The organism is Candidatus Eisenbacteria bacterium (assembly GCA_035577985.1).
Classification (GTDB): domain Bacteria; phylum Desulfobacterota; class Binatia; order DP-6; family DP-6; genus DATJZY01.
Genome location: DATJZY010000147.1, coordinates 56900 through 102250, shown reverse-complemented (window position 1 = coordinate 102250; position 45351 = coordinate 56900). Strand labels below are relative to the sequence as shown.

At 71.7% G+C, this 45351-nt stretch carries 44 protein-coding genes and 1 pseudogene (1 of these 45 running past the window's edge); 15 read left to right on the top strand and 30 right to left on the bottom strand.

Annotated features, from left to right (window positions below):
- Positions 1-45: 45 nt before the first annotated feature.
- Together VMS22_21585 and VMS22_21580 are read right to left on the bottom strand one after the other, a co-directional pair.
- The gene (locus VMS22_21585; GenBank protein HXJ36637.1) at positions 46-1089 is read right to left on the bottom strand and encodes a hypothetical protein; all 1044 of its coding nucleotides are present in this window, start codon (positions 1087-1089) and stop codon (positions 46-48) included.
- A 54-nt stretch (positions 1090-1143) separates the two neighbouring features.
- Positions 1144-3888: a PQQ-dependent sugar dehydrogenase gene (locus VMS22_21580; protein HXJ36636.1), complete on the bottom strand. Its 2745-nt coding sequence runs from the start codon at positions 3886-3888 to the stop codon at positions 1144-1146.
- Between the two features lie 154 nt (positions 3889-4042).
- Between VMS22_21580 and VMS22_21575 the strand changes: the two genes are divergently transcribed.
- Positions 4043-4420: a hypothetical protein gene (locus VMS22_21575; GenBank protein ID HXJ36635.1), complete on the top strand. Its 378-nt coding sequence runs from the start codon at positions 4043-4045 to the stop codon at positions 4418-4420.
- A 120-nt stretch (positions 4421-4540) separates the two neighbouring features.
- Here the strand turns inward: VMS22_21575 and VMS22_21570 are convergent, their stop codons facing one another.
- The 3 genes from VMS22_21570 to VMS22_21560 all read right to left on the bottom strand — a co-directional run bounded on the left by VMS22_21570 (position 4541) and on the right by VMS22_21560 (position 9835).
- The gene (locus tag VMS22_21570; GenBank protein HXJ36634.1) at positions 4541-7516 is read right to left on the bottom strand and encodes a VCBS repeat-containing protein; all 2976 of its coding nucleotides are present in this window, start codon (positions 7514-7516) and stop codon (positions 4541-4543) included.
- 51 nt (positions 7517-7567) lie between these two features.
- On the bottom strand, positions 7568-8995 hold the full coding sequence (locus VMS22_21565; protein HXJ36633.1) for an NAD(P)-binding protein: 1428 nt from the start codon (positions 8993-8995) through the stop codon (positions 7568-7570).
- 63 nt (positions 8996-9058) lie between these two features.
- Positions 9059-9835, bottom strand: a complete 777-nt coding sequence (locus VMS22_21560) for a glycoside hydrolase family 16 protein (GenBank protein ID HXJ36632.1) — start codon at positions 9833-9835, stop codon at positions 9059-9061.
- A 63-nt stretch (positions 9836-9898) separates the two neighbouring features.
- Here VMS22_21560 and VMS22_21555 point away from each other — a divergent pair.
- The 3 genes and pseudogenes from VMS22_21555 (at position 9899) to VMS22_21545 (ending at position 11718) form a co-directional block, all read left to right on the top strand.
- A pseudogene (locus VMS22_21555) lies at positions 9899-10006 on the top strand (di-heme oxidoredictase family protein).
- A gap of 84 nt (positions 10007-10090) precedes the next feature.
- A complete protein-coding gene (locus VMS22_21550) occupies positions 10091-10840 on the top strand; it encodes an N-acyl homoserine lactonase family protein (GenBank protein ID HXJ36631.1) in 750 nt (249 codons plus the stop codon).
- The gene (locus VMS22_21545) at positions 10837-11718 is read left to right on the top strand and encodes an MBL fold metallo-hydrolase (protein ID HXJ36630.1); all 882 of its coding nucleotides are present in this window, start codon (positions 10837-10839) and stop codon (positions 11716-11718) included. Before VMS22_21550 ends, VMS22_21545 begins: the two co-directional genes overlap by 4 nt.
- Positions 11719-11846: 128 nt before the next feature.
- Here the strand turns inward: VMS22_21545 and VMS22_21540 are convergent, their stop codons facing one another.
- The 6 genes from VMS22_21540 to VMS22_21515 form a co-directional block, all read right to left on the bottom strand.
- Positions 11847-13073, bottom strand: coding sequence for a patatin-like phospholipase family protein (locus VMS22_21540; protein ID HXJ36629.1), 1227 nt, complete (start codon positions 13071-13073; stop codon positions 11847-11849).
- Positions 13055-13354: a hypothetical protein gene (locus VMS22_21535; GenBank protein HXJ36628.1), complete on the bottom strand. Its 300-nt coding sequence runs from the start codon at positions 13352-13354 to the stop codon at positions 13055-13057. The genes VMS22_21540 and VMS22_21535 overlap by 19 nt, the downstream gene beginning before the upstream one ends.
- A gap of 130 nt (positions 13355-13484) precedes the next feature.
- Entirely contained in the window at positions 13485-14033 is a 549-nt protein-coding gene (locus VMS22_21530) for a carboxymuconolactone decarboxylase family protein (GenBank protein ID HXJ36627.1), read from the bottom strand.
- Positions 14034-14041: 8 nt separating this feature from the next.
- On the bottom strand, positions 14042-15487 hold the full coding sequence (locus VMS22_21525; GenBank protein HXJ36626.1) for an amidase: 1446 nt from the start codon (positions 15485-15487) through the stop codon (positions 14042-14044).
- A gap of 41 nt (positions 15488-15528) precedes the next feature.
- The gene (locus tag VMS22_21520) at positions 15529-16218 is read right to left on the bottom strand and encodes an alpha/beta hydrolase-fold protein (protein ID HXJ36625.1); all 690 of its coding nucleotides are present in this window, start codon (positions 16216-16218) and stop codon (positions 15529-15531) included.
- Positions 16215-17036, bottom strand: a complete 822-nt coding sequence (locus VMS22_21515) for a crotonase/enoyl-CoA hydratase family protein (protein HXJ36624.1) — start codon at positions 17034-17036, stop codon at positions 16215-16217. The genes VMS22_21520 and VMS22_21515 overlap by 4 nt, the downstream gene beginning before the upstream one ends.
- A 118-nt stretch (positions 17037-17154) precedes the next feature.
- On the opposite strand from VMS22_21515, the gene VMS22_21510 reads away from it, so the two are divergent.
- Positions 17155-18957 (top strand): GAF domain-containing sensor histidine kinase, encoded by a 1803-nt coding sequence (locus tag VMS22_21510; protein HXJ36623.1) that lies wholly within the window; start codon positions 17155-17157, stop codon positions 18955-18957.
- A gap of 1 nt (position 18958) precedes the next feature.
- Here the strand turns inward: VMS22_21510 and VMS22_21505 are convergent, their stop codons facing one another.
- The 3 genes from VMS22_21505 to VMS22_21495 form a co-directional block, all read right to left on the bottom strand.
- Entirely contained in the window at positions 18959-19753 is a 795-nt protein-coding gene (locus VMS22_21505) for an ABC transporter permease (GenBank protein ID HXJ36622.1), read from the bottom strand.
- Positions 19750-20508: an ABC transporter ATP-binding protein gene (locus VMS22_21500; protein ID HXJ36621.1), complete on the bottom strand. Its 759-nt coding sequence runs from the start codon at positions 20506-20508 to the stop codon at positions 19750-19752. The genes VMS22_21505 and VMS22_21500 overlap by 4 nt, the downstream gene beginning before the upstream one ends.
- 209 nt (positions 20509-20717) lie before the next feature.
- Positions 20718-21485 carry a lysophospholipid acyltransferase family protein gene (locus tag VMS22_21495; protein ID HXJ36620.1) on the bottom strand — a complete coding sequence of 256 codons (768 nt, stop codon included), beginning with the start codon at positions 21483-21485 and terminating at the stop codon, positions 20718-20720.
- 82 nt (positions 21486-21567) lie between these two features.
- Here VMS22_21495 and VMS22_21490 point away from each other — a divergent pair, with 82 nt between their 5' ends.
- Both VMS22_21490 and VMS22_21485 read left to right on the top strand, forming a co-directional pair.
- On the top strand, positions 21568-21942 hold the full coding sequence (locus VMS22_21490; protein ID HXJ36619.1) for a VOC family protein: 375 nt from the start codon (positions 21568-21570) through the stop codon (positions 21940-21942).
- Between the two features lie 16 nt (positions 21943-21958).
- Positions 21959-22684, top strand: a complete 726-nt coding sequence (locus VMS22_21485; GenBank protein ID HXJ36618.1) for a carbonic anhydrase family protein — start codon at positions 21959-21961, stop codon at positions 22682-22684.
- Positions 22685-22717: 33 nt separating this feature from the next.
- Here the strand turns inward: VMS22_21485 and VMS22_21480 are convergent, their stop codons facing one another.
- From VMS22_21480 to VMS22_21430, 11 genes are all read right to left on the bottom strand, one after another.
- Positions 22718-24901 (bottom strand): right-handed parallel beta-helix repeat-containing protein, encoded by a 2184-nt coding sequence (locus tag VMS22_21480; protein ID HXJ36617.1) that lies wholly within the window; start codon positions 24899-24901, stop codon positions 22718-22720.
- 33 nt (positions 24902-24934) lie between these two features.
- A complete protein-coding gene (locus VMS22_21475; protein ID HXJ36616.1) occupies positions 24935-25906 on the bottom strand; it encodes an NAD-dependent epimerase/dehydratase family protein in 972 nt (323 codons plus the stop codon).
- Positions 25903-27108, bottom strand: coding sequence for a CoA transferase (locus tag VMS22_21470; protein ID HXJ36615.1), 1206 nt, complete (start codon positions 27106-27108; stop codon positions 25903-25905). The genes VMS22_21475 and VMS22_21470 overlap by 4 nt, the downstream gene beginning before the upstream one ends.
- Before the next feature lie 6 nt (positions 27109-27114).
- Positions 27115-27549: a PaaI family thioesterase gene (locus tag VMS22_21465; GenBank protein HXJ36614.1), complete on the bottom strand. Its 435-nt coding sequence runs from the start codon at positions 27547-27549 to the stop codon at positions 27115-27117.
- Between the two features lie 2 nt (positions 27550-27551).
- The gene (locus VMS22_21460; protein ID HXJ36613.1) at positions 27552-28049 is read right to left on the bottom strand and encodes a helix-turn-helix domain-containing protein; all 498 of its coding nucleotides are present in this window, start codon (positions 28047-28049) and stop codon (positions 27552-27554) included.
- Positions 28050-28118: 69 nt separating this feature from the next.
- The gene (locus tag VMS22_21455) at positions 28119-28784 is read right to left on the bottom strand and encodes an HAD-IA family hydrolase (GenBank protein ID HXJ36612.1); all 666 of its coding nucleotides are present in this window, start codon (positions 28782-28784) and stop codon (positions 28119-28121) included.
- Positions 28784-30046 (bottom strand): MFS transporter, encoded by a 1263-nt coding sequence (locus VMS22_21450; GenBank protein ID HXJ36611.1) that lies wholly within the window; start codon positions 30044-30046, stop codon positions 28784-28786. Before VMS22_21450 ends, VMS22_21455 begins: the two co-directional genes overlap by 1 nt.
- Complete coding sequence (locus VMS22_21445; GenBank protein ID HXJ36610.1) at positions 30043-30852, bottom strand: enoyl-CoA hydratase-related protein; 810 nt, start codon at positions 30850-30852, stop codon at positions 30043-30045. Before VMS22_21445 ends, VMS22_21450 begins: the two co-directional genes overlap by 4 nt.
- Before the next feature lie 9 nt (positions 30853-30861).
- Entirely contained in the window at positions 30862-31521 is a 660-nt protein-coding gene (locus tag VMS22_21440) for a nitroreductase family protein (GenBank protein HXJ36609.1), read from the bottom strand.
- A gap of 18 nt (positions 31522-31539) precedes the next feature.
- Positions 31540-32862: an aminopeptidase P family protein gene (locus VMS22_21435; protein ID HXJ36608.1), complete on the bottom strand. Its 1323-nt coding sequence runs from the start codon at positions 32860-32862 to the stop codon at positions 31540-31542.
- A gap of 21 nt (positions 32863-32883) precedes the next feature.
- Positions 32884-33159: a YciI family protein gene (locus VMS22_21430; protein HXJ36607.1), complete on the bottom strand. Its 276-nt coding sequence runs from the start codon at positions 33157-33159 to the stop codon at positions 32884-32886.
- 59 nt (positions 33160-33218) lie between these two features.
- Between VMS22_21430 and VMS22_21425 the strand changes: the two genes are divergently transcribed.
- Complete coding sequence (locus VMS22_21425) at positions 33219-33596, top strand: hypothetical protein (GenBank protein ID HXJ36606.1); 378 nt, start codon at positions 33219-33221, stop codon at positions 33594-33596.
- On the opposite strand, the gene VMS22_21420 is transcribed toward VMS22_21425, so the two are convergent.
- From VMS22_21420 to VMS22_21410, 3 genes are all read right to left on the bottom strand, one after another.
- Complete coding sequence (locus VMS22_21420; protein HXJ36605.1) at positions 33544-34899, bottom strand: MFS transporter; 1356 nt, start codon at positions 34897-34899, stop codon at positions 33544-33546. The two genes, VMS22_21425 and VMS22_21420, sit on opposite strands and share 53 nt — an antisense overlap.
- Before the next feature lie 96 nt (positions 34900-34995).
- A complete protein-coding gene (locus VMS22_21415; protein HXJ36604.1) occupies positions 34996-36753 on the bottom strand; it encodes an AI-2E family transporter in 1758 nt (585 codons plus the stop codon).
- A complete protein-coding gene (locus VMS22_21410) occupies positions 36753-37139 on the bottom strand; it encodes a hypothetical protein (protein HXJ36603.1) in 387 nt (128 codons plus the stop codon). Before VMS22_21410 ends, VMS22_21415 begins: the two co-directional genes overlap by 1 nt.
- A 203-nt stretch (positions 37140-37342) precedes the next feature.
- Between VMS22_21410 and VMS22_21405 the strand changes: the two genes are divergently transcribed.
- The 5 genes from VMS22_21405 to VMS22_21385 all read left to right on the top strand — a co-directional run bounded on the left by VMS22_21405 (position 37343) and on the right by VMS22_21385 (position 42059).
- The gene (locus VMS22_21405) at positions 37343-39571 is read left to right on the top strand and encodes a CHASE3 domain-containing protein (protein ID HXJ36602.1); all 2229 of its coding nucleotides are present in this window, start codon (positions 37343-37345) and stop codon (positions 39569-39571) included.
- A complete protein-coding gene (locus tag VMS22_21400) occupies positions 39568-39930 on the top strand; it encodes a response regulator (GenBank protein ID HXJ36601.1) in 363 nt (120 codons plus the stop codon). Before VMS22_21405 ends, VMS22_21400 begins: the two co-directional genes overlap by 4 nt.
- Positions 39931-40078: 148 nt before the next feature.
- Complete coding sequence (locus VMS22_21395) at positions 40079-40294, top strand: CsbD family protein (GenBank protein HXJ36600.1); 216 nt, start codon at positions 40079-40081, stop codon at positions 40292-40294.
- 117 nt (positions 40295-40411) lie between these two features.
- The gene (locus tag VMS22_21390; protein ID HXJ36599.1) at positions 40412-41755 is read left to right on the top strand and encodes a hybrid sensor histidine kinase/response regulator; all 1344 of its coding nucleotides are present in this window, start codon (positions 40412-40414) and stop codon (positions 41753-41755) included.
- A gap of 124 nt (positions 41756-41879) precedes the next feature.
- A complete protein-coding gene (locus tag VMS22_21385) occupies positions 41880-42059 on the top strand; it encodes a DUF1328 domain-containing protein (GenBank protein HXJ36598.1) in 180 nt (59 codons plus the stop codon).
- Positions 42060-42164: 105 nt separating this feature from the next.
- On the opposite strand, the gene VMS22_21380 is transcribed toward VMS22_21385, so the two are convergent.
- Positions 42165-43526 (bottom strand): sigma-54 dependent transcriptional regulator, encoded by a 1362-nt coding sequence (locus VMS22_21380; protein HXJ36597.1) that lies wholly within the window; start codon positions 43524-43526, stop codon positions 42165-42167.
- 3 nt (positions 43527-43529) lie between these two features.
- A complete protein-coding gene (locus tag VMS22_21375; protein ID HXJ36596.1) occupies positions 43530-43985 on the bottom strand; it encodes a hypothetical protein in 456 nt (151 codons plus the stop codon).
- A gap of 263 nt (positions 43986-44248) precedes the next feature.
- Between VMS22_21375 and VMS22_21370 the strand changes: the two genes are divergently transcribed.
- Both VMS22_21370 and VMS22_21365 read left to right on the top strand, forming a co-directional pair.
- The gene (locus tag VMS22_21370; GenBank protein ID HXJ36595.1) at positions 44249-44653 is read left to right on the top strand and encodes a hypothetical protein; all 405 of its coding nucleotides are present in this window, start codon (positions 44249-44251) and stop codon (positions 44651-44653) included.
- A 158-nt stretch (positions 44654-44811) separates the two neighbouring features.
- On the top strand, positions 44812-45351 hold the 5' portion of the coding sequence (locus tag VMS22_21365; protein HXJ36594.1) for a BON domain-containing protein. The gene runs 504 nt beyond the window's last position; only the first 540 of its 1044 coding nucleotides appear in the window; the start codon lies at positions 44812-44814; its stop codon lies beyond the right edge, outside the window.

Sequence of the window (45351 nt, the reverse complement as noted above, 5' to 3'; positions counted from 1 at the left end):
CTCGCACGCATGGCGTCTGCGCGGCGATCGGCGTGAGCAGCGGCGCTACTGCGACACGCAGACGCCGTCGCCGCCACAGGCGGCATTGACGGCCATGTACGGTCCGTTGCCGAGCCCGACGCCACCCAGGCAGTAGGACTGGAAGTACCAGAGCCCGGTGATCGACGAGCCGACGCCTTCGTAGCAGGTCGTGGCGGTCTGCTGGCAGCAGAGCGGCACCTGGTCGATCCCGATGTCCCCGCATGTGCCGTCGCTCCGACACGCCTGGCCCGCGACCGGGCTGCTGCCCGGCAGATACGTGAGGCACCACTGGTAGACGTAGTACTGCAGCGTGAAGAAGGGCGCGGCGACGCAGGTGTCGGTGCCCGCACAACACGACGCCAGCATCACGGTACAGAACGGGGAGCAGGCGGGACCGCCGTCGCACTGCTCTCCCGGCTCGCGGATCCCGTTGCCGCACGTGGAGGGCGGCAGGGTCGTGGTCGTCGTCGTGGTCGGGATGGCGCCGCACGCGGGGTCGGCGACGCCGTCGCGGCAGCGCAGCTTGCCGCCCGTGCCGCCGTCGACCGGCGTCCAGGTGCAATCCCCGGGCGCGAAGCGCGTGCAGTGGGTGGATGGAACGCCGTCGTTCGTGACCACGTAGGCCACCTCCACGTCGCCCGACGGCACCCCGCCCATGACGAGCGGAGAGAGATCGCCGAGGCTTCGCGCGACGAGCTTCAGCCGGCGGCCCTCCGCCAGGACGCTGCGCCACAGGCCCGTCGGCCTCGCCGGCGCCAGGCGGTTCACGTACGACGCGTGCGTCGCGTCGTTCGCGACCCAGCCGGCACCGTCGGCATAGCCTCCGGCCGGAACGGCGTACGTCGCGGTTCCGTTCTCGTTGCGCACCAGCAGCTCGGCGGCGATCGTGCTCAGGTCCATGCCGGACCCCTTGGACAGCCCCGCCGCCGCATCGTTCGACGTGTAGGAGAGTCGGGCCGAGCCCTTCGCGGGCCGATCGATGACGAGAAGTCGTGTCCCGGCGGCGGACGCGGTCGATGCGAGCGCGACCATGAGCGCGAGCGTCTCGGCGAGCACTCCGCGATTCATGCGCGACCTCCCATGGGACGCAGTACGCGCCCGTGGCCCGAACTGTCAATCGGTCTACGGAGCCGCGAGCTCGCGGCGGGCCGACTTGGCCCTGGAGCGCGCTTCGCCGAGCTGGGCCTCGAGGGCCCGCACGCACGCCGGAGCGATCCGACCCGTGCTGCCCGAGTAGCGGACCTGCCGGGCCGCATCGCGCCACCGCTGGAGCGCGAGCCGGAGCAGGCCCCGACGTACCTCGGGCGCCGTCACGGTCTCCGCACGCACGAGCGCACGGCACGCGCGCCCGAGCCGCTTGCGGACGCCCCCGGCGAGCGGGCTGTCGCCACACGCCGCCGGCGGGCGACGGTCGCAGACGCAGGCCGCGGCGGCGATGCCCTCGAGCGGCACGTGCGTGCAGACGCCGTCGACGCACGCGCTCGCCGTGCACGGATCGCCGTCGTCGCACGGCTCCTCGCAGGACGGCGGTGGCTGGGTGGTCGGTGTCGGCGCGGTCGTGGTGCTGGTGCTCGTGCTGCTCGATGTGCTGCTGGTGGTCGTCGTGGACGTGCTGCTCGTGGTCGAGCTGCTGGAGCTGGTGGACGTGGAGCTGCTGCTGGTCGTCGAGCTGCTGGTGCTCGTCGAGGTGCTGCTGCTCGAAGTGGTCGAGCTCGAGCTGCTGCTCGTCGAGCTGCTCGTGCTGCTCGGTGGCTCGGTGGTCGAGGTGGTCACGATCGTGCTCGTGGTCGCAGGTTCGGTGGTGGTCGTCGCGGTGGTCGCGACGGGGCCGGTCGTGGTCGTCTCGGGACTGCTGGTCGTGCTCGAGGACGACGTCGTGGTCGAGGTGCTGGTCGACGTCGACGTGCTGGTCGAGGTCGTAGTGGTCGGGAGCGGCACGAAGTTGGCCGTGAGGGTCGTGTCGCCGGGGGGGAAGACGATCTGGTGCTGGCGGCTCTGGCCGTCGGACCAGCCGGTGAAGTTGTAGGCGACTCCGGCGGGATTCTGCACCTGCACCGTGCCGACGGTCCGCTGCAGCCCGACGACGCCGTCGACCACGAACGGCGACGTGTGCGGCTGGCCGTCGAGGTCGACGCGCAGACCGGACGGATCGGTCGTGAGCGTGAGCGTCCCGATCTCCGGATGGATCTCGGCGCTGGTGGTGAACGAGCGCCCACCCGAGTCCACGACCTTGAGGATGATGCGGAACCAGACGTTGGGCGACGTCTCGCCGCTGGGGGGAATCGTGAAGTCGCCGCCCGTGACGCCGCTCGTGGCGGGGAGGAACGGATGGAAGTGCGTGTCGTGGTGGAAGTTGACCGTCCACGTGAACGCCTCGGGCGGGAGCGGGCCGTCCTCCGGATCGCTCGCGGTTCCCGAGAACGTGATGTGGTCGCCCGCCTCGTAGAGCGCGCGTGGCGCCTGGACGTCGATCGTCGCGGTCGGAGCCTGGTCGGACGTCACCGTCAGAAACGCGCCGTCCGACGACGTGCTGCCGTAGCCGTTGGTCGCAATCGCGCGGAAGACGGCGCCGTCGTCCTCGGGGGCGACGGCGGGGATCGTGTAGCTCGTCCCGGTCTCGCCCGGGATGTCCGCGCCATCGCGCTGCCACTGGAAGTTGTCGGCGTCGGTCGCCCCGACGTCGAAGGTGACGGGATCGCCGACGAAGATCGTCTGGGAGGCGGGCTGGACGGTGATCTGCGGCGCGCGCGTGCCGGTATAGGTGATGCGCGAGACCATCGCCGTGTCGTCCTCGCGCGGCGGGTCGCCCAGGCGTCCGAGCACGTAGAGGCTTCCGTCGGGTCCGACGTCGAGGTCCGCGGGCCGTCCGGTGAGCGCGGTCGCGAAGAAGGTGGGCGACGCGGGCGTCACGGCGGGATCGAACCAGCGGATCCACTTGGCGCAGAAGTCGGCGAAGAAGTAGCCGCCGACCCAGTCCGTCGGAAACGTCGCGACGGGCGGCGCGTAGAAGGTGCCGCCCGAGATGGCGCAGCCGCCTCCCAGGTTGAACGGCGTCAGGTGCGAGTAGCTGTAGAGGGGCGTCACGAAGCGCGGATCGTCCGTCGCACCCTCGGTCTCCGGCCAGCCGTAGTTGGCGCCGACCATTCCCTCGTCGATCTCTTCCCACGACGCCTGCCCGACGTCGTCGATGAGGAGCCGGCCGCTCGTCGGATGGAAGGCGAACGTGAACGGGTTGCGGAGGCCGAGCGCCCAGATGGCGCGCGCGAGACCGGTCGAGGTTGCATAGAAGGGATTGTCGCTCGGGATCGCGCCGTTCTCGTCCACGCGCAGGATCTTGCCGACGACACTGGTCGTCCATTGCGCCTCGACCGAGCGTGTCTGATCGCCGACCGCGACGTAGAGCATGCGATCGGGTCCGAAGTGCAGGGCGCCGCCCATGTGGATGTCGGCCAGGTTGAACGAAGGCTGCTCGAACAGCACCTCCTCGCTGCCGGCCGCGACGTCGCCGTCGGCGGTGAAGCGGGAGAGACGGTTCGCCTCGATCCCGAGTGCCGAATAGTAGAGGTACACGTAGGGCGTGGTCGGAAAGTCCGGGTGCAGCGTGATGCCGAGGAGCCCGCGCTCGCCGAAGTCGTCGGCCGGAACCTGGGCGAACGGCGCGTCGAGCAGCACACCGCCCTTGATCACCCGCACCGTGCCGTTCTGCTCGGCGACGAAGATGCGGCCGTCGGGAGCGATGGCGGCGGCGGTGGCGCTCGCGAGCTGATCGGTGAGCACCGTCTCGACGAAGCCGGTCGGCAGGACCGTCGCCGGTGCCGGACGCCCGAAGGCGAGCATCGCGACCAGCAGCCAGCGAGCCCATCCCATTTCGGTGTTCTCGCAACTGGACGCGAAGCTTACAAGCGAAACGGGCCAGGCGGCGGTCGATTTCCGAGGTCGCAGGTGCTCGGGCGTCGCGGCGTCACGCCACGGTGCGGGCCTCCCGCATCCGGCGCCGCGGGTCGCGCGTAGAGGCTTCGACATGAGCGCCGAACTCGAACCCACGCGTCGCAGCCTGCTCCGCCTCGCCGGCGTGGCCGGCGCCCTCGCGACGGCCGTGCTCGCCGCCCCGAGCGCCGCGATGGCCGGGCCCAAGCCCAAGGCGAGCGGTTTCGTCGTCTACCGGATCTCGGTTCGCGGCACGTCGAGCTGCAAGGCCTGCAAGCGCCATCACACCCGCTTCGCGTACCTGACCCACGCGCTCGCCGACGCCCACCGTGCCCATCCGGGATGCAACTGCCCCATTCGCACGCAGAAGGTCAGGCGGAGGACCTTCCGGCGCCTCTTCCCGGCCGGCGGCGGTGGCGTCGCGGACCTCGGCGCGCTCGTCAAGGAAGGGAGGCTCGAAGGGAGGGTTTAGGAAGGGGGAAGCGATCAAGGAGCCCACCCGGCTCCCCGAAACGCAGCAGCGGACAGGACAAGAACTGCCCGACGCGGCGGGCCCAAAACCCGCTCCCCTTCCCAAGCTCTTCCTTTGACGTCAGGGTCCGACGAGCTTCCGGCCGCGAGCCCGCAGCGTCCCATCGGTGTGGAGGGCCTGCGCGTCGGTCGCGAGCGAGACTCCGAACGCGCCTCCGGCCGCCGGCGCGACGGCGCCGCCCGACAGCAGGGCGCGCACCTTCGACTTCCCCTTGCGCGCATTCACACCGACGACGAGCGTGCGCAGCACCCCGTCGGGCGCCGTGAGGCGATAGGTGCTGCGCCGCTTCCGCATCGCCGGCCGGTCGCAGTAGACCGTCGCGTCCCCGAGCGTGAGCGTCACCATCGGCGGCGCCGCCGCGAGGTCGGGCAGGGCTCCCGCGACGATGGCGGCGACGGCCACGCGCCCGGGCTTGCGGCCCCGGGCGGGGCTGGCGGTCGCCCGCAGGGTCGTGAACGGCGTGCTCGGGCACGAGGCGTCGGCAAGATCGAGCGCGCCGTTGCCGTCGTCGTCGCGACAGTTCCCGCAGGCGGCGTCGCGCTCGACGCAGTCGGGGATGCCGTCGGCGTCGGCGTCGACCGACGCGAGCTCGCACGTGTCGGGGAGACCGTTCCCGTTGCAGTCGCTGAAGGTGGCGGCGCAGACGTCGGGGACGCCGTCACCGGTGCAATCCGGCGCCGGGATGCGCGCGTTCCCGACGTAGACGCCGAGGGCGCGCCGGCCGGTCGCGAGCACGAGATCCGGGGCCCCGTCCGAATTGAAGTCGCCGGTGAGGATCGCCGGCTGCGCGAGGCTGCCGACGAGGCGCTTGCCCGGGCCGAAGCCGCCGGCGCCGTCGCCGAAGAAGACCCGGAGGCCGCCCTGGTCGAGGTCGACCGACGCCACGTCGGGATTGCCGTCGCCGTCGAAATCGTGCGCCACGACGAACGCGCGGCCGTCGCGGAGGAAGAACGCCACCACCAGGGGCGCGGACGGGACCCCGGCGAGCACGGTCGGGGCGGGCAGCGTCCGGGTGAGCGTGAACACGTCGCCGGGATCGCTGCGATAGACGTGGATTTGCCCGTCGCCGCCGACGAGAGAGACGTCGAGGGTGACGAGGTCCGCGTCGCCGTCGTGATCGAGATCGGCGAGGGCGATCCCGAAGCGGACCGCTCCGGCCGGAGGATCGGCGATCACACCTGCATCGGCCAGCACGCCGCCCGTGTTGCGGTAGAGATGGGTCTCGATCGTCATGGTGGCGAGGTTGAGACCCACCACGTCCGCATCGCCGTCGTGATCGACGTCGCCCGCCACCATGAGCATCGGCGCCTGGTGGGCGAGCGGCAGCGGCGCGTCGGCGGTGAACGTGCCGCCCGCGTTGCGCGCCACCCCGAGCGACGGCGTGGTCTCGTTGGCCGACACGAGATCCCGGTCGCCGTCACCATCGAGGTCGACGGCGAGAAGCCCGTTTGGCCCATCGCCCACGACCACCGACGTCGTATTGGCCGCGGTGCCGTTCGCCGCGAGCCGCAGGATGGTCGTTCCGGCGACCGTGTTGACGGCGATGTCGGCGTCGCCGTCGCCGTCGAGATCGGTCACGACCGTTCCCATGGGCCCGTCGGGGACGGGGAAGGTCGCCCCGGGGGTGAACGTCCCGTCGGCGGCGCCGAGACTCACCTCGAGCTGGTTCGTGGTCCCACCGATCGCGCGCACGACGTCGACGCGGCCGTCGCCGTCCACGTCGCCCATGGCGACGCGATCCTGGGCGCTGGTGAACGTGGTCGTGACCGGCGCCGCGAAGGTCCGCGGCCGCACGATGTCGCACGCGTCCGGGATGGTGTTGGCGTTGCAGTCGTGGCCCGGGAGCTGGCAGGCGTCGGGCACGCCGTCGCCATCGCAGTCGGCCACGGCCGGTGCCGCGCGCAGCCGCAGCGCGCTCACGGTGCCCCCCGTCACGTTCGTCACGACCAGGTCCCGTCGCAGATCGCCGTCGAGGTCGGCGGCGGCGATCTCGATCGGCCCGTCGCCGACGGCGATCGGGATCGGCGCCTCGAAGGTGCCGTCACCGTGATTGCGCGCCACCACGACGACGTCCGTGGTCGCGCTCGTCGCCGCCACGTCGCGGTAGCCGTCGCCGTCGAGGTCGGTCAGGAGGACGCTCGTCGGTCGCGGCACCGGGATCGCGATGGGCGCCGCCCATGGAAACGTGCCGTCGTTGCGCAGAATGATGACCTGGTCGCCGGTGAAGCTCGCGACCGCGGCGTCGACGTCGCCGTCGCCGTCGAGGTCGCCGGCCGCGACCGAGACCGGATCGGTGACGGTGGCGACGACCACCTCGGGAAGTACCTCGTAGGGGCGGTAGGTGAGCTGACCCGCGGCGCGGCTCGCGATCAAGAGATCGAGCGTGCCGTTGCCGTTGACGTCGGTGAGGATCATCGACTGCGGTCCGCCGGCAGTGGCGCTGCTCGCCGGGCCGCCGAATCCGCCCGCGCCGTCCCCGATGCGCACCGTGAGGGTGCTGGCGTTGCGGTTCGCCACCAGCATCTCCGACGAGTCGTCGCCGGTGAGGTCGGCGACGATGAGATCGGCCGGGCCGTCGCCGGCGGACAGCGTCGTCGCGGCGGTGCCGTCGTACGTGCCGTCGCCGTCGTTGTGAAGCCACGTGATGGTGTCGTCGGCGAAGTTCGCGACGAACAGGTCGAGGTCGCTGCCGATCGCGAGGAGGCCGCCCACGCGCGCGGCCACGATCGCGAACGGACCGTCCCCGGTGGCGTAGGTCGTGGGTGCCGAGAAGGTGCCGGTGCCGTCGTTCAGCATCACGGACACCCGATCGAGCCCGTTCTCGGCGACCGCGAGGTCGAGGTCACCGTCGAGATCGAGGTCGGCGGCCACGATCCCCCCGGGGCTCGCGAGCCCCGACGCGATCGGCACGAGGTCGTACGCGAGCGGCGAGACCTCGAACGCGTCGTCAATGCCGTTGCCGTTGCAGTCCGCGGCCGGCGCGCGGGACGCGAGCGCCGTCACGAGCAGCACCATCCACACCACCACCCAGCGCATGGCGGGAGTCTAGCGGGTGAGGTCGAGGTCGTCGATCGGGCCGCCGAGCCCTCAGCGACCGAGCACCGCGTGCGCCGCCGCCCGCCCGGCGTACGCGCTGATGTCGACGATCCCCGCCGGCGCCTCGAGCGTCGCGGCGGCGAGCAGGAGCCCGTCGATCCCCGCGACGGTGAGGGCATGCCGCTCGACCGGCGCCCACGACCAGCTCATCGACTGCGGCGCCTCGACGTGGTGGTACGCGCTCCACTCGATGCAGTCGTCGAGGTCCGCGTAGTAGCGCCGCAGGTAGTCGATCGCCATGTCGAGATGCGCGCGCGCGGCCGTCCAGGACGGTCCCGCGGTGCTGCCGCCGTCGAAGAAGCGCGCCATCACCCACGACAGGAGATGCTTTCCGGCCGGCGCGGCGCGGCGGCTCGTGAGCGACGGGATGTGATAGCCGCCGGCGTACCGGCGCTCGCCCTTGCGCCCCGTGAGGAGGCGGTTCCAGCCCGGATGGTCGTCGGGCTTGCCGGTCGCGCGGACGGTCGGAAGGCGCCGCAGGCCGGCGTGCCAGCCGACCAGGTCGGCGCGAAACCGCTTCAGCTCCTCGGCAGCGGCGACGAAGTCTGCGGGAAACCGGCGCACGTCGATCAGCTCGAAATTCTCCCACACGGGATACGTGCTGATGACGGCGGGCGCGTGCACCTCGCGTACCAGGTTCGCGCGGTCGACGGCGACCGCGCCGCGCACGCGCCCGTCGTCGACCACGATCTCGATCGGCTTCCATGCGAGCGCGATCTCGCCGCCGCGCTCGCGGATGGCGCGCGCCCACGGCTCCATCAGCCCCTGCATGCCGCCCGCCTCGGCGTCGTCGGCGATGTGCGGAAGGCCCTTCGGATTCTGGAAGAAGAGCATGAGCCGCCCGGCCGACGCCTCGGCCGGTCGCGGATGGAAGATGACCGCCGCCATCAGGAGGAGTGCCTGACGTACGCCGGGATGCCGGACGTTCGCGTCGACCCACGATCCGAGCGGGACCGGCAGCGCGGCGCGAACCTCGGCCGGTGTCGCAGACGCGAGACGAGCGAAGATGTCGCGCAGCTCGGTGAGGCCGTCTTCCGGACACTCGAAGAACTCGCGCGCGACGCCGAGGAAGCCGCCCGCCGACCAGTCGCCGCCGTCGAGGACCGGCCCGTCGGGGAGGCGGTGGACGCGGAGCACGCGGGTGATCGGACGGCTCCCGATCTCGACGCCGGCCTCGCGCGCCGCCTCGGCACCGTGGTGCCACGGAAACTGGCAGTCGCCGACGCCGTGCGCGTCCCGATGTCCGAAGTCGATCCAGTAGCCCTCCGGGGTCTGCACGGCGCCCGAGCGTCCGCCGACCGTGTCGGCATGCTCGAGGATGACGACCCGCTTCCCGTGCCGGGTGAGGATGGCTCCGGCCACGAGCCCGGCCAGGTCCGCGCCGACGATCGCGACGTCGGTCGTGACTTCGCGCTGCATGCAACCGCCGTAGCGCGGGTGAGCATGGGACGTCCAGTGGATCGCGTCCCGGAGCGCGTCCAACTAGCGCAATCGCATGGGATCGGGCGATTCGGCCGGCGTGAACGAGAACGACCGGATCACGATCTCCACCGGCTGGCGGTCGGCCGGCGGGTCGCCGTGGAAGAGCCACAGGTTCATGTGCACGGGCATGGGGGCCTGCCCGACCCGCCGGGTCGGCCGGGCCGGGGCGAACACCCAGCTCCCGAGGGTCGTGTTCCGCTCGTCCGTGGCGAGGAACGTCACCCGATCCGGCGCGCGCACGAACGACGAGGTCGTGATCCGGCCGGAGGGTGAGAAGCGGAAGGTGCGCAAGCTCGGCCCGAGCCCGCTTCGTGCCGGCCACACGGTGAAGTTTCCCGGGCGGCTCGCCGCGTTGCCCCAGCGCGCGTACTCGATGTCGACCTCGTTCGTACGATCGGGGCCGACGTCCGGCGTCGGATAGACGAACAGGCCGAGCACGACCTTGCGATCGAGCGCGGCGACGAGCCCGTCGACCACCCACGTGTACGTTCCGAACCCGAGACGCTCCGTCGACTCGACCTCGGCGCACGTCCAGCGGCGGCCGTCGCGTGCGATGCGCAGGTGCAGGAAGCCGTTCCCGTCGACGGCGACGTTGCCCGCGTTCCAGTGGTTGGGACCCGGCGAGCCGCCACCCTCGCGCACGATCCACGTGAGGCCCGCCCATTGGATGCCATGGGCCGCCTGCGCGCGCAGGGTCTCGCTCGCTTCCGCCGGCGCGAGCGCCACGGTGAACCAGAACGCCACGAGCAGACGTGACCTCGCACGTGCGACGCGCATCGACACCGACGTGGGTGACATAACCGTTGGACATCGTCGAGGCCCGATTTCGCGACACTCGAGGACGCGATCCTCGCCCACGGCGGCGAGGCGCAGGCGGTCCGCGACGCCTTCGCCGCGCTCGGGTCGGCCGACCGCGCGGCCGTCCTCGCGTTGCTCGGCTCGCTCTGAGCGTCTCGCGCCGTAGAACGGTCGCGAGACTGGGCGCAGGGGCGGCAGGTGACCTGCGCGCGCGTCTCCGCTACCACGTCCCCGATGCGCCTCTTCGCGTTCACGTGCGGGTGGCTCACCGGCCCGGCCGGTCTCTTCCTCGACGGCGTGCGCGGGAAGCTCCGCGTGCCGGTGCCCGCGTTCCTCGTCGACCACCCGCGGGGCCAGGTTCTGTTCGACACCGGGATGCATCCCGAGGTGCAGCGCGATCCGCACGCGCGCCTGGGAACCCTCGCCGACCTGTTCACGCCCGAGTACGTGGCGGGCGAGGAGGTCGCCGCCCGAGTCGCCGCACGCGGCGTCGATCCGGCGCGCGTGACGCACGTCGTCCTGTCCCACCTCCACTTCGATCATGCGGGCGGCCTCGCCACGTTGCCGAACGCCCGCCTCGTGGTGCAGCGGCGCGAGTGGGAGGCGGGCGCCGACGACGATCGCGCGGCGCAGCTGAGCTTCGCGCGCCGGGACTTCGACCACGGACACGACCTGCAGCTGCTCGACGGCGAGCACGATCTCTTCGGCGACGGGCGGGTCGTGTGCCTGCCGACGCACGGGCACACGCCCGGCCACCAGTCGCTGCGCGTGCGTCTGGACGGCGGTGACGTCGTGCTGACGTCCGACGCCTGCTACCTGCGACGCACGCTCGAGACCGAGCATCTCCCGATGGTCGTCCACGATCGGGACGCGATGCTGGCCTCGCTCCGCCGCCTGCACGCCCTGCGCGACGCGGGCGCGCGGCTGGTCTACGGACACGACCCCGACGAGTGGGCTGCCGTGCCGGAGGAGATCACCGGGTGAAGCTCGGGCGCACGACCGTCCTCGTCGGCGAGAACCAGGGCAAGTATCCGCAGGGGAACTCGCTCCTCGTCGAGGGCGGCGAGGAGACGCTGGTCGTCGACCCGTCGCTCGCCGTGGCCGACGGCCGATTCGGCCTGCCGCGCGTCGATCGCGTCGTCAACAGCCACTGCCACGAGGACCACGTGGCGGGGAACGGCCGCTTCCCGGACGTCCCGTGGCACCTCCACGAAGAGGACCTTCCCGGCATCCGCTCGCTCGACGGCATCAGGCAGATCTACGGCTTCGAGGGCGACATCGATGCCGCCTGGGCGAAGGTCGTCGTCGAGCAGTTCCACTTCACGCCGCGGCCCGATCCGACGCCGTTGCGCGACGGGACCGTGTTCGATCTCGGCGGCGGCGTGCGCGTCCGCGCCATCCACGCGCCCGGCCACACGCGCGGCCACTCGTTCTTCCACGTCGAGCCCGACGACGTGCTCTACCTCGGCGACGTCGACCTCTCGAGCTTCGGGCCCTACTACGGCGACGCCTGGTCGTCGCTCGAGGACTTCGAGCGCACGCTCGCGATGGCCCGCGGGCTCGAGGCGCGCTGGTACGCGACCTTCCATCACAAGGGCGTCGTCGAGGGCCGCGCCGCGTTCCTCGAGATGCTGGAGCGTTATGCCGCCGTCATCGGCGATCGCGAGCGCCGCCTGCTCGACTTTCTCGCCGCGCCGCGCACCCTCGCCGAGATCGCGGCGCACCGCTTCGTCTATCGCCCGGACGACGACGTCAGCTTCGCCGAGCCGGTCGAGCGCCGCAGCATGGCGCAGCACGTGACGCGCCTCGCCGGCGCCGGCCGTGTGCGCGAGGTCGAGCCCGGCCGGTTCGCTCGACGCTGAGCGGGAAAAGGACCTCCTGCGCGCGTCCCTCGCCTACCGCGCCGGCTTCGCCGGCCGCGGCGTCCCGGTCGCGCGTGCCACCCACGTCCCACGCTCACCCCGCGACCCGAGACGAAGTCTCGGGTCGGCTACATGGTGGCGCGCAGCGGGCTCGCGTCGGCCACGCCCTCGTCCGCCCGCACGAAGGCCTCGATCTCGTCGATGCGCGCCGAGGCGTCCTGGTAGCCGATGTCGATGAGGGCCCGCGTGTAGGCCGCATCGAACAGGAGATAGCTCATCAGATCCGCGCTCTCCGCGTCCGGCGTCCCGAGCCCTTCCAGGACGTAGCGGACGACGCGCGGCATGCGGTGGCTGAGGCTCTTCGCCACGATGGCGAGATCCTGCGACGGGCTCACGACGAACGGCTGGACGCGTCGCATGGGCTCCTGCATGCCGGAACCGATCGGTGGCGTCAGGCCGTCGTCGTACGCCTCCAGCAGCTCGTTCATGCGCTTCAAGTGGTCCAGGTCGGCGTCCAGATGGTCGAGGAAGATCGCGTTCATGAACACGCCGCAGATCTGCGCCAGCGGCGGCCGCAGCGGCGCCGGCTCGTCGTCGACGCCCGAGAGCTGCTCGGCGCGCGAAAGGGCCGCGGCCGCGCCCTGCGAGCGCACGCCGACGGCGAGCACGCGGGTCGAGCCGAGGCGGATCGCCGGGCTGAATGGATTCACGAGCCGCAGGCCGCCGTCGCCGAACCACAGGTCGCGCCCCTCGCACCGCACGCGCACCGGCGGGAACACGATCGGGATCGCGGCCGACGCGCAGATGTGATCGAGCGTCAGCTCGACCGGCAGCGTCACGCGGCGGGTCTTCAGCCACAGCGGATGGCCCTGGCGTCCCTGGATGAACGTGAACGAGCGGCCCGAGTGGTAGCTCGTCGCCGTGACGGCGAGCGCGTACAGGTGACCGCGACGAATGGCATCGCCGATGCCCTCGAGCGGCAGCGTGGCGTCGAGGAAGGGGCGCAGCGGCGCGGTGTCGAGTAGGGACTGCACGCGCCCGGCGCCGACGAGGCCGCCGAGCGCCATGTCGAGGACGAGTCGCGCGCCGTTCATGGCGAACGAGAGCAGGTCGGGCCGGAAGACGTTGTCGACGGTGAGCCGAGCCCACAGGCTCCCGAGCAGCAGCGTCGCCTCGCGGAAGTTGCCCGAGAACGCTGCCAGCATGCTCCCGTTGATGGCCCCCGCGGACGCGCCGGCGACGATGCGGAAGGGCAGCGGACCGTCGCGCAGCGGGGGGATCTCCCCGATGCGCTTCAGCACGCCCGCCTGGTAGGCCCCGCGGGCGCCCCCGGCAGTCAGGACGAGGCCGAGCATCGCCGGCTCGCGAGCGACCCCCGAGACTCGACCACCGGGGGCGTCGTGGAAAGGATCTTCCTGCGGATCCGGCTCGGGTCGATCCCGAGCGTTTCACAGATGGTCTCGAAGGCGAACGGATCGCGCCGCTCGGTGCTCGTGAGCCACTCGAGATCGCGACGGATCCACTTGGGGCGGGCGGGCTTGCGCCGGCTGCCGAGGAGATTCTGGACGGCGTCCTCCAGCACCGCGGCCATGAGGCGCCGCTGACCGTAGGCATCGTATGGCAGGCTGGGTCCCATGCCCGGCAAAAGCACGCGCCGTGCCCGCCCGGGCCGTCGCAATCCCGGGCCTTCTCGCGCCCGGGGCGGCCCGCAGTGCCCCTTGGTTGGGCAGTGCCTGCGTAGGGGACGGACTCGGCGCGGGGCAGTCTCAGCGGATCGAGCCGAGGACGCGGTGGCCGGCCGCCGGCTCGAGGTCGATGCGCGTCGAGATCATGAGACGGGCCATCGTCATGTAGAACCCGACCGCGAGGACGAGCTCGACGATCTCGCGATGCGAGAGGTGGCTCGCGAGCTCGGCGAACGTCGCATCGGACGGCCCGCCGTCGCGCACGATCTCGTCGGTCGCGCGCAGGACGATCCGATCGACGGGGTCGAAGCACGTCGCGCCGGCGTCGTCACGCTCGAGGGCGGCGATCTGCTCGTCGGAGACCGCGCACATCTTCGCGATCGGCACGTGCTGCACCCATTCGTACTCGGCGCGCGAGAGACGAGCCACGCGCAGGATCGCCAGCTCGCGGAGCTTGGCCGGGAGCTGCTGCTGGGTGAGGATGCTCGTGCCGAGGCTCAGCAGCGGGCGGAAGTTCGTCTCCGCGTGCGCCATCATCTTGAAGATGTTGAGCTGCACGGGGACCCGTTCGAGCAGCTCCTTCACCTTGGGCGGGGCGGTCGCGGGGTCGACGTAGGGAATGCGTGCCATCGGATCTCCTAGGCGTGGATCGGCGGGCGCCGATCGATCCACGGCGCCGCCTGCTCGAGCTGCGCGGCCACGCGCAGGAGCACGTCCTCGCGCCCATAGGCGGCGACGAGCTGCACGCCGACGGGCAGGCCGTCCGGCGTCCAGTGGAGCGGCAGCGAGATCGCGGGCTGGCCGCTCATGTTGAAGGGCGACGTGAAGCAGGCGAACGCCCCCGCGCGCAGCCCTGCCACGGTGGGATTCTCGGGATCGGGCGAGAAATGGCCGAGCGGCGGGGGCGGGTCCGGCAGCGTCGGCGTGAGCAGCAGATCGAACCCCTCGGTCCACCACGCTGCCAGCCGCCGCGTGAAGCCCGCCATCCACTCCTCGGTCTCGAAGTACTGTCCGACCGGGATGAGACGACCCAGCTCGATCATCGCCCAGTTGAGCGGATCGAGGTCCGCCGCCGTGAGCGTGCGACCGATGATGCGCTCGATGCCACCGAGCGTACCGACGAGCTGCACGGCGTACATGACCGAGAAGTGGCGCGCCACCTCGAGATCGTCGAGCGCGACGGGGTGCGCGTCTTCGACCGTGTGGCCGAGGTCGCCGAGCAGGCGCGCGGCGCGGGTCGCGGCGGCGACGCACTCGGCGTGCACCGGCGTCGCGCCCGCCGGCGAGCCGGTCATGAGACCGACGCGAAGACGCCCCGGCGCGGCACCGACCTCGTCGCGATACGGACGCGCCGGCGCCGGCGCGGTGTACGGATCGCCCGGCATGTACCCGTGGACGGCGTCGATGAGCGCCGCGGTGTCGCGCACCGTTCGGGTGACGACGCCCTCGACGGCCAGCCCGCCGACGCCTTCTCCCATGTCGGGGCCGAACGACGTGCGCCCGCGCGACGGCTTCAAGCCGACGAGGCCGCACTCGCTCGCCGGAATGCGGATCGACCCGCCGCCGTCGTTGGCGTGCGCCGCGGGCACGAGGCCCGCGGCCACGGCCGCCGCCGATCCGCCGCTCGATCCGCCCGTCGAGTGCGCCGGGTTCCACGGGTTGCGTGTGGGCCCGTACGCGTCGGGCTCGGTCGTCGGCAGGATGCCCAGCTCCGGCACGTTCGTGCGCCCGATCGTCACGAGGCCGGCGCGACGGAACTTCGCGCCGAGGTAGGAATCGTGCGGCGCACGGAAGTCCATGTCGCGCAGGAACCGCGTCCCGCCGTGCATCGGATCGCCCTCGGTGTGCCCGAAGAGGTCCTTGGCCAGAAACGGCACGCCGCGCAGCGGGCCTTGGGGCAGCGCCGGCGATCGCGCGAGCGCGCGCGCCTGATCGAACAGCGGGTGGATCACGGCGTTCAGCTTCGGGTTCACCCGCTCGACGCGCGCGATCGCCGCGTCGACCAGCTCGAGCGGACTCGCCTTCTTCGTACGCACGAGCTCGGCCTGGGCGACGGCGTCGAGCCGGGGGAGATCGTCGGGCATGTCGCGGCTTACGACGGCGCGGGTGTCCCTGTCCAGACGGCTCACGCCGCGGCGCCGAGAAACCAGTCGAGCGCGTCTCCCATGAAGCCGGCGCGCGGCCAGTGGATGCCACCCTCGTCGACGCGGAACTCGAGCGGGTAGCCGAGCCGCGTGAGCGTGTCGCGCATCGGCAGGGCGACGTGCTCGAACGGGAAGAGCTGGTCGTGCGTGCCGTACTCGAGAAAGACGCGCGGCTTCGGGTCGTCGGCGCGGAGGTTCTGCGCGTCGATCGCGAGGAACCCCGCCGCCCAGGCCATCACGGCCGCGAAGATGCGCGGGTTGGAGAGCGCGATTCCGAGCCCGTAGCTGGCGCCGTCGGAGAAGCCGATGAGCGCCTGGCGCGCGGGATCGATCCGGAAGCGGCGGTAGACGGCGTCGAGGACGAGACCGAGAAAGGCGAGGTCCTCGCCCGGGCCGCCGGCGATGAGATCCCACGTCATCTCGCGCGAGCGCGGGACGACGAAAACGGCGTGGCGCCGGTCCGGCTCGTCCTTGAGGCCGCGCGCGATCATCTCGTCCTGGCGGCCGGCACCGTGCAGGACGACGACCAGCGGGTAGGCGCGATCCGGATCCGGGGTGGTCGGGGCGAGCACGTAGGCCGCGTGCTCGCCGTGCGTGATGCGCCCGAGGCCACCGCCGGCCGGCGGTCCCTCGGGCTCGGCGAACGCCGCCTTCAGGGCGAGGCTGTTCATCGTCCGGTGAAGCTCGGCCGTCGTTTCTCGAAGAACGCGCTCACCGCCTCGCGGAGGTCGTCGCTGGCGAGGAAGGCGGCGTTCCAGGTGGCGACGAAGGCGAGTCCGTCCTCGACGGTCTTGCCTTCGCAGTACTTGAGCACGCGCTTGGTGCCCTGCACGGCGAGCGGTGAGTTGGCGGCGATGCGCACGGCCATGTCGAGCGCGGCCGCTCGTGCGCTCGTCGGGTCGGGGTGCACGGTGTTCACGAGGCCGATCGCCCGGGCGCGCTCGGCGTCGAGGTCGTCGCCCGTGAGCGCCAGCTCGGCCGCGATGCCGCGCCCGACGATGCCCGGCAGACGCTGCAGCGTCCCGACGTCGGCGACGATCGCCATGCGCGTCTCGCGCACCGAGAAGCGCGCGCAGGCCGACGCGATGCGGACGTCGCAGGCGGTGATGAGGTCGATGCCGCCGCCGATGCACCAGCCGTGGATCGCCGCCACGACCGGCTTCGGGCAGTCGGCGACGGCCGAGATCGAGCGCTGCAGCCGTGCGATCTCGTGCATCGCCCGCATGCGCTGCGCGGCGCCGCTGGCTTCGCCGTCGCCGCCGGCACCGATCGTGCCCATCATGCCGGCGAGATCGAGGCCGACGGTGAAGTGATCCCCGCGCGCTGCCAGCACGATGACCCGCACCTCGGGGTCGGCGCCGAGCGCCGCCATCGCCTGCGGCAGCTCGTCCCAGAAGGCGGGGCCCATGGCGTTGCGCCTTGCGGGGTTCGCGAGCCAAAGCGTTGACACGCCGCCGTGGCATTCGGTCTCGAGCACGCTGTAGGTCATGATGCTGATTGACACACTGCGCGTAGCCGAGACAAGCTCGATCCTGGATGCCCGCGCCCGCGAATCCCCGTGGTACGGTAGCGCGCGTCGCCCTGGTGCCGCGCGACGCCGGCGTCGCATGAGCGGGATCGAGCAACAGCTCGAGCAGGCCTACGCTGCCGAGACGGCGCGCCTCGTGCGCCAGCGCCTCGGCATCGTGACGCCGCTCTTCGTGCTCCTCATGGGAACCGGCGTCGCTTTCGAATGCATCGTGTTCCCCGAGCGGCGGGGCGCGGTGCTCGGCGCATGGGCCGTCGAGTCCCTCGCCATGATCCTCACGCTGCTGGCGACGCGACTGCCGTGGCTCGCGGAGCGGCCCGGCGTCGTTGCGGCCGTCGGGGCGGCGACGATCAGCGCGCTCATCACGATCTATCACGTCGTCGTCGCCGCCGATCCGATGCGGCTCGCGATGACGCTCACCGCGTTGCTGAACGGCCTCGCCGTGCTCCTGCCGTGGGGACCGCGCGTGCAGGCCCTGGCCTCGATCCTCTCGCTCCTGGCCGTCGGCATCCTCGCGCCCATCCTCGCGGCGCCGAGCGACGCCTGGGTGCTGTGCGGGATCGGCGTCGGTGTCGCGTCGGTCACCTCGACGGTGGGCGCGTTCCTCCTGGACCGCTACCGCCACGAAGCCTTCCGCCGCGCGAGCCTGCACGCCGAGGAAGCCGAGATCTCCGCGACGCTCCTGAAGGTCAACGAAACGATCTCGACCCACCTCGGGAACGAGGATCTCCTCGTCTACGTGAACCGCCTCGCCGTGGAGACGGTCGGATGCGACTGGAGCAGCACGTTCCTGTTCGACGACGGGCGCGGCGTGTACCGGCTGGCGGCCAACGTCGGATCGCCGGACGCGGTCCGGCAGACGCTCGACCAGATCGAGTTTGCGCCCGACAGCCTGCCGCTGCTCCAGAGCTTTCGCGCGGGCACGCTCGTCGAGATCCAGGATCCCGAGCGCCAGGCGCTCGTCCCGCCGAACCTTCTGCGACGGACCGGGGTCGCGTCGGCGCTGTATGCGCCGATCGGTTGCGGCGACCGGATCGTGGGCGTGCTCGTGAACGGCTACCACACGCGCACGGGCGCGTTCTCGGCGAAGCAGCGGCGTCTCACGCTCGGCATCGCGCAGGCCGCCAGCGTCGCGCTCGAGAACACGCGCCTCATCGTCGATCTCCAGGCGGCGAGCCGTCTCAAGTCGGACTTCGTCGCCACCATGTCGCACGAGCTGCGGACGCCGCTCAACGTGATCATGGGCTACAGCGAGATGCTCGCCGAGGGCGTGTACATCCCCGGGACGGCCGCCTGGCAGGAGACCCTCGAGCGCATCCAGCGCGCGTCGGTCGAGCTGATGGACCTCATCACCGCGACGCTCGACATGGGGCGGATCGAGGCCGGCCGCGACACCGTGATGCTGGGACCCCTCAGCCTGGACCAGATGTTCGGCGAGATCTCGCGCGAGGTGGAGCCGCTCGTGCCGGAGGGCGTGCGCTTCGGGTGGTCGAACGACCTGCGGGACGAGGTCGTGACGACCGACGGCGGGAAGGTGAAGACCGTCATCAAGAACCTGGTCGGCAACGCGCTCAAGTTCACGACCGCGGGCGCGGTCGAGGTGACGGCGCGCGGCCGCGACGATCTGCTCGTGCTCCAGGTGCTCGACAGCGGGATCGGCATCGCCCCCGAGCACCTGCCACTCATCTTCGAGATGTTCCGTCAGGTCGACGGGTCGAGCACACGGCGGTACGGCGGTGTCGGGCTCGGGCTCCACATCGTGAAACGGCTGGTGACGCTGCTCGGCGGCTCGATCGACGTCGAGAGCGCGCCCGGCAAGGGGTCGATGTTCACGGTCACGATCCCCGTCGGCCGCGCGAAGCAGCGCCTGGGCGCAGCCTGAGTCACCGCAGCTTCGGGAGGGAGCCGCGCTCGAGGGCGCGGCGGAAGTTGCGCGTGACGAGCGCGGCGGCGAGCGCCAGGTAGACGACGTTCTCGGCCGTCGCGACGGCGAGCTGGGCCGGTGGAAGCACTCCGGTCGCGATGACTGCGCGCATGCCTTCGAAGACGTGGCTCAGCGGCAGCGCGCCGGCGATCTGCTGGAAGGGGGGCGGGAGGACGGCGACGGGCCAGAACACCGCCGAGAGCGGCATCACCAGGAACGGCATGCTGTAGGCGACGATCATCCAGCGGCCGCCGAAGCGCACGATGACGGAGAGCGCGACGAGCCCGAGCGTCCAGCCGAAGCACACGAGGTTGGCGGCGAAAGGCACGAGGCTCGGGCCGAGCGAGAAGAGGTCGAAGGCGTAGAGCGGCCACGCGACGAGCGTCATGGCGCCGAGGGTGAGCAGCGCCTTCACGGCGCCGACCGCCATGGTCGCGGCCCCGAACTCGCCGACGGTGAGCGGCGAGGCGAAGAGCGTCACCACCGAGCGCGCCCAGACGTCGTCCAGGAACGACACCGACACGTCCTGCGCGGCGCGCAGGAAGACGTTCCACAGGATCGCGGCGCCGACGAACACCGCGATCGCGTTCGGTACGTGCGCGCCGGCGTTGATCACGTAGAGCGTGAGGAACGCCCACACCGCGACGTCGACGAGCGGCCAGTACACCACGTCGAGCACCCGCGACGGATCGCGGCCGACGAGGAGCAGGTAGCGTAGCGTGAGCGCGCCGACGCGGCGCAGATGGCCGGTCATCCGAGCCCCTCCCGGGCGAGCTTCAGGAACACCTCCTCCATGGCCGCCGCGTCGAGCGAGGCGGTGCCCAGGACCTGGCGCGACACCTCGAGGGGTGTGCCGTCGGCCACGACGCGACCGCGATGCAGGAACGCCACGCGGTCGCACATGAGCTCGACCTCGGCCATGTTGTGCGAGGTGTAGAGCATCGAGAGGCCGCGCGTGCGCCGGATCTCCTGCAGCACGCGGCGCGTCTTCTCGGCGACGTCGGGGTCGAGGCTCGAGGTCGGCTCGTCGAGCACGAGCAGGTCGGGCTCGTGCAGGAGCGCCCGCGCGACGCCGGCACGCGTCTGCTGTCCGAGCGACAGGTCGCCGAAGCGCTTGCAGAGGAGCTCGCCGAGCTCGAGCGCACCCACCGTCCGCTCGATGGCCGTGCGCGACACGCCGTAGAGCGCCGCGTAGACGCGGAGGTTCTCGGCCACGGTGAGGCGCCAGTCCATGAGCGCCTCGGGCGACGCGAACCCCACGCGGCGCAGCGCCTGCTTCGTGCCGTCGTGTGGATCGCGGCCGAAGATGCGCACGCTGCCCGCGCTGGGGCGTACGATCCCGAGCAGGATGTGGAGCGTCGTCGTCTTGCCGGCGCCGTTCGGGCCGAGCAGCCCCAGCACCTCGCCCGCGCGCACGTGGAACGTGGCGCTCTCGAGCGCGGTCGTGTGCGCGAACCGTTTGGCGAGATCGCGAACGTCTACGGCTAGCGTGTCGGGTGACGGCGGCAAGCCCGCCCGTCTAGCGTGCGGAGCGCTGGGCGTCCAGGGCGCGCTCGCGGTGCTGTCGCGCCGGGAGGTCGTGGGCACGGCTTCGGCTTCGGCTCCGCCGCGCGACAAAACACATGATGCGTCATGGCCCGCCATTGCGTCGCGCCGCTTCGCAGGCGCCTCCGCCGTGCCCACGACCTCCCGGCGCGACGACGCGCGCGCGCTCGACGCTAGCGCGAGCCGCTGGCGGCCGCGGCGTCTGGAACGGGGGAATCCTGGCCGAGCTCCTTGGCGAAGAGGTCGCGCGTGGTGCTGGCCACGAGGTCGGTGGGGAGGTCGGCGAATTCGCCGTAGGGGATCTCGTCGAGGACGCGGATCCTGATGGCGTGGTGCCCGCGCAGGACGAAGCCGTGCTTCGGGAGGGCGTCGGCCGTGCCTTCGATCACGATCGGGAGCAGCGGGACGCCCGCACGCTGCGCGAGCGTGAAGGCGCCGTGCTTGAAGCTGCGCAGGCGCCCGTCCTCGGAGCGCGTGCCTTCCGGGAAGATCATGAGCGAGCTGCCCTCGGCCAGGTGCGCCTCACAGGCGCGCATCATGCTCGCGATGCTCTCGGGGCTGCCGCGGCGCAGCTTCACGTAGTGGTTGAGAGCCATGTTCCAGCCGATGCACGGGATGCGGAACATCTCGGCCTTCGACACCCACTTGAAGTGCCTGAAGAGGCGGAAGAGCACCAGGATGTCGAGGAACGACTGGTGGTTCGCCACCATGACGTACGTCGCACCGGGTCGGATGCGCTCGCGTCCCTCGACCCGGACGCGCCAGAGCGGGTTCGTCCACGAGTAGAGCGACGCCCAGAAGCACGTGAACAGGTGCTGGATGCGGAGCTGGCGGTCGAACGGCGCGGTCGCGAGCCACACGAGGAGGGCGATGGGGAAGAGGACGATCGAGCTCACGACGATGAACGCCCAGAAGGCGAGCGAGAAGACGCCGAGCAGCATCCGCGAGCCGTGTACCACCCGCGATCCGGTGGGTCGAGCCGGGGCATTGAGCCAGCGCGCACCGTGTATTACAGCCCGCAGCATGATCGCCCGGCGCGTCGACCACGTCTCGTTCGCGGTGCGCGACCTCGCGCGCTCGCTGCGCTTCTACCACGACGTCCTCGGGCTCGAGCTGGCGCCGCGGCCCGAACTCGGCATCCCGGGCGCCTGGCTCACGGCCGGCGACGCGCAGGTGCATCTCATCCAAGTGCCCGACGGGTTCGACGCCGGTGCGCCGCCGCCCGCGCTCAATCCCGCGGCGAGCCACGCCGCCTTCGGGATCGACGACTACGGCAAGGCCCTGGCGGCGCTGCGCGCGCACGAGCTCGAGGTGCTCGAGTTCGGCGAGGCCAGCGGCCAGATGTGGGTGAAGGATCCCGACGGCTACATCATCGAGCTCATCTCCATCCGCCGCTAGGCGAGAGAGGGACGACATGCGCATCCGCCGACCCACCACCGCAGCGCTCCTCGTCGCCGGCCTCCTTCAGGCGGGCTGCGCCTCGCACAAGCCCGCGACGCCGGCTCCGGCTCCGACCGTTCCGGCCCTGACGAAGGACGCGCAGGCCGCGATCACGCCCGCCGAAGCGCTCCAGCGCCTCCGGGACGGCAACGCCCGCTTCGTCGCCGGCACCGCGCTGCATCGCGATCTTCGTGCACAAGTCGCGGAGACGAGCGGAGGTCAGTACCCGTTCGCCAGCGTCCTCGGGTGCATCGACTCGCGCGTGCCGCCCGAGCTGGTGTTCGACCAGGGCATCGGCGACATCTTCAGCGCGCGCATCGCCGGCAACTTCGTCGATCCCGACCTGCTCGGCAGCCTCGAGTTCGCCTCGAAGGTCGCGGGCTCGAAGCTGATCCTCGTGCTGGGACACACCGAGTGCGGGGCGATCAAGGGCGCCTGTGACGACGTGAAGATGGGGAACCTGACCACGACCCTCGCGCAGATCCGTCCTGCGGTCGCCGCGGTCCGCGGCGTGCCGGGCCCGCGCGACTCGAAGAACAAGGCGTTCGTCGAGGCGGTCACGCGCGAGAACGTGACGCTCACGATGCAGGCGATTCGCCACCGCAGCCCGATCCTGCGCGCCATGATCGACGCGGGCGAGGTCGGGCTCGCGGGGGGGATCTACGACGTGAAGACGGGGGCCGTCGCGTTCGTCGAGTAGGTGCGCGAGGTCGGAGGCGAGGCTTCGGCCTCCCTACTCGTCGCGGAACTGCGAGCCGTCGTTGCGCAGGGCGGGCGCCTGGTGCGTGCTCTGCCAGCAGGCGCCGCTCGACGCTTTCAGCTGTACCGTCACCCGCGGGTCCTGCGCGAGCGGCATCGAGGGCGTCTGCAGGCGATCGCCCTTGCCCTTCAGCCGGATGTTGGCGCGGCCCGCGGTGCCGCTTCGCAGCGTGATCGCGAGCACGCCGTCGGGGGTGAGGTCGCGATCGGCGTACTTGAAGCCGAGGTTCGCGAGCGCCTTCCAGCAGGCCTTGCCGTGACACGTGCCGCCCGCCGGTACCGTCGCCCGCACGACGAGCCCCGGCGTGCCGCCGGTGGTGTCGTAGATGCACAGCGCGTACGTCGTGCCGCCGCCGGCCGGATCGCCGAGCTCGGCGAGCGCGGTGTCGCCGTGGGTCCACTTCCACACGAGCCGGCTCCTGGTCGGATCGCCGGCGACCCGCTTCACGATGACGCTCGCCGAGGACGGGTCGTGGCAGCCCGTCGCGGGCCCCACGGTTCCCACGCACGCGCCCGCGCCGTCGCACCCATCGCCGACGGTGCACGGATCGCCGTCGGCGCACGCCGAGCCGGCCGGCTCGACGGCACAGCCCGGATCGCAGCAGTCGCCCGCCGCGAGGTTGCCGTCGTCGCACGCCTCGCCCGCGGTGACGATCCCGTTCCCACAGCGCGTGGTGGTGCAGTTCGTGTCGCACCCATCGCCGTCGACGGCGTTGCCGTCGTCGCACTCCTCGCCGGGATTCGGCACACCGTCGCCGCACGTGACCTCGTCGGCGCCGACGTCGACGCGCGGGCCCGAGACGCGCGGCGCGCCGTCCAGGTCGGTCTCGCCGGCGGCGGCGACGAAGGCGGGGTCGCCCGCGTTGATCGCGGGCGAGGTCGCACCGAGGTGCACGTCGCCCGCGGCCGGGTTCGCGAGCAGCGGATCGGCGAGCTGCGAGTGCGCGTCGGCCCCGGTGCCGGCGCGATAGGCGGCGAAGGTCGCGTACTCGGTGCCGTTCCACACGAAGGTGGCGACCGAGCCCGGTGCCCACCAGAGGTTGTAGTCGAGCTGATTGCCAGTGTTGCCGGCGTCCGAGTCGACGAGGCGGCTCGCCGCCGCGCTCGCGAAGACGTTGTTCGCGACCACGTTGTCCTCGGCGAACTGGATCCAGAGCTGGGCGAAGCCGGTGCCGAGGGTGTCGTTGCCGACGACGGTGTTGTTCGTGAAGCGGCAGTCGCGCACGCGCCCGACCGAGCCCGCGAAGCCGCCGAAGGCGAGCCCCGCCTTGTCGTTGGCGAACAGCACGTTGTCACGCACGACGACGCCGGTCGCCTCGATGCCGGCATGCTCCGCGCCCACCTCGAGGCCGATGTCGCTCTCGGTCACGACGTTGCGCTCGATCACGATGTCGCGCCCGCCGTCGACGTAGATGCCGCCGGCATAGCCTCCACCGTAGCTCGAGCGCGCACGCTCGACGCGGTTGCCGCGGCATGCGCCGTTGCGCGCGACCTTCGTGCGGTCGGGCTGGATGTCGGTCTCGCCGCCGATGAAGTCGATGCCGATGTTGTCGACGTCGCGGACGACGTTGTTCGTCACCTCGAAGCGCTCGACGTTGCCATTCAGCGTGAGGGCCTCGCTCGGCGCCGGCTCGCAGTCGTGGATCGTGTTGCCGTCGATTACGAGGTCCGAGATGGACGTCGTCGCGGTGCCATAGACGGTGATGCCCATGGCGTTCGAGCCGCGCATGTCGTGGATGTCGTTCTGCCGCAGCTCGACGTGGGAGCCGGCGCCGACGACGCGGATGCCCGAGCCGTCGTGCAGGCCGGTGTTGTTGCGGATCTCGAAACCGGCGATCCGCACCCAGCTCTTGTCCTCGACGAGGATCATGTCGTCGCCGGCGACCCCGGTGCCGTCGAGGATCGGGTGCTCGCCGGGGAACGCCGTGAGGGCCACGTGGCCGAGCGTCGCGTTGCCGCTCGCCGGCAGCACGAGCTTCTCGAAGTACGGCGTGGCCTTCTCGCGGACCTGCACCGTGTCGCCCGCCGTCGCGACGTCGAGCGCCGCCTGGATGGTGGTGAAGTCGCCACCCGCCGCCGCGACGACCCAGGTCGTGGCCCAGACGCCGCTGGCCCCGAGGAGCACGAGCAGCGCGGTCGTCCGGACGAGGCGACGCATCGACGAAGGCATCCCAGAGCGCCGCTCGCGCTGTCAATCGCGGGTCACGAAGGCGAGCGTCGCCGGCAGCGCGTCGCGAAACGGCGTCGGCGCCCAGCCGAGCTCACGGCGGGCGCGCGCCGCGTCGGGCCGTGTTCCCGATTCCAGGAACGTCAGCTGCCCGCGCGGGATGAGCGGCGGCTTCCGCGTCGCGCGGGCGACGAGCTCGCCCGCCGCCGACACCGCGTGCGCGACGGCGCTCGGCAGGACGCGCGGGACCTTCGCGGCGGGCGCGACCTCGGCGACGGCGCGCGCGATGGCGACCAGCTCCCAGTACGACTCCGAGAGGATGTAGCGACTCCCCGGCGCCCGCTCCTCGGCGAGCACGTGGCCGGTGCCGACGTCGGGCGCATAGACGAGCGGCAGGCCGCCCGGCAGCAGCATCGGGATCTTTCCCCGCACGAGGTCGGCGATGAACGCGTTCAGCCCCGGTGATGCGGCGGGCACGGGGCCGTAGACCCCGGACGGGTGCAGGAACACGGCGGGGAGCCCGCGCGACGCGAGCTCGACGACCAGGCGATCGGCGTCCTGCTTCGAGCGCTGGTAGGCCGTCGCCTTCGGCATGGTCGCGATCGTGCCCTCGTCGAAGGGGACGCCGGGCACGCACGCGAACACGTCGATGGTGCTCGTGTAGACGAACTTCGTGACCCGGGCGGCGAGCGCCGCCTCGGCGACGAGGCGCGTGCCACCCACGTTGACGCGCGCGAACGTCGACGGATCGGCGAGCCACTGCTCGGGGAGGCCGGCGGTGTGATAGACGACCGTGCAGCCGTCGACGGCGCGCCGGACCGACGCCGCGTCGGTGACGTCGCCCTCGACCAGCTCACATCCGGTGGGCAACAGGACTCGCCCGCGTTCGAGCGATCGCACCAGCGCCCGCACCGCGCGCCCGCGGCGGACGAGCTCGGCTGCCACCGCACCTCCCACGATGCCCGTGCCGCCGGTGAGGAGGACCCTCCCGCTCACGGAATCGCGCCCTTGTCCTTCAGGGCGGCGATCGCTTCCCAGTCGAAGCCGAGCTCGAGCAGGACCTCCTCGGTGTGCTGGCCGCACTCGGGCGACGGTCCGCCCGGCGCCCAGCGCGTGTCGCCGAAGTCGACGGGCGTGGCGACGCCGGGCGCGCTCGTGCCGTCGCCCTGCGGTACGTCGACGAAGGCGCCGGAGGCACGAACCTGCGGATCGTCGAGCGCCTCGGTCGTGGTCTGCACGGGTGCCCACCACATGCCGGCCGCGTCGAGACGGCGTCCCCACTCGGCGAGCGGGGCGGTGGCGAAGATCGCATCGAGCAGCGCGACCAGCTCTCGGGCATGATCGCGGCGCGCCGACATGGTCGCGAAGCGCGCGTCGGTGAGCCACTCGGGACGGTCGACGGCGCGCACGAGGTCGGGCCAGTGCCGCTGGCCCTGAAGCCCGAGGAGCCAGAACCACCGGTCGTCGGCCGCCTTGAACGGGCAGATGACCGGGTTCGGCATCTCGTGGCGGCGCAGTGGCGTCGCGTTGATGCCGAGCCGGAGCGCGGCGTTCGTGTCCCAGCCGAGCACGAAGAGGCCGATGCGCAGGAGCGAGGTGGTGACGAGCTGCCCGCGACCGGTGCGCTCGCGCGCCAGAAGGGCGGCGCTGATGCCGCCCGCGAGCGAGATGCCGGCGGTGTGATCGCCCATCGCGCCGCGCTGGAAGGGCGGCTCCGCGCCGGCAGGCGTCAAGGCCGCGGCGATGCCGGCACGCGACCAGAACGCCCCGATGTCGTAGGACGGACGATCAGCGTCGGGCCCGCTCTCGCCGTAACCCGTGACGCGCCCGTAGACGAGGCGCGGGTTGCGCGCCGCGAGCGTCTCGTAGTCGAGCCCGAGGCGCGCGAGCGCCGCCGGGCGGACGTTGGTGACGAAGACGTCGGCGTCGCTCAGCAGCCGGTAGGCGATCTCCCGCGCTTCGGCGACGCGGAGATCCAGGACCACCGAGCGCTTGCCCCGGTTGTCGAGCTCGAAGGGCGGATTCGCCGGCAGCTCGACGCCGGCGGCCGTGAGATAGAGACCGCGGAAGGGATCGCCCGTCGGCGGCTCGATCTTCACCACCGTCGCCCCCCAGTCGGCGAGGACGCCGCTCGCGGAGGGGCCGGCGACCCACACGCCCAGCTCGACGACGCGAATACCCTGGAGCGGACCCGCCATCGTGTCCTACGGCGCGACCTGCCGCTCCTGATAGAAGAACTTCCCCCGCGAGCGCGCCAGCAGCTCGCCGCCTTCGCGCACGCGGGCCTCGATCTCGACGTAGCGCGGATGCGCGTCGCCGACGATCTCGGCGTCGATCTCGAGCGGGACCTCGACCGGCACGGGTCTGTGGTAGCGCACGACGAGCTCCCCCGTCACCACCCGCCGGTCGATGACGAAGACGGCCGCGGCGCAGGACACCTCGTCGAGGATCGTCGCGACGATCCCGCCGTGGGCGATGCCCGGCGCACCGTGAAACCGGTCCGGAATGCGGTACGCGGCGTGCACACGACTCCCGTCGCGGCGAAACCGCAATTGCATTCCGGCCGGATTCGTCGGCGAGCAGCCGAAACATCCGCCGTCCTCGGGGAAACCGAGCTCGACGCCTTCCGGCGCGGGCACGCTCAGGCGTTCCGGATCGCCGAGATGGTGGCCTCCATCACGACGAGAAACGCCTCCCGCTTGGATTCCGGAAGCCCATAGTAGAGCTTGATCACCCGCACGAGCTCCGGGTTGGGCGAGAGCTGGGTCCTCTTGAAGTTCGGCCCGACCGGATGCACGGGCGTCCCCGGATCGTCCGGGAGCCGCAACACCTCCAGGTGCTTCATGAAGCGTCGCACGTCGTCGGTGAGCATCCCCGGCTCGATCTGCTTGAGGGCGTGGGCCAGCGCCAGGTTGATCTTCATGATGCCGACGAATGGTGTCGAGAGGCCCCGTCCGCCCTCGAACCGACTCACGGCACCCTGGCTCACTCCAGCCGCACGCGCCACCTGCTCCTGCGACAGGCCAAGGAACTCGCGCACGCGTCGGACGTGTGCTCCGAATTCCGTGATCCACTGTCGCCACGTCTGCTTGCCCGTCGTCCCCCGTCCGGGCGACGAGCGCACCTTTCTCTGTGGCATCATTCCCTTGGCGACCTCCTGCCGCGGTTTAACCCGAAATTCACGCCCCGTTCCAGCCCGTCGAGGCGATCACGCAACCAGATCGTCAACGTGAAGTTCGGCGAGACTCGACACCACGAGGTCGGCATGGGCGTAGCGGCGTCGATCCATGCCCGGATCGGGAACGGCCACCACGTGCATTCCCGCGGCACGCGCGGCCTCGACACCGGCCGGCGCATCTTCGATGACGACGCACGCGCGGGGCGACGCCCCGAGCGCCTCGGCCGCGACCAGGAAGATGTCGGGCGCGGGCTTTCCGCGCCCGATGCGGGGGTCGTCCCCCACCACGACGACCGAGAAACAGCGGAACCAGTCGCGGTGGCGAATCGTCTTCAGGTCGAGCATGGCACGGGTCGAGCTGGTGGCGAGCGCGAGCGGGACGCTGCGGGCGGCGAGCGCACGGGTCAGCTCGCGTGCACCCGGCATCGGCTCTGCGGTGGGCATGAGCGTCTCGAACAGGACGGCGCGCTCCTCGAGGTACGCCTCGGGGGTCATCGGGAGGGCGAGCGCCTCGACCAGATAGCGCGCGGAGTCGAGCGCCGGCCGCCCGATCATGTTTCCCTTGACCGACCAGTCGAACGTCTTGCCGAAGCGGGCGACGATCTGCTGCGTGGCCTCCGTGTAGAGGCGCTCCGTGTCGAGGAGCACGCCGTCCATGTCGAAGATGACGTGCGTGGCGGGTCGCGGCAGGCGCACTAGTGCGCGTCCTCCGGCGAGATGGATTCGAGCTCGCGGCGATGCGTCTCCGGCAGCGTGAAGAGCAGGAGCGCAGCCCCGAAGCAGGCGATCGAGAGGCGGCTCGCCATGCGCGCGATGTCGCCGGGTCCGCTCGTTCCGAACCCGACCAGGGCGAGCCCGCCGGCCCAGCCGAGCGTCAGCACGACGGTCACCCATCCAGCCGACGTGCCGCGGTGCGAAGTCGGGAACAGCTCGGTCGAGAGCGCACGCACGATCACGCCGCCCGCCGTATCGCAGAAGACGAACCCGGCGAAGCCGAGCGGCAGGGCCCACGCGGGCCCGTTGTAGAAGAGGACCGCGAAGATCGGGAAGACCGCGAGGAAGCCCGCGCCCACCCGGCGACGGCCGACACGATCGGCGAGATTGCCCGCGACGAGGTTGCCGATGATGCCGAGGCCGCCACCGACGAGGACCATCGTCGAGTACTGCGCCGGCGTCCAGCCGTGCGCGGTCAGCGCGAAGTAGCTGCTGAACTGGAACACCGCCACCTCGCCGAGGCCGAACAGGAGCGCCACCCCCGCCATCGCCGCGGCGCGACCGGGATGCGTCCGCGCGAGCGCGACCAGGGGGCCGATCCAGTCGTGCAGGCGCCCGCGCGTCGTGCGGTGCGCCGCGTGGTCACGGAAGCGCTTCGTCTCGGGGATGCCGCCGCGGAACCAGGTCCAGAACAGCACCGGGAGGATGCCGACCGCGTACAGGAAGCGCCACCCGTACGGCAGGCGATCGATCATCGCGAACAGGATGGCGCCGAGCCCGTGCCCGCACGCCGAGAGCGCGCCGAGCAGTCCCATCGCCCAACCGCGGAAAGCCGCGGGGAACTCCTCGGTGACGATCACGATCGCGACCACCGAGCCCGTGACGAGCGCGGTGCGGGTCGCCATCTGGACGGCGACGAACTCCGCGGTCGTGCGGACGAACGCGGTCGCGAACGTGAGTAGGCTCGAAGCGATCACGCAGGCGAGGAACACGTGGCGGCGCCCGAGCCGGTCGGCGAGTGGCGCCAGCACGAAGGCCGGAATGGCTCCGAGGCGGATGAGACCGAGGGTGCCGCCGAGCTCGTGCTCCGAGATGTGGAGATCCTCGGCGATGTACTTGAGGGCCGAGGTCGCCATCGAGAGGTCGTACGACTCGAAGAAGAGCGCCAGCGATACGAGGCCGAGCAACGCCATGAGGCGCTCGTCGACCGCCGGCGGCCGACGAAGCCAGGGGATGCGCGTCACCGGCCGCGCCAGACCGGGCGTCGCTTTTCGACGAACGCGCGCTGACCCTCGCGGGCGTCCTCGGTGGCCCGCAGGGGACGGCCGATCTCCTCCTGCCGGCGGTACGCATCCGCCAGCGCGAGGTCGCGGAGCTCGCGCACGCCCCGTCGCGTCGCCTGCACGGCGAGCGGAGCGTTGCCGGCGATCGCATCGGCGGTCTCGAGCGCCACGGCGAGGAGGTCCTCGGGCAACGCGACGGCGTTCACGAGGCCGATCTCGCGCGCCTGCTCGGCCGAGATCGGACGTCCGGTCAGCAAGAGTGCCTGCGCATGCACCCACGGGATCTGCCGCGGCAGGAGCACCGTCGCGTTGCCCGTGGGGTAGAGACCGCGCGCGACCTCCTCGAGGGCGAAGGTGGCGTCGGGCACGGTGAAGCGAACGTCGGTCGCGAGCATCAGGTCGAAGCCGACGGCGCGGCAGTGGCCGTTCACGGCGCAGACGATCGGCTTGCCGACGTCGAAGCCCGCCAGGATCGCGACCCCGACGTCGCGCAGGGCGGCGAACGTCTCGTCGTCGACCCGCTCGCCCCGCGCCAGGCGCTGCGAGGCCGGGATGGTCGTCTTCATGTCCATGCCGGCGCAGAAGACGCGCTCGCCCGCTCCGGTGAGGACGACGGCGCGGATGTCGGCGTCGCCCTGGACGCGCCGCCAGGCGTCGGCGAGTCCGCGGATGGTCGGTGGGTCGAGGCTGTTCGCCTGGGCGGGACGGTCGATCGTCACCACCGCGACGTGCGGATGCGCGGGCGGAAGCTCGAAGCCGACGGACACGACGCAGGGTCAGGCGCGGTGGCGGCCCCAGGTGTCCCAGTGCGTCGAGCGGTCGGTCGCGAGGCGCTTGGCGGGCTTGAAGTCGGTGCCGGTGAAGTAGGCGACCGGGAAGAGCGCGGTCTGCGTCACGTGGTCGGGAATGCCGAGGATCTTCGCCGCCTCCTGCTCGTGGAAGAGGTGCAGGGTCGTCCACGCGGTGCCGAGGCCGCGCGCCCGCGCCGCCAGCATGAACGACCAGGCCGCGGGCAGGATCGAGCCGTAGACCGACGCCTGCGCCACCACGCCGGCCTGCTCGATGCGGCCCTCGATGCACGGGATCACGTGGACCGGCGCCTCGTGCATGTGCTCGGCCAGATAGCTCGCCGAGTCGATCACGCGCGGCATCTGCTTCGTGCGCAGGTCGCTCTCCTCGTAGGTGGCACGCATGGCCGGATTGTTGGCGTAGAACTCGAACGCCTTGCGGTAGAGGTCGGCGAGCGCGCGCCGCTTGCCGGCGTCGGTCACGACCACGAAGTGCCAGCCCTGCGCGTTCGAGCCGGTCGGGGCCTGATAGGCGATGTCCAGGCACTGCCGGATCAGCTCGGCCGGCACCGGGCGCTTGAAGTCGAGGCGCTTGCGGACCGAGCGCGTCGTGGTGAGCAGATGATCGGTGGTCTTGAGGTCGAGCATGGGATCTCCTTCGCTGGATCAGTAGGCGTGCTCGCGCAGGCCTTCGAGCTCCTCGATCTGCTTGGGGGCGGCGGCGGAGAGCACCTCGCCCCCGCTCTCCGTCACGTGCACGTCGTCCTCGATGCGGATGCCGATGCCGCGGAACTCGTCCGGCACGTTCTCGGCGTCGGCCGCGATGTAGAGCCCCGGCTCGACGGTGAAGACCATCCGCGGCGCGAGCGGGCGCGGCGCCTCCCCGATCTTGTAGCGGCCGACGTCGTGCACGTCGCGCCCGAGCCAGTGGCTCGTACGGTGCATGTAGAAGCGCTTGTACGCCTCCTTCTCCACGATCTCGTCGACCGTGCCTTCGAGGAGCCCCATGGTGACGAGCGCCTCGCAGAGGACGCGGAGCGCGGTCGTGTGGATGGCCTCGAGCGTGACGCCCGGCTTCACCGCGCCGATCGCTGCGAGCTGCGCCGCGAGCACGGCCTGATAGCAGTCGCGCTGCGCGGGCGTGAACCGTTTGCCGATCGGCCACGTGCGCGTCACGTCGGCGCAGTAGCCGGCGCGCTCCGCGCCGGCGTCGATCAGCAGGAGATCGTCCGCGCCGAGGGGGCAGTTGTTCGCCGTGTAGTGGAGCACGGTCGCGTTCGCGCCGCCGGCGACGATCGACGGATACGCCCACCCGGTCGCGCCCCGGCGGCGGAACGTGTAGTCGAGCAGCGCTTCGATCTCGTACTCGAGCATGCCGGGCCGCGCCGTCCGCATGGCTTCGCGGTGCGCCTCGCAGGCGATGCCGATCGCGTCGCGCAGGCGCGCGAGCTCGTCCGGCGTCTTGAAGAGGCGCTCCTCGTGCAGGATCTCGTGCGCGTCGAGGAGCGCCGTGGGTCCGGTGCCGCTGCGGGGCCGGTCGGCCTGCGCACGGCGGACCGCGGCCAGCAGTCGTTGTGCGAGCGCGTCCTGGCGCGAGAGGTCGAGCCACACGCGCTCGCTCTTGGCGAGCCAGCGCGGAATCTCCTTCTCGAAGTCGCCCTCGGGAAAGGCGACGGCGGCGTCGTAGTCGGCGACCGCGCCCTCGACGCCGGCGCGCGGCCCCACCCAGATGGCGCGCTCGGGATCGCGCGGCGGGACGAAGAGGGCGTACGGCTCCGCGTGGCCCGGCGCGAGCACGGCAACGCAATCGGGCTCGCCGAGCCCGGTCACGTAGTCGAAGTCGCTGTCCTGGCGAAACGGATAGTGGACATCGCCCGAGCGCAGGCGCTCGGAGCCGGCCCCGAGCAGCATGACGCCGTCGCCCATCGCCGCGCCGATGCGTGCGCGGCGCTCCTGCAGCACGCGGCGGACGTCGGGCGAGAGCGACATGGCGAGCCTTGTAGCCGTGCCTCAGGGCTCGGGAAAGACCTGCGCGAAGGGCTTCACCTCGACGTGTCCGAACACCCCTTCGGTGACGTATGGATCCCGCGCGACGATCGCCCAGACCTCGGCGGCCGATTCGGCTTCGAGGACGATCAGGCTGCCGGTCTTGTCGAGGAAGGGGCCGGAGATCTTCACGCGGCCGGCCTCCGCCAGCGGCCGCAGGTGCGCCAGGTGCGCCGGCCGCACCGCGGGACGCTTCGCGGCACCGTCGGGCGCGTCGTGTCCGATGATGACGTACAGCATGCGGCCTTAAACCTTGCGACGGACGGGCGAGGCAAGTACGGTCGAGGGAGACGGCTCCGATGCCCGACCACTCGCACCTGATCGACTTTCCCGAGGCCCTCGACGCCTTCTTCGCGCGCGTGGGCGAATTGAAGCTCGCGCTCGGGCCGAAGGGCGGCGCGGACGTCGGATACATCGAGACGCTCATCGCCGAGGGGCTCGCCGCGCGCGAGCGACGCGATCACACGACGGCCATCGCTCGCATCGTGCAGGCGATGCAGCGCCTCGCGGAGCTGGCGAGCGAGAGCGGCGCGCCGGATGGACCGATGCTCCGCGCGATGGCCGAGCGATTCCGTCAGGCGATCGGCCAGGCCGATCTCTCGCAGGCGAAGGAGGCGGCCGAGGTCATGCGGGAGCAGTCGGGGAGTCGGCTGGTTCCGAAGAAGGATCGGCGCTGACGCGCCAGGCGCCGACGACGCCGAGCAGCGCCAGCGGCACGAAGGCGGCGAACACCCAGAACGCGACGGTGCGCACGACGTCCAGCGGCGCGCCTTCGGCGAAGCCGAGCGCGTTCGCGACCATGCCGCTCGCCGCCGCGCCGACCGCGTAGCCGATCATCTGCAGCGTCGGCATCGCCGCCGAAGCGCGATCCCGCTCGCCCTCGGGTACGGCGGCGACGATCCGCCGCAGCAGGAACGCCCAGCAGATGCCGAAGCCGGCCCCCTGCAGCGCCGCCCACGGGACGAGCGCCCACACCGGTCCCCGCGGCATGGTCATGGCGAGCCCGACGATCCCGGCCGTCACGAGGAGGGCGCCGCCCCGAATGAGCGCCGGCTCGCGGCGCTCGGGCGCGCGCGCGACGGCGATGGCGGCGAGCGTCCAGGCGACGGACTCGATCGCCACGATGAAGCCGCACGTGATCGCCGCGACGCCGAAGAGCTTCGTCATGAGGATGGGCGCGTAGACGGTGAACGACACCGTGGCGGTCGCGAGCGACGCCACCATCACGTACCCGGGCCCCCACGTCACCGCGAAGCTGAGCGGTGTGGGCGGAAACAACCGCTCGCTCGCGTCGCGCTCGAGGCGAAGGACGAGCCACAGCGCCACCAGGCCGACCGCTGCGAGCGCCATCATGGCACCGACGTCGGCTTGCACGCCGGCCGCCGAGATGGCGAGAACGCCGGCGCTGAGCGCCGCGATCTGCCGGCCGGGAAGGGTGCTCCCGCCGCCCCCCGCTGCCGTGCCGCGCCCGACGAGCATGGGCGTGAGCGCGACCAGCAGCACGCCTTGCACGGCAAACGCCCAGAAGGCGCCGCGCCAGAGCCCGATCGAGGCGAGGGCGCCGCCGACGAGCGGGCCGATCAGCGCGGAGACCCCCCACACGCCCGACACGATGGCGAGCACCCGTGGCCACAGGTGCTCCGAAAACAGCAGCGTCACGCCGACGTACGAGAGCGCGAGCATCGCGCCGCCACCGAGCCCCTGCACGAGCCGGCCGGCGAGCATCACCGGCATGCTCGGCGCGAGCCCGCTCGCCACGCAGCCGGCGACGTACACGAGCGCCGCCGCCGACATGGCGCTCCGCAGGCCCACGCGCGCGGTCGCGAGGCCGGTCGCGGCGCCGGCCACGATCGAGCCGAGCTCGTAGAGCGCGATCGTCCAATAGACGAACGGGAGGCCGCCGATCTCCGCCACCGCGCTCGGCATGACGGTCGTCGTCACGAGCGCATCGGCCGCGTGCAGCCACACGCCGAGCGACACCAGCGCCACCAGCGGCCAACGGGGCTCGGAGACGGTCAAAGCTGGACGAGCGGAGCGACCAAGATGCGCCCGCTTACGGCGCGGCCCGTCGCTTCGTCAAGACGCCGAGGCGACCGGCATGGGCGCGTTCCCCAGGTCGTCGAGATGGCGCCGTGCGTCCACGAGCTCCATCGTCGCGTCGGCGCCCTCGATCGCCTGGGCGTGCCCGGGACGAACGACGACGATCGGAAGCGCCGGTCGCATCGCCCGTATCCGCTTGCAGAGGTGGCGCGCGTGGGCGAGGCCGCCGGGCGGCAGCGCGACGACGCAGACGGCGACGACATCGGGCGCGCTCGCCGCCGACACCACCTCCGAGACGAGGCTCGACGTCGAGAGCTGCTGCAGGCGGTGGCCGTCGAGCAGGCGCGCGAGCATCTCGGCCGCGACCTCGTCGGTCTGGTCGCGCGCCGGAACCGCGACGATCGTCCGCGCGTACGCGGGCGCGGCGATCTCGCCGGCGTCCCGCTCCGCGAGCCGGTCGATCATCCGCGCCGTGGCCCGCAGGACGCTTTCGTGGTCGGCGTCGGTGATCCGGTCGGCGGCGCGGTCGTCCGCCGAGCGCACGATCGCGGGCAGGAGCACCGTCCCGAAGACCTCCGCGAGCGTCGACTCGGCCGCCGCCTGCTCCACGATGTCGTTCGCCTCGTCCTCGTCGCCCGCGAGCAGGCGCTGGTAGACCGTGACCTCGGGCTCGAGCACGGCGTCGTCGCCGAGCACGACCGACAGGAACTCGAGCTGCGTGACGTGCTTGCCGACCACGGCGAGGCAGAGCGTGATCGGTGTCGAGAGGAGGAGCCCGATCGGTCCCCACAGCAACGCCCAGAAGAACGCCGCGACGAGCAGCGCCAGCGACGAGACGCCGGTGTGGGTCCCGACCAGCACCGGCTCGACGACGTTCGCGGTGAGCGCGTCCATCGCGACGAAGAGGCCGGCGGTCGCGAGGACATGTCCCCAGCCGTCGAACAGCACGGCGGCGATCGCGATCGGCATCGCCATCGCGAGCAGCGCTCCGACGTACGGCGCGAAACGCAGGAGGGCGGCGACGACACCCCACAGGACGGCATACGGTACGCCGATCCCGTAGAGGCCGCACGCGATCACGAGACCGAAGGCCGCGTTGATCGCCGACTGCGTGAGGAGGTAGCGGCTGATCCGCTGCCCCGCTTCGTCCAGGGTGCGGGTCGTGAGCGTCACGCGCCCCGTGCCCACGAGGCGGATGACGCGGTTGCGGAGGTCCTCGCGCTGGGCGAGCAGGAACGCGACGAGGACGATCACGAATCCGGCCTCGACGAGCGGCGCCGCGACCGGCGCGAGGATCGTCTGCAGCCGCTCGACGTCGGTGGGCGGGGCGGGGACGATCGCGACCGATTGAACGGTCGACCGGCCGCCCGGCGTGCGCGCCGTGCCGTCCTGCTCGTCGAGCTCCCGCGTGGCCCGCTCGACCGTCTTCTGGATGCTCGCGATGGCACCGTGACGGCTAAGGCGCAGCGTCGCGAGCTTGTCCTTGATGGAGTCGGAGTACTCCGGCATGTGCGCCGCCAGCTCCCGGAACTGCGCCGTCAAGACGTACGTGAGCCCCGCGACGAGCGTCAGCGAGCAGGCGAGCACCAGCGCGATGGCGATCGCACGCGGGACCCGCAGGCGCTCGATGGCGCGCACGGGCGGGATCAGGACGAAGGCGAGGAATACCGCGACCGCGACCGGCACGAGAAACGCCTGTCCGCGCGAGAGCATCGCGACGACGAGGCCGATCGCGAAGAGGCGCTGGAGCGGGCCCGCGCCGCCCATCGCCGCGAGCCAGGTCGGCGACGGCATCAGCGCCGCCCGCGCTCGTGGGTCGAGAAGACGTCCTCGGCGCCGCCGCGGCCGAGGAGCTCCTCGGCGCGCGCGACCTCGTCCGCGCTCTCGGTACGTATGGAGAGGAGGATGCCTCCGGCTCGTACCTTTCGCTCGTACCGGCTGGCGAGACTCCGGCGGACACCGAGACCGACGAGCTGCCGGGCGATGCCGCCCGCGCCGGCGCCGGACGCGAGCCGCCCGATGCCGGCCAGCCATGCCCGCAGCGTACCCCCCTCGGCCCGCCCGGCACGGGCTTGCTCCGGAAACACGACGGCGATGCCGTCGCGCGAAAACCCGCAGTCACCCGCAGCCGCCACCAGACCGGCGGCGTGCGGCTCCGAGCGGGCGATCCCCAGTACCATGCGGGCCGACAAGAGCACGACGCGTGCCGGCCCGGTGCGGCCGAACCAGCGCGGGCCGCGTCGTCCCGGAGTGTAAAATGTAGACGACAGTCCGCATGCCGAGCGTCCCGCCCGGCCGGTGTGAGCCTTTCGACGGCACGGAAGTGCGAACCGCGCGTGAATTCGGATTGACGGTCTCCGAGACCGGGGCTAGTCGACGCACCGTGCCCACGGCAGGCGCTTCGATCCCGGACCGCTTCTGGCGCAGGAGCGCGCTGGCGGGACTGGGCGGCGCGGCGCTGCTCCTGACGCTGGTCGCGGTCGCCTCGCTGTGGGAGCTGTCGACCGGGCTCGAGGCCGGAGACTCGTCGCGGCGCTCGCTCGACGTGCTGCGCCAGGCGAACGTGGTGCGCCAGCGGCTGACCGAGGCCGAGACGGGCCAGCGCGGCTACATCCTCACCGGCGACGCCGAGTATCGCGCCCCGTACGACCGTGCGGCCGGGCAGTTGAACACCGAGATCGAGAAGCTGCGTCGCCTGACGGCCGACGACACCGAGCAGCAGCGACGCATCGACGCTCTGGGGCCGCTCGCGACGACCAAGCTGAGCGAGCTCCGCAAGACGGTGGAGCTGCGGGCCGCAGGCGACACCGACGCGGCGATGCAGATGGTCCGCACGGACGTCGGCAAGGACGCGATGGATCGCATCCGTGCCTTGCTCGACGAGATCGCGAGCGAGGAGCGGGGCCTGCTGCAACGTCGGCTCGACGCGCGCGCCCAGCACACCCAGCGGACGACGATGCTCATCGTGCTGGGCAACGGTCTCGCGCTGCTCGTGTTCGCCGCCTCCGCATACGTGCTGACGGGGCTCCTCGTCCGGGCGCTCACGGCCGAAGCGCGCCGGCGCGAGAGCGAGGCGCGGCTGTACGTCACGCTGCAGAGCATCGGCGACGCCGTGATCGCGACGGATCGTGGCGGCCGGATCGTCTTCATGAACACGGTCGCGCAACGGCTGACCGGCTGGTCCGACACCGCGGCCACCGGCAAGCCGCTCGCCGACGTGTTCCGGATCGTCAACGAGCGCACGAAGGAAACGGTCGAGAGCCCGGTCGACCGCGTGATCCGCGAGGGCACGATCGTCGGGCTCGCGAACCATACGCTGCTGCTCGCGCGCGACGGACGCGAGATCCCGATCGACGACAGCGGCGCGCCCATTCGCGACGGGGACGGCGAGCTCATGGGCATCGTGCTCGTGTTCCGGGACGTGACCGAGCGCAATCGGGCGGAGGAGGCACGGCGCCAGGCGATGTGGGCCGAGGCGGCGCGCGAGCAGGCGGAGCGGGCCAACGAGGCGAAGGACGCGTTCCTCGCCATGCTGTCGCACGAGCTCCGCTCGCCGCTGTCGGCGATGCTCGCATGGACGCGCGTCCTCGAGCAGAGCCCCGACGACGTCGCGCGGCGCACGCGCGCCCTCGCGGTGCTCGATCGCAACATCCGCGCGCAGACGAACCTCATCAACGACCTGCTGGACGTGTCACGCATCGTGTCGGGCAAGTTCGAGGTGCGCCTGGCTCCGATCGACCTCGTCGAGGAGCTGCGCACGTGTCTCGACGCCCTGCAGCCGGCCGCCGCCGCGAAGCGCATCGCGCTCACGCGCGTCGTGCCGGCGGCGCCGCTGGTGGTGAACGGCGACGCGCAGCGCCTGACGCAGGTCATGCGCAACCTGGTCGACAACGCCATCAAGTTCACGCCCGAGGGCGGACGCATCGAGGTTCGCCTCGAGCAGGAGGCCGACGCCGCCACCCTCACGGTCGCGGACTCGGGGGAGGGGTTCGCGCCCGAGCTGGCCTCGGTCATCTTCGAACGCTTCGCGCAGCGGTCCGACCCGCAGCGACGTGCCAGCGGTCTCGGCCTGGGGCTGGCGATCGTGCGGCACATCGTGCTCCAGCACGGCGGGACGGTGGCGGCGCGAAGCCCAGGACGCGGGCGCGGAGCCACGTTCGTCGTGCGCATCCCCTCCGCCCCGGCGTCGAGCCTGCCGGCCGCGATCGCGTTCCCCGACGAGCGGGCGGTCGACCTCCGCGGCGTGCGCGTGCTGGTCGTCGAGGACGACGCCGACTGGCGCGAGGCCGTGGCGCTGCGCCTCGAGCAGAGCGGCGCCGAGGTCACGCTCGCCACCTCGGTTCCCGAGGCGCTCGTGTGCTTCGAGCGGGCACGGCCGCAGGTCCTGGTCAGCGACATCGGCCTGCCCCACCACGACGGCTACGAGCTCATCCAGGAGATCCGCAGCCGGGGCGGACACGCCCCCCGCACCGTCGCGATGACCGGCTTTGCCGATGCCACCACGTCCGACCGCTGCCGGCGGCTCGGCTTCGACGTCTTCCTGGCCAAGCCGTTCGAGCCCGGCCGCCTGGTCGTGACGATCGGCTACCTGCTCGGAGGTGGAATCCCATGAGCCTCACCGTCGTCGTCGTCGAGGATCACGTCGAGGCCGCGCAGGGCCTGGGCGAGCTGATCGAGATGTGGGGCCACCGTGCCCACGTCGCCTACGACGGGGAGTCGGGCCTGGAGCTGGTCCAGGCGGTGCGGCCCGACGTCGCCCTCGTCGACATCGGGCTCCCCGTGATGGACGGCGACGCCCTCGCCGCGAAGATCCGCGACCTGGAGATCGGACGGGGGATGTATCTCGTCGCCCTGACCGGCTACCGCGACGCCGAGGCGGTCTCCGCCCACTTCGATCGCCGCCTGGAGAAGCCGGTTCCGCTCGAAGTCCTGGAGCACCTTCTCGCCGAGCGCGCCGCGCCGGAACGCTGAATCCGGCTCGGTAGTCTACATTTTACACCCTGCGTCGGGGCGTCGCCGACGAGGGACGGACCCGGATCCTGGCATGTGTCCTGCACCTCGGGATCCACGTGGGGCGCACCGGCAACGCCGGCGCGCGACTCGTTCGCAAGGAGGTCGCATGAACAAGGACACCCTCGAGGGCAAGTGGACCCAATTGAAGGGCCACATCCGCAAGCAGTGGGGAAAGCTGACCAACGACGACGTCGATCAGGTGCAGGGCAATGCCGAGATCCTCGCCGGAAAGCTGCAGGAGCGCTACGGCCGCACCAAGGAGCAGGCTCAGGAGGAAGTGAAGCGCTTCTTCGAGCGTCACAACCAGCCGCCGGCTGCGTGAGGCGGACGCAGCGCGCTCCGGCCGTGGGTGCCGACGCCAGAGCAGCCACGTCGGGACGAGAGTTCCGACGCCGTAGACGATCCCGGACCCAGCCTCGGCGGGGTCCGGGATCTCGTCATGGGCCTGCCAGCGGCGATCGCCCTGGCGGCGGCGACGATCGTGCTGATCGCCGGCGGGACGGGCGGTGGCTGGCGCGTCGCAGCAGAGATCGTGCTCTGGGCGCTCGCCGCCGCCGCGGTCGCCGAAGGCTGGGTCGCACGCCGGCGCGACGTTCGCGCGCAGCGGGGGGAGCCCACCGGGCGGCGCGACGCGTCCCCGCCGACTTCCGGACCCCAGCGCGACGCCCGCTTCCTCGCCGCGGTGGCCCACGAGCTGCGGACGCCCGCCAACGCGATCAGGCTGCAAGTCGAGCTGCTCCGGCGCAGTGCGCGCGATCCGGACCGGCTCGGCCATCTGCCCGCGCTCGCGGCGCAGGTCGACCAGAGCGTCGCGCTATTGCTGGACCTGGTGGGCGACGCGATGGACCTCCTGCGCCTGGACGCCGGCGGCGTGGATCTCCGGGAGACCGACGTGGATCTCGACGCCGTGCTCGCGAGCGAGAGCGACCGGCTCGCGGGCTTTGCGGCGTCACGCAACCTGCGGCTCCGGCATGCGCCCGCGCCGGAGCCGATCTGGCTCGGTGCCGACCGCCCGAAGCTGGAACGCATCGTGCGCCACATGCTCGAGAGCGGCCTGGCGCGCGCGGGTGCCGGCGAGGTGCGCGTCGGGGCGCGCACCTCCCACGACGGCGGCGTGCAAATCGAGGTCGTGGACACCGGCGGTGGCCTCGCCCCCGAAGCCGTGCGGTACCTCTTCGACGAGACCGTCCAGCTCGGGTCTCCAGAGCACGGACGGCGCGGGACGAGCGCCCTCGGCCTCGTCGTCTGCAAGCGCCTGGTCGATCTCTTCGGGGGACGAATCGAGGTCGAGAGCGCGATCGGGCGAGGAACCCGCATGGTCGTGCTCCTGCCGGCGAGGATGGCGAGGTCCACGTCGTTCGGCGAGCCGCGGCATCCCGACGCCGACGCGCCGGCGCTCGCCGGGGTGCGCATCCTGCTCGCCGACGACCACGATCCGACCCGCGCCGCGTTCCGCCAGCTCCTGCGCAGCGAGGGAGCGGTCGTGACCGAAGCGCGCGACGGGATCGAGGCATTGGCGGCGCTCGAGGCGGGCCAGCCGCAGGTGATGCTGCTCGATCTCGCGATGCCGCGACTCGACGGTGTGGGCGTCCTGCGGCGCCTTCGCCGTGTGCGCCCGCCGACGCTCGTGTCGATCGTCGTCGTATCGGGCGATCGGCGGGCGCAGGACCCGGGCGACCTCCGGGCGCTCGGCGCCGACGCCGTCATCTCGAAGCCGATCGATCCATCACGGCTGCTCGGCCTTCTTCGCGACGTGACGAGCAGCCGGCCGCGCGCGCGTTGATCGAGCACGGCTTACACCGCGAGCGGAAGCTCTTACAACGCGCGAGCGGTGTCGCAGCCCGCCCACGGTCGACGTGGTCGTGGCACGCACGTTGCTCTTGGGAATCCGCAATGGAGGTGCCGACATGTTGAGCTGGGCCGTGACGTTCTTCGTGATCGCACTCATCGCCGCGGCGCTCGGCTTCGGTGGTATCGCGGGTATGTCGGCCGACATCGGCTGGCTGTTCGCCGTGCTGGGTGTCGCCGTGCTCGCCATCGGCCTGCTCAGCCGCGCGCTGAGCTCAGGCGGAAAGGCACTCCCGTAGCGACACGCACGGGAGCCCACAGCGTGGCGTCACCCGACGCCGCGCACCCATCCCCCGTTGCGGCCCGGAGCGATCCGGGCCGCAACCCCCTTTTCCGGCCCGGAGTCAGTCGCGCTTGTAGAGGTTCAGCCGGTTGTAGAGGGTCTTGAGGCTGATCCCGAGGGTTTCCGCCGTCTTCTTCTTGTCGCCGGCGTACTGCTCGAGGGTCGCGAGAATCAGCTGTCGCTCGACCTCGCCCAGCGACACGCCCACCTTCACCGCCGCCATGGGGCCGCCCTCCGGCGCCGCCGGCGCCAGCGCGAGCGTCGCGGCCCCGAGCTCGTCGGGGAAGCACGCGACGTCGATGTCCTGGTTCGCCAGGATGAACGCCCGCTGCACGACGTTCTTCAGCTCGCGCACGTTGCCGGGCCATTCGTGACGTTCCAGCCGATCCATGGCGGCCTGCGTGAAGCGCTTGCGGATGCCCTCGGCCTCGTTGAGCGACTCGAGCACGCTCGTCGCGAGGCGCGCGACGTCGCCGGGCCGATCGCGCAGGGGCGGCAGCTCGATCGGGAACACGTTCAGGCGATAGTACAGGTCCTCGCGCAGCTTGCCCTCGGTGACGGCCTGCGCGGGGTTGCGGTTGGTCGCCGCGATGATGCGGACGTCGACCGCGACGGGTTCGTCGCCACCAATCCGCATCACCGTGCCGGTCTCGAGCACGCGCAGGAGCTTCACCTGCAGCTCGACCGGCATCTCGGTCACCTCGTCGAGGAAGAGCGTCCCGCCCGACGCGCGCTCGAAGTGACCGCGATGGCGCTGCGCAGCGCCCGTGAAGCTGCCGCGCTCGTGCCCGAACAGCTCGCTCTCGATCAGGTTCGGGGACACGGCGCCGCAGTTGATCGCCAGGAAGGGGCCGCGCTTACGGCGGCTCAAGTCGCGGACGGTCTCGGCGACGAGCTCCTTGCCGGTTCCGCTGTCGCCGACGACGAAGACCGAGGCCTCGGTCGGCGACACCTTGGCGATGAGGTCGTACACCTTCTGCATGGGCGGGGATGCGCCGATCAGGCGCCCGAAGCGTCCGAGCTTCCGCAGCTCGCTGCGCAGACTGCCGATTTCACCCTTGAACTCCAGGGTGCGCGCGACGTTCGCCAGCGTGGTCTTGAGGCGCGCGAGATCGATGGGCTTGGTCAGGTAGTCGGTGATGCCCATGCGGAGCGCCTCGATCGCCGAGTCGATGGTCGCGTTACCGGTGATGAGCACCATCTCGGCGCTGCACGGGGGCTCGACGTCCTTCAGCACGTCGAGGCCGCGCCCGTCGGGGAGCACGAGGTCGGTCAGGATGACGTCCGGTGGATGGCTCGTGAGCGCGGCGCGCGCCGTCGCCAGCGTTTCGGCGGTGCTGGTCGTGAAGCCCTCGCGTTCGACCAGCTCGGCCAGACCGCGCAGGTGATCGACGTCGTCGTCGACGATGAGCGCGTGTGGCATCGACTACGAGCTCCCTCGACGGGGGATCGTCAGCGCGGGGGCGGCATCCATCGTGACCGCGACGGCGTCGCCGCGTGCGGCGACGCGCACGGACAGCTCGGCGCCTTCGGCTGCGCGTTCGAGCGCCGGCAGCAAGAGATCGAGGAGCTGCTGGCGCAGGCGCTCCCGGGGGGCCGTCACTTCGACCGGGACCGAGGTTCCCGTGAGGTCCAAGCGCACGCGACGCTCGATCGCGAGCGGGCGCAAGGCGGCGATGGTTTCGTGGACCAGCGCAGCCACGTCGACCGGCTCGGCCGGCGCGCCGGGCGTCGCAACCAGTGCGAGGAACGCTTGCGTCGCGGCGAGCAGGCGCTCGCGCTCGCGCTCGAGCACGTCCAGATGGCGCGCGAGCTGGTCACGCAGCGCGCCATCCGGCACGGTGCCGAGCGCCGAACGCGTCAGCTCGAGATGGATGGCCATCGTACTGCACGCGCCACGTACCTCGTGCGCCGTCGGTCGCGCCAGGCGCACCAGGTCGAGGAATCGTGCAGCGCCGAAACCGTCGTCGGGCATGGCCACGGGCACTGCCGTGGTTCTGACGAGCTTCCACGGGCCGGTCAACGAGGCACGGCCGGTTGTAGAAAGCGGACCTGGGGACCCCTCGTGGCAACGCCCGGCGGCCCGATCCAGATGGCACGGGGCCTGCACTTCTCGCCCCAGCAAACACGGAGAAGGAGGGCGTCATGAAGCGATCGTACGTCGAGCCCGAGGATCGGTACTTCGACCTGCGCAACGTGGAACCCATCACGGTGCTCCCCGAACAGCTCTACGATCGGAGCGCGGCGACGACCGGCGAGCAGCGCCTGCTGATCGCCATTCTCGACGACGCGATCCGCGTGTACCGGCGCATCGACTGCCCCGGTCTCACGATGCACGAGCGTTGCGAGATCCGGGCCGCCGCGGCGTGGCTCAACGCCGACGATCCCACCTGGCCGTTCTCGTTCGTGAACGTGTGCCACGCGCTGTCGCTCGACCCCGTGGCGATTCGCGAGGCCGTTCGTCGCCAGCGCCGGCGCGCCGCCGTCCACCCCATCGTCCGCATGCGCGAGCGCGGCGCGACGCCGCTTCGGCTCGCCGTCAGGGGCTGACCCCTCGGGCGCGTTGCCCGCGCTGTAATCACTACAACGCATGTAAGGCCGCGCCCGTGATCGTTGCGAGATCACGGGCCCGCCGCGTTGGCCCGGAATCTGCACACTGCACCATCAGGCTACCACCGGGCGTAGCCGGACCCGAGAGGAGGAACGACATGAGGTTCGTAACGACTGTGCTTCGCAGCGTCGCGCTCGCCGTCGCGCTCGGCGGCGCCGCGTTCGCCATGGAGAAACCCGACGCGTGGATCACCACCAAGGCCAAGATCGCGCTGCTGACCGCCGAGGGCGTCCACGGGACCGCCGTCGACGTCGACACCGTCGACGGGCGGGTGACGCTGCACGGAAAGGTGCGAAGCGAGGCCGAGAAAGCCCGCGCGGTCGAGGTCGTCCGCACGATCGAAGGTGTCCGGAACGTCCGCGATCTGCTCGTGGTGGTGAGCAAGGAAGGCGAGGATGCCGTCACCGAGTCGGACGACGCCGTCAAGGAGCGCGTGACCACGGCCTTGAAGAGCGACCCGGGACTCGCCGACAGCAGCGTCGCCGTCCAGTCGGTGAACGCGGGCGTGGTGCTCCTGTCGGGAAAGGCGGCGACCCTCTCGGCGCATTTGCGCGCGATCGAGGTCGCAGCCGAGGTCCCGGGCGTGCGCCGCGTCGCGAGCGAGATCCAGAGCCCGAATACGCTCGCGGACGCCGAG

Coding starts and splice junctions, on each gene's coding strand:
- VMS22_21530 (HXJ36627.1), bottom strand. CDS start 14,033: ATGGCACGCATTCCCTACGTCGACCCCGCGACCGCCCCGCCCAAGGTG.
- VMS22_21580 (HXJ36636.1), bottom strand. CDS start 3,888: ATGGGATGGGCTCGCTGGCTGCTGGTCGCGATGCTCGCCTTCGGGCGT.
- VMS22_21375 (HXJ36596.1), bottom strand. CDS start 43,985: ATGGCCATCCATCTCGAGCTGACGCGTTCGGCGCTCGGCACCGTGCCG.
- VMS22_21490 (HXJ36619.1), top strand. CDS start 21,568: ATGATCGCCCGGCGCGTCGACCACGTCTCGTTCGCGGTGCGCGACCTC.
- VMS22_21440 (HXJ36609.1), bottom strand. CDS start 31,521: ATGCTCGACCTCAAGACCACCGATCATCTGCTCACCACGACGCGCTCG.
- VMS22_21495 (HXJ36620.1), bottom strand. CDS start 21,485: ATGCTGCTCGGCGTCTTCTCGCTCGCCTTCTGGGCGTTCATCGTCGTG.
- VMS22_21400 (HXJ36601.1), top strand. CDS start 39,568: ATGAGCCTCACCGTCGTCGTCGTCGAGGATCACGTCGAGGCCGCGCAG.
- VMS22_21370 (HXJ36595.1), top strand. CDS start 44,249: ATGAAGCGATCGTACGTCGAGCCCGAGGATCGGTACTTCGACCTGCGC.
- VMS22_21525 (HXJ36626.1), bottom strand. CDS start 15,487: ATGCCCGACGATCTCCCCCGGCTCGACGCCGTCGCCCAGGCCGAGCTC.
- VMS22_21425 (HXJ36606.1), top strand. CDS start 33,219: ATGCCCGACCACTCGCACCTGATCGACTTTCCCGAGGCCCTCGACGCC.
- VMS22_21535 (HXJ36628.1), bottom strand. CDS start 13,354: ATGGGACCCAGCCTGCCATACGATGCCTACGGTCAGCGGCGCCTCATG.
- VMS22_21430 (HXJ36607.1), bottom strand. CDS start 33,159: ATGCTGTACGTCATCATCGGACACGACGCGCCCGACGGTGCCGCGAAG.
- VMS22_21565 (HXJ36633.1), bottom strand. CDS start 8,995: ATGCAGCGCGAAGTCACGACCGACGTCGCGATCGTCGGCGCGGACCTG.
- VMS22_21380 (HXJ36597.1), bottom strand. CDS start 43,526: ATGCCACACGCGCTCATCGTCGACGACGACGTCGATCACCTGCGCGGT.
- VMS22_21480 (HXJ36617.1), bottom strand. CDS start 24,901: ATGCGTCGCCTCGTCCGGACGACCGCGCTGCTCGTGCTCCTCGGGGCC.
- VMS22_21550 (HXJ36631.1), top strand. CDS start 10,091: ATGCGCCTCTTCGCGTTCACGTGCGGGTGGCTCACCGGCCCGGCCGGT.
- VMS22_21410 (HXJ36603.1), bottom strand. CDS start 37,139: ATGGTACTGGGGATCGCCCGCTCGGAGCCGCACGCCGCCGGTCTGGTG.
- VMS22_21385 (HXJ36598.1), top strand. CDS start 41,880: ATGTTGAGCTGGGCCGTGACGTTCTTCGTGATCGCACTCATCGCCGCG.
- VMS22_21435 (HXJ36608.1), bottom strand. CDS start 32,862: ATGTCGCTCTCGCCCGACGTCCGCCGCGTGCTGCAGGAGCGCCGCGCA.
- VMS22_21390 (HXJ36599.1), top strand. CDS start 40,412: ATGGGCCTGCCAGCGGCGATCGCCCTGGCGGCGGCGACGATCGTGCTG.
- VMS22_21460 (HXJ36613.1), bottom strand. CDS start 28,049: ATGCCACAGAGAAAGGTGCGCTCGTCGCCCGGACGGGGGACGACGGGC.
- VMS22_21585 (HXJ36637.1), bottom strand. CDS start 1,089: ATGAATCGCGGAGTGCTCGCCGAGACGCTCGCGCTCATGGTCGCGCTC.
- VMS22_21570 (HXJ36634.1), bottom strand. CDS start 7,516: ATGCGCTGGGTGGTGGTGTGGATGGTGCTGCTCGTGACGGCGCTCGCG.
- VMS22_21520 (HXJ36625.1), bottom strand. CDS start 16,218: ATGAACAGCCTCGCCCTGAAGGCGGCGTTCGCCGAGCCCGAGGGACCG.
- VMS22_21560 (HXJ36632.1), bottom strand. CDS start 9,835: ATGCGCGTCGCACGTGCGAGGTCACGTCTGCTCGTGGCGTTCTGGTTC.
- VMS22_21515 (HXJ36624.1), bottom strand. CDS start 17,036: ATGACCTACAGCGTGCTCGAGACCGAATGCCACGGCGGCGTGTCAACG.
- VMS22_21540 (HXJ36629.1), bottom strand. CDS start 13,073: ATGCTCGGCCTCGTCCTGACTGCCGGGGGCGCCCGCGGGGCCTACCAG.
- VMS22_21510 (HXJ36623.1), top strand. CDS start 17,155: ATGAGCGGGATCGAGCAACAGCTCGAGCAGGCCTACGCTGCCGAGACG.
- VMS22_21470 (HXJ36615.1), bottom strand. CDS start 27,108: ATGGCGGGTCCGCTCCAGGGTATTCGCGTCGTCGAGCTGGGCGTGTGG.
- VMS22_21505 (HXJ36622.1), bottom strand. CDS start 19,753: ATGACCGGCCATCTGCGCCGCGTCGGCGCGCTCACGCTACGCTACCTG.
- VMS22_21485 (HXJ36618.1), top strand. CDS start 21,959: ATGCGCATCCGCCGACCCACCACCGCAGCGCTCCTCGTCGCCGGCCTC.
- VMS22_21415 (HXJ36604.1), bottom strand. CDS start 36,753: ATGCCGTCGCCGACCTGGCTCGCGGCGATGGGCGGCGCGGGCCCGCTC.
- VMS22_21575 (HXJ36635.1), top strand. CDS start 4,043: ATGAGCGCCGAACTCGAACCCACGCGTCGCAGCCTGCTCCGCCTCGCC.
- VMS22_21395 (HXJ36600.1), top strand. CDS start 40,079: ATGAACAAGGACACCCTCGAGGGCAAGTGGACCCAATTGAAGGGCCAC.